Source organism: Shewanella sp. MM_2022_3 (assembly GCF_022557375.1).
GTDB lineage: Bacteria > Pseudomonadota > Gammaproteobacteria > Enterobacterales > Shewanellaceae > Shewanella > Shewanella xiamenensis.
The window spans coordinates 115,344-173,014 of sequence record NZ_JAKZGV010000003.1 but is presented as its reverse complement, the minus strand read 5'-3'; the positions used below and the strand labels follow the sequence as shown (position 1 = coordinate 173,014).

The 57,671-nt window shown below is 46.6% G+C and carries 52 protein-coding genes and 1 tRNA gene (2 of these 53 cut by a window edge); 28 read left to right on the top strand and 25 right to left on the bottom strand.

Annotated features, from left to right (window positions below):
* The 3 genes in view from torA to torE are tightly spaced (at most 26 nt apart) and all read right to left on the bottom strand, a layout consistent with a single transcriptional unit that may run on beyond the window.
* Window positions 1-467 carry the beginning of a trimethylamine-N-oxide reductase TorA gene (torA, locus tag MMG82_RS03200; RefSeq protein WP_172591389.1) on the bottom strand. 2,023 nt of this gene lie to the left of the window's left edge, so the window shows 467 of its 2,490 coding nt (coding positions 1-467); it begins with the start codon at window positions 465-467; its stop codon lies off the left edge, out of view.
* 15 nt (window positions 468-482) lie between these two features.
* On the bottom strand, window positions 483-1,661 hold the full coding sequence (gene torC, locus MMG82_RS03195; protein WP_047537388.1) for a pentaheme c-type cytochrome TorC: 1,179 nt from the start codon (window positions 1,659-1,661) through the stop codon (window positions 483-485).
* A gap of 26 nt (window positions 1,662-1,687) precedes the next feature.
* On the bottom strand, window positions 1,688-1,858 hold the full coding sequence (torE, locus tag MMG82_RS03190; protein WP_011071462.1) for a trimethylamine N-oxide reductase system protein TorE: 171 nt from the start codon (window positions 1,856-1,858) through the stop codon (window positions 1,688-1,690).
* A gap of 517 nt (window positions 1,859-2,375) precedes the next feature.
* Between torE and MMG82_RS03185 the strand changes: the two genes are divergently transcribed.
* Window positions 2,376-3,728 (top strand): NCS2 family permease, encoded by a 1,353-nt coding sequence (locus MMG82_RS03185; RefSeq protein WP_047537383.1) that lies wholly within the window; start codon window positions 2,376-2,378, stop codon window positions 3,726-3,728.
* Window positions 3,729-3,758: 30 nt separating this feature from the next.
* Here MMG82_RS03185 and MMG82_RS03180 read toward each other — a convergent pair whose 3' ends face one another.
* The 3 genes from MMG82_RS03180 to MMG82_RS03170 form a co-directional block, all read right to left on the bottom strand.
* Window positions 3,759-4,190, bottom strand: a complete 432-nt coding sequence (locus tag MMG82_RS03180) for a CBS domain-containing protein (RefSeq protein WP_047537381.1) — start codon at window positions 4,188-4,190, stop codon at window positions 3,759-3,761.
* A gap of 99 nt (window positions 4,191-4,289) precedes the next feature.
* Window positions 4,290-6,194: a lysophospholipid acyltransferase family protein gene (locus MMG82_RS03175; protein ID WP_241406462.1), complete on the bottom strand. Its 1,905-nt coding sequence runs from the start codon at window positions 6,192-6,194 to the stop codon at window positions 4,290-4,292.
* 2 nt (window positions 6,195-6,196) lie between these two features.
* On the bottom strand, window positions 6,197-7,279 hold the full coding sequence (locus MMG82_RS03170; RefSeq protein WP_047537375.1) for a UDP-2,3-diacylglucosamine diphosphatase: 1,083 nt from the start codon (window positions 7,277-7,279) through the stop codon (window positions 6,197-6,199).
* 385 nt (window positions 7,280-7,664) lie between these two features.
* On the opposite strand from MMG82_RS03170, the gene MMG82_RS03165 reads away from it, so the two are divergent.
* From MMG82_RS03165 to MMG82_RS03150, 4 genes are all read left to right on the top strand, one after another.
* Window positions 7,665-8,642 (top strand): transposase, encoded by a 978-nt coding sequence (locus MMG82_RS03165; protein WP_241406461.1) that lies wholly within the window; start codon window positions 7,665-7,667, stop codon window positions 8,640-8,642.
* 501 nt (window positions 8,643-9,143) lie between these two features.
* Window positions 9,144-9,416 carry a hypothetical protein gene (locus MMG82_RS03160; protein ID WP_156143184.1) on the top strand — a complete coding sequence of 91 codons (273 nt, stop codon included), beginning with the start codon at window positions 9,144-9,146 and terminating at the stop codon, window positions 9,414-9,416.
* Between the two features lie 70 nt (window positions 9,417-9,486).
* A complete protein-coding gene (locus tag MMG82_RS03155; protein WP_037424339.1) occupies window positions 9,487-9,711 on the top strand; it encodes a hypothetical protein in 225 nt (74 codons plus the stop codon).
* A 78-nt stretch (window positions 9,712-9,789) separates the two neighbouring features.
* Entirely contained in the window at window positions 9,790-10,122 is a 333-nt protein-coding gene (locus MMG82_RS03150) for a hypothetical protein (RefSeq protein ID WP_037424342.1), read from the top strand.
* A gap of 574 nt (window positions 10,123-10,696) precedes the next feature.
* On the opposite strand, the gene MMG82_RS03145 is transcribed toward MMG82_RS03150, so the two are convergent.
* Entirely contained in the window at window positions 10,697-12,055 is a 1,359-nt protein-coding gene (locus MMG82_RS03145) for a YjiH family protein (RefSeq protein ID WP_037415367.1), read from the bottom strand.
* A gap of 702 nt (window positions 12,056-12,757) precedes the next feature.
* Between MMG82_RS03145 and MMG82_RS03140 the strand changes: the two genes are divergently transcribed.
* On the top strand, window positions 12,758-13,477 hold the full coding sequence (locus tag MMG82_RS03140; protein WP_037428556.1) for a DUF998 domain-containing protein: 720 nt from the start codon (window positions 12,758-12,760) through the stop codon (window positions 13,475-13,477).
* 15 nt (window positions 13,478-13,492) lie between these two features.
* Here the strand turns inward: MMG82_RS03140 and MMG82_RS03135 are convergent, their stop codons facing one another.
* Both MMG82_RS03135 and MMG82_RS03130 read right to left on the bottom strand, forming a co-directional pair.
* Window positions 13,493-14,365 carry a U32 family peptidase gene (locus MMG82_RS03135; RefSeq protein WP_047540136.1) on the bottom strand — a complete coding sequence of 291 codons (873 nt, stop codon included), beginning with the start codon at window positions 14,363-14,365 and terminating at the stop codon, window positions 13,493-13,495.
* 31 nt (window positions 14,366-14,396) lie between these two features.
* On the bottom strand, window positions 14,397-15,398 hold the full coding sequence (locus MMG82_RS03130) for a peptidase U32 family protein (RefSeq protein ID WP_037415373.1): 1,002 nt from the start codon (window positions 15,396-15,398) through the stop codon (window positions 14,397-14,399).
* Between the two features lie 138 nt (window positions 15,399-15,536).
* On the opposite strand from MMG82_RS03130, the gene MMG82_RS03125 reads away from it, so the two are divergent.
* Complete coding sequence (locus MMG82_RS03125) at window positions 15,537-16,073, top strand: SCP2 sterol-binding domain-containing protein (protein WP_037415374.1); 537 nt, start codon at window positions 15,537-15,539, stop codon at window positions 16,071-16,073.
* Between the two features lie 86 nt (window positions 16,074-16,159).
* Here MMG82_RS03125 and MMG82_RS03120 read toward each other — a convergent pair whose 3' ends face one another.
* Complete coding sequence (locus MMG82_RS03120) at window positions 16,160-16,411, bottom strand: YfhL family 4Fe-4S dicluster ferredoxin (RefSeq protein WP_011621854.1); 252 nt, start codon at window positions 16,409-16,411, stop codon at window positions 16,160-16,162.
* 3 nt (window positions 16,412-16,414) lie between these two features.
* Window positions 16,415-17,788 carry a tRNA 5-hydroxyuridine modification protein YegQ gene (gene yegQ / locus MMG82_RS03115; protein ID WP_037415375.1) on the bottom strand — a complete coding sequence of 458 codons (1,374 nt, stop codon included), beginning with the start codon at window positions 17,786-17,788 and terminating at the stop codon, window positions 16,415-16,417.
* A 365-nt stretch (window positions 17,789-18,153) separates the two neighbouring features.
* Between yegQ and MMG82_RS03110 the strand changes: the two genes are divergently transcribed.
* Together MMG82_RS03110 and MMG82_RS03105 are read left to right on the top strand one after the other, a co-directional pair.
* Window positions 18,154-18,993 (top strand): HDOD domain-containing protein, encoded by an 840-nt coding sequence (locus tag MMG82_RS03110; RefSeq protein WP_037415376.1) that lies wholly within the window; start codon window positions 18,154-18,156, stop codon window positions 18,991-18,993.
* Between the two features lie 85 nt (window positions 18,994-19,078).
* Window positions 19,079-20,608, top strand: a complete 1,530-nt coding sequence (locus tag MMG82_RS03105; protein WP_037415378.1) for a bifunctional diguanylate cyclase/phosphodiesterase — start codon at window positions 19,079-19,081, stop codon at window positions 20,606-20,608.
* Here MMG82_RS03105 and MMG82_RS03100 read toward each other — a convergent pair.
* Together MMG82_RS03100 and MMG82_RS03095 are read right to left on the bottom strand one after the other, a co-directional pair.
* The gene (locus MMG82_RS03100; RefSeq protein ID WP_037415381.1) at window positions 20,597-21,010 is read right to left on the bottom strand and encodes a thioesterase family protein; all 414 of its coding nucleotides are present in this window, start codon (window positions 21,008-21,010) and stop codon (window positions 20,597-20,599) included. The two genes, MMG82_RS03105 and MMG82_RS03100, sit on opposite strands and share 12 nt — an antisense overlap.
* A gap of 173 nt (window positions 21,011-21,183) precedes the next feature.
* The gene (locus MMG82_RS03095) at window positions 21,184-22,440 is read right to left on the bottom strand and encodes an adenylosuccinate synthase (protein WP_037415384.1); all 1,257 of its coding nucleotides are present in this window, start codon (window positions 22,438-22,440) and stop codon (window positions 21,184-21,186) included.
* A gap of 135 nt (window positions 22,441-22,575) precedes the next feature.
* Here MMG82_RS03095 and MMG82_RS03090 point away from each other — a divergent pair, with 135 nt between their 5' ends.
* On the top strand, window positions 22,576-23,466 hold the full coding sequence (locus tag MMG82_RS03090; RefSeq protein ID WP_218678873.1) for a LysR family transcriptional regulator: 891 nt from the start codon (window positions 22,576-22,578) through the stop codon (window positions 23,464-23,466).
* Window positions 23,467-23,502: 36 nt separating this feature from the next.
* Here the strand turns inward: MMG82_RS03090 and MMG82_RS03085 are convergent, their stop codons facing one another.
* Window positions 23,503-24,324, bottom strand: coding sequence for a transporter substrate-binding domain-containing protein (locus tag MMG82_RS03085; RefSeq protein WP_241406460.1), 822 nt, complete (start codon window positions 24,322-24,324; stop codon window positions 23,503-23,505).
* 529 nt (window positions 24,325-24,853) lie between these two features.
* Between MMG82_RS03085 and MMG82_RS03080 the strand changes: the two genes are divergently transcribed.
* Both MMG82_RS03080 and MMG82_RS03075 read left to right on the top strand, forming a co-directional pair.
* Window positions 24,854-25,711 carry a sulfurtransferase gene (locus MMG82_RS03080; protein WP_172591190.1) on the top strand — a complete coding sequence of 286 codons (858 nt, stop codon included), beginning with the start codon at window positions 24,854-24,856 and terminating at the stop codon, window positions 25,709-25,711.
* A gap of 92 nt (window positions 25,712-25,803) precedes the next feature.
* Window positions 25,804-26,316, top strand: a complete 513-nt coding sequence (locus tag MMG82_RS03075) for a DUF2937 family protein (RefSeq protein WP_241406459.1) — start codon at window positions 25,804-25,806, stop codon at window positions 26,314-26,316.
* A gap of 42 nt (window positions 26,317-26,358) precedes the next feature.
* Here MMG82_RS03075 and MMG82_RS03070 read toward each other — a convergent pair whose 3' ends face one another.
* Window positions 26,359-27,666, bottom strand: coding sequence for an FAD-binding oxidoreductase (locus MMG82_RS03070; RefSeq protein WP_037415397.1), 1,308 nt, complete (start codon window positions 27,664-27,666; stop codon window positions 26,359-26,361).
* 233 nt (window positions 27,667-27,899) lie between these two features.
* On the opposite strand from MMG82_RS03070, the gene MMG82_RS03065 reads away from it, so the two are divergent.
* The 10 genes from MMG82_RS03065 (at window position 27,900) to gabT (ending at window position 40,133) form a co-directional block, all read left to right on the top strand.
* Complete coding sequence (locus MMG82_RS03065) at window positions 27,900-28,448, top strand: cupin domain-containing protein (RefSeq protein ID WP_037415400.1); 549 nt, start codon at window positions 27,900-27,902, stop codon at window positions 28,446-28,448.
* A 384-nt stretch (window positions 28,449-28,832) separates the two neighbouring features.
* A complete protein-coding gene (locus tag MMG82_RS03060; RefSeq protein WP_037415404.1) occupies window positions 28,833-29,594 on the top strand; it encodes a gamma-glutamyl-gamma-aminobutyrate hydrolase family protein in 762 nt (253 codons plus the stop codon).
* Window position 29,595: 1 nt separating this feature from the next.
* Window positions 29,596-30,951: a glutamine synthetase family protein gene (locus MMG82_RS03055; protein WP_037415407.1), complete on the top strand. Its 1,356-nt coding sequence runs from the start codon at window positions 29,596-29,598 to the stop codon at window positions 30,949-30,951.
* 622 nt (window positions 30,952-31,573) lie between these two features.
* On the top strand, window positions 31,574-32,674 hold the full coding sequence (locus MMG82_RS03050; RefSeq protein ID WP_037415411.1) for a polyamine ABC transporter substrate-binding protein: 1,101 nt from the start codon (window positions 31,574-31,576) through the stop codon (window positions 32,672-32,674).
* A 160-nt stretch (window positions 32,675-32,834) separates the two neighbouring features.
* Window positions 32,835-33,971 (top strand): polyamine ABC transporter ATP-binding protein, encoded by a 1,137-nt coding sequence (potA, locus tag MMG82_RS03045; RefSeq protein WP_037428537.1) that lies wholly within the window; start codon window positions 32,835-32,837, stop codon window positions 33,969-33,971.
* Entirely contained in the window at window positions 33,968-34,873 is a 906-nt protein-coding gene (locus tag MMG82_RS03040; RefSeq protein ID WP_037415417.1) for an ABC transporter permease subunit, read from the top strand. The genes potA and MMG82_RS03040 overlap by 4 nt, the downstream gene beginning before the upstream one ends.
* Window positions 34,870-35,685: an ABC transporter permease subunit gene (locus MMG82_RS03035; protein WP_037415420.1), complete on the top strand. Its 816-nt coding sequence runs from the start codon at window positions 34,870-34,872 to the stop codon at window positions 35,683-35,685. The genes MMG82_RS03040 and MMG82_RS03035 overlap by 4 nt, the downstream gene beginning before the upstream one ends.
* Before the next feature lie 314 nt (window positions 35,686-35,999).
* The gene (locus MMG82_RS03030) at window positions 36,000-37,286 is read left to right on the top strand and encodes an FAD-binding oxidoreductase (RefSeq protein ID WP_055648534.1); all 1,287 of its coding nucleotides are present in this window, start codon (window positions 36,000-36,002) and stop codon (window positions 37,284-37,286) included.
* 57 nt (window positions 37,287-37,343) lie between these two features.
* Window positions 37,344-38,792: an NADP-dependent succinate-semialdehyde dehydrogenase gene (gene gabD / locus MMG82_RS03025; RefSeq protein ID WP_172591189.1), complete on the top strand. Its 1,449-nt coding sequence runs from the start codon at window positions 37,344-37,346 to the stop codon at window positions 38,790-38,792.
* 63 nt (window positions 38,793-38,855) lie between these two features.
* Window positions 38,856-40,133, top strand: a complete 1,278-nt coding sequence (gene gabT, locus MMG82_RS03020) for a 4-aminobutyrate--2-oxoglutarate transaminase (RefSeq protein WP_047536973.1) — start codon at window positions 38,856-38,858, stop codon at window positions 40,131-40,133.
* A 45-nt stretch (window positions 40,134-40,178) separates the two neighbouring features.
* Here gabT and MMG82_RS03015 read toward each other — a convergent pair whose 3' ends face one another.
* Together MMG82_RS03015 and MMG82_RS03010 are read right to left on the bottom strand one after the other, a co-directional pair.
* Window positions 40,179-41,234, bottom strand: a complete 1,056-nt coding sequence (locus tag MMG82_RS03015; protein WP_241406458.1) for an LLM class flavin-dependent oxidoreductase — start codon at window positions 41,232-41,234, stop codon at window positions 40,179-40,181.
* Window positions 41,235-41,603: 369 nt separating this feature from the next.
* Window positions 41,604-43,154 carry a peptide MFS transporter gene (locus MMG82_RS03010; protein WP_037415432.1) on the bottom strand — a complete coding sequence of 517 codons (1,551 nt, stop codon included), beginning with the start codon at window positions 43,152-43,154 and terminating at the stop codon, window positions 41,604-41,606.
* A gap of 415 nt (window positions 43,155-43,569) precedes the next feature.
* Here MMG82_RS03010 and MMG82_RS03005 point away from each other — a divergent pair, with 415 nt between their 5' ends.
* Window positions 43,570-45,690, top strand: coding sequence for a methyl-accepting chemotaxis protein (locus MMG82_RS03005; RefSeq protein WP_037415438.1), 2,121 nt, complete (start codon window positions 43,570-43,572; stop codon window positions 45,688-45,690).
* Between the two features lie 239 nt (window positions 45,691-45,929).
* On the opposite strand, the gene MMG82_RS03000 is transcribed toward MMG82_RS03005, so the two are convergent.
* The 5 genes from MMG82_RS03000 to rpsU all read right to left on the bottom strand — a co-directional run bounded on the left by MMG82_RS03000 (window position 45,930) and on the right by rpsU (window position 50,771).
* Window positions 45,930-46,006 (bottom strand) — tRNA-Ile (locus tag MMG82_RS03000).
* 305 nt (window positions 46,007-46,311) lie between these two features.
* Window positions 46,312-48,162, bottom strand: a complete 1,851-nt coding sequence (gene rpoD, locus MMG82_RS02995) for an RNA polymerase sigma factor RpoD (RefSeq protein WP_086024099.1) — start codon at window positions 48,160-48,162, stop codon at window positions 46,312-46,314.
* Between the two features lie 135 nt (window positions 48,163-48,297).
* On the bottom strand, window positions 48,298-50,022 hold the full coding sequence (gene dnaG, locus MMG82_RS02990) for a DNA primase (protein WP_172591188.1): 1,725 nt from the start codon (window positions 50,020-50,022) through the stop codon (window positions 48,298-48,300).
* 83 nt (window positions 50,023-50,105) lie between these two features.
* A complete protein-coding gene (locus MMG82_RS02985) occupies window positions 50,106-50,549 on the bottom strand; it encodes a GatB/YqeY domain-containing protein (protein ID WP_037415447.1) in 444 nt (147 codons plus the stop codon).
* Between the two features lie 6 nt (window positions 50,550-50,555).
* Complete coding sequence (rpsU, locus tag MMG82_RS02980; protein WP_006080725.1) at window positions 50,556-50,771, bottom strand: 30S ribosomal protein S21; 216 nt, start codon at window positions 50,769-50,771, stop codon at window positions 50,556-50,558.
* A gap of 213 nt (window positions 50,772-50,984) precedes the next feature.
* On the opposite strand from rpsU, the gene tsaD reads away from it, so the two are divergent.
* Window positions 50,985-52,001: a tRNA (adenosine(37)-N6)-threonylcarbamoyltransferase complex transferase subunit TsaD gene (tsaD, locus tag MMG82_RS02975; protein WP_047537785.1), complete on the top strand. Its 1,017-nt coding sequence runs from the start codon at window positions 50,985-50,987 to the stop codon at window positions 51,999-52,001.
* A gap of 76 nt (window positions 52,002-52,077) precedes the next feature.
* Here the strand turns inward: tsaD and plsY are convergent, their stop codons facing one another.
* The gene (plsY, locus tag MMG82_RS02970; protein WP_037415454.1) at window positions 52,078-52,689 is read right to left on the bottom strand and encodes a glycerol-3-phosphate 1-O-acyltransferase PlsY; all 612 of its coding nucleotides are present in this window, start codon (window positions 52,687-52,689) and stop codon (window positions 52,078-52,080) included.
* 261 nt (window positions 52,690-52,950) lie between these two features.
* On the opposite strand from plsY, the gene folB reads away from it, so the two are divergent.
* The 4 genes from folB to MMG82_RS02950 all read left to right on the top strand — a co-directional run bounded on the left by folB (window position 52,951) and on the right by MMG82_RS02950 (window position 55,596).
* The gene (folB, locus tag MMG82_RS02965; RefSeq protein ID WP_047537782.1) at window positions 52,951-53,301 is read left to right on the top strand and encodes a dihydroneopterin aldolase; all 351 of its coding nucleotides are present in this window, start codon (window positions 52,951-52,953) and stop codon (window positions 53,299-53,301) included.
* Window positions 53,302-53,349: 48 nt separating this feature from the next.
* Window positions 53,350-53,853 (top strand): 2-amino-4-hydroxy-6-hydroxymethyldihydropteridine diphosphokinase, encoded by a 504-nt coding sequence (gene folK, locus MMG82_RS02960; protein ID WP_037415460.1) that lies wholly within the window; start codon window positions 53,350-53,352, stop codon window positions 53,851-53,853.
* 18 nt (window positions 53,854-53,871) lie between these two features.
* The gene (locus MMG82_RS02955; protein WP_037415463.1) at window positions 53,872-54,672 is read left to right on the top strand and encodes an undecaprenyl-diphosphate phosphatase; all 801 of its coding nucleotides are present in this window, start codon (window positions 53,872-53,874) and stop codon (window positions 54,670-54,672) included.
* A gap of 84 nt (window positions 54,673-54,756) precedes the next feature.
* Window positions 54,757-55,596, top strand: a complete 840-nt coding sequence (locus MMG82_RS02950) for a putative RNA methyltransferase (protein ID WP_037415466.1) — start codon at window positions 54,757-54,759, stop codon at window positions 55,594-55,596.
* A gap of 610 nt (window positions 55,597-56,206) precedes the next feature.
* On the opposite strand, the gene MMG82_RS02945 is transcribed toward MMG82_RS02950, so the two are convergent.
* Window positions 56,207-56,473 (bottom strand): Lpp/OprI family alanine-zipper lipoprotein, encoded by a 267-nt coding sequence (locus tag MMG82_RS02945; protein ID WP_007650000.1) that lies wholly within the window; start codon window positions 56,471-56,473, stop codon window positions 56,207-56,209.
* A gap of 235 nt (window positions 56,474-56,708) precedes the next feature.
* A protein-coding gene (locus tag MMG82_RS02940; RefSeq protein WP_047537779.1) for a multifunctional CCA addition/repair protein crosses the window boundary here: on the bottom strand, window positions 56,709-57,671 show its 3' portion. The gene runs 288 nt beyond the window's last position; 963 of the gene's 1,251 nt are visible here — the last part of the coding sequence; its start codon lies beyond the right edge, outside the window; the stop codon is at window positions 56,709-56,711.

Below are 57,671 nucleotides of genomic sequence, written 5' to 3'. Positions count from 1 at the left end.
TGCAGTTGCCCGGTTGCGCGCCAACCTGTTTGTCCTGCGTGTAAGCCCGATGGACCGTATTGGGTTTGGATTTCATCGAGTGAGTGTTTAAACAGCTTTAATGCTTTATCCCAGGTCACGCGAACGAAGCGGAAATCCCCCCGTTGCTGGGTATTGCTCTTATGGCCTTTCAGTAAAAAGTCTAAGCGAACCATAGGGTAACGCACGCGGGATGGGTTATAGACCATACCGCGGATACCGTTAATCATATCCGTTGGATATTTATCTAAATCGAAGGCTTTGACCTCGGCAATTACACCGTTTTTACGTTTGATTTTAAAGGCGCCAAAGTGTGAGCCTGTGGTCAGCCATTCGTCTTCATTTAAGCCTGTGCTGGCCAGCGCATTTAAGGGCGCTAACACTGAGCTGCCACCTAAAGCAACGAAAGAGGTTGAGGCTAAGCCTTTTAAAAAGTCTCTTCTGTTCATGGTATTACTCCCGAATTAGTGCTCTTTTTTCACGAAGGTTGACGAATGTTCCTGCAGATATTTCTGCACCAGCGCTTGAGTGTCTTGGTCCATGTTCACGAAGGCCAACATGCCTTGGAACATGCCTGGCCAGGTATTGGCATCGAAATGCGCTTCATCTGGCTGGGTATGGCACACACTACAGTTTGAGCGGAAGGTATCGCGGGCATAGCCCCAGAGTGGTTGCAGCTCGGTGAGCAGGTAATCTTTATCGGTCCAGATTTGGGCTTCAACCCGTTGCCATTTCAGGCCTGTCATTGAGTCTTCTTTCTCTTCAAAGGTTTGGATAACACCTTCGGTTTCTGCTGCATCTTTGCTTAACTGCGCCGACAGAATGTTTACGCCAAAGTCCATGTAGATCACGCGGCCTGCGCCGATTTTCTTACGCCAGCCATCGATAGCAATTTTGATGCGCTTACCTTTAGTTTCGAGCACTTTGACTTTAGTGGCGACGTTTAAGGTACCTGCTTCAACATCACCTTTTTCACTAAAGAACAGAGGCTTAGTTAGGGCACTGTAGTAGGTTTGGTTGGTTTCGACTGAGCTGACGCCAGCGCCGACTTCGGCGATGAGTTCAGGTGCACGGGCCGTGCCCATTTCAGGTAGATGGTGAGCAATGCCTTTGTGGCAATCGATACAGCTTTGGTCGATTTCGGCGGCGCGTTTCATTTGTTTTTGCGCCAGTGGTGACATGCTTTCCCACTTCATCGAGTTGTAGTTGTGGCAGTTTTTACAGGCCAGTGAATTGTCTCGATCGAAACGTTTCCATTCGCGGCTCGCCATTTCGAGACGTTTAGCTTCAAATTTTTCTGGGGTGTTGACCGTATTGAATAACCAGCCCCAGACATCGTGGGAAGCTTCCATCTTACGGGCAATCTTACGGCTCCAGTTGTGGGGCACGTGGCAGTCAGGGCAGGTGGCGCGCACGCCTGAGTGATTCGACCAATGCACAGTTTCCTGCAACTCTTGGTAGGGCTTACTTTCCATACTGTGGCAGCTGATACAGAAGGCTTCGGTGTTGGTGGCTTCCAGTGCGGTGTTAAATCCGCCCCAGAAGATGATGCCCATGATAAAAGCACTGATGCTGACAGCGCCTAAGGTGAGAGCTTTTGTGGGTTTGTTTAGTGTGCGCCAGAGGTTGGTTAACCACTTCATAATAGCGTCCTCAAAGTATCAGTGAATTAGTGGCCGACAACGCCGCCGAAGGCTTGGATCATCCAAATGATGAAACCGTAGAGACTGATCCCCGCGATAGTCAGTGCGGGAAAGAGTATGAAAATGATGAATCCCAGCGCCTTTAACTCATTGCTGCGTGAGGACTTATCCGATGTTTGCATGGTGGGCTTTGTCATTGGGAAGAGCTCCGTTCGAAAGCGATTTTTGATGGGAGCACTATAAAGGGGAGATGTGAATGGACTTGCCTGCTGGGATGAATGGGCTTTGACAATATATGAAAAATTATGAAAATTTTAAAAGTCTCATCATTTTTTGTTTTACTGACAGAGCGTTAATCTTATTTCTGTGATCGCTATCGGCAGTTTGATATGCAGTTTAGGTGTTTTTTTAAACACTGATTTTGACTTTTTTGGCTAATTATTTACTGAAGTGCAGGCGAGGTCTTAGCTATCTGGCGGCGTTTACAGTATTATCCGCGGCCAACAAAGGCTGCGTTTGCATGGTTAAAGTGATTTTAACTGGGCAAAGCGTCACTGCTTGCAGATCATGGATTTTTCCCGATGTAGGAGAATGATGTGGATCTCTCACCCAAGTCATTGGATTTGGGGCTCTAATCTGCCGCAGCCGGCGTCGCCAATGGTAAAGCCAATTGGTATCGACCCTATTTTAAGAGATCACAAGGTATAACAAGATATGTCTGAGCAATTGAGTTCAACAGCCGTACCCTCTGGTTCATTTCTGAACCGTTTTTTTTCAATTCAACAACGTGGTAGCACAGTTCGCCAAGAAGTGATTGCAGGGTTAACCACCTTCCTCGCTATGGTGTACTCAGTGATTGTGGTACCCAATATGTTAGGTAAAGCCGGATTCGACCCCGGTGCCGTGTTCGTCGCTACCTGTTTAATTGCCTCCTTTGGCTCGCTGCTGATGGGACTCTGGGCGAATCTGCCCATGGCCATTGGTTGTGCGATTTCACTCACCGCCTTTACCGCCTTCGGCTTGGTGTTAGGTCAGGGCATGAGTATCCCTGTCACCTTAGGCGCCATCTTTTGGATGGGGGTGATTTTTACCGTCGTGAGTGTCACGGGCGTGCGTCAATGGGTGCTGGCTAACCTACCCAAGGGGATTGCCCATGGTACAGGTATAGGTATTGGCTTGTTTTTACTCTTAATTGCCACTAACAGTGTGCAGTTGATTGTGGCCAATGACGCGGGTCTGCCAGTGAAGTTAGGCGACATTAACAGCCTGCCCGTTATCGCCACCGTGCTGGGCTTAGCGGCCACTATTGGTTTAGAGCGTCGCGGCGTACCCGGCGGGATTTTATTGGTGATTATCGGCCTGTCCCTGTTCGGTTTAGTGTTTGATCCAAGCGTGACATTCCAAGGCTTCTTCGCCGTGCCTGATTTTACCTCTGAGCACTCGCTGATTGGTCAAATGGATATTATGGGCGCCTTGAATCCTGTGGTATTACCGATTGTGCTGGCGCTGGTGATGACGGCGATTTTTGATGCCACGGGCACCATCCGCGCGGTTGCGGGGCAAGCCAATCTGCTGGATAAAGACGATAATATCGTCGGCGGTGGCAAGGCATTAACGTCAGATTCTGTCAGCAGCATGTTTGCGGGTATCGTTGGTGGCGCTCCTGCGGCCGTATATATCGAATCGGCGGCGGGTACGGCGGCGGGCGGTAAGACGGGCTTAACCGCGACCATAGTGGGCGGATTATTCCTGCTGATGGTGTTTTTAGCGCCGCTCAGCTATTTGGTGCCTGCCTATGCGACGGCGCCAGCGCTGATGTATGTGGGGCTATTGATGCTCAGCAATGTGACTAAGCTGGACTTTAACGACAAGGTCGATGCGATGGCGGGCTTAACCTGCGCCGTGTTCATCATCCTCAGCTGTAACATTGTGACCGGTATTATGCTCGGCTTTGTGACCTTAGTGGTTGGCCGTATTTTTAGCGGTGAAATCCGTCAGCTTAAGTTAGGCGTGCTCGCCATTACACTGGGCCTGGTGGCCTTTTATATGGGTGGCTGGGCAATCTAGGTTACTCTATAAAGTCGAAAGCGAGTGCCGTTAGCACTCGCTTTCATTCACCTCATTGTGTTCACAATAGGCTCGCAGTAAATCCTTCCAAGTCACAATCCCGACCAGATCGCCATTATCGAGTACTGGCAAACAGCCAATATTGTGTTCCAGCAAGGTACGGCTGGCTACATCGAGCGACACATGGGGCGCAACGGTCTCCGGATTACGGGTCATCACCTGATGGACGCGTTTTTGTAGGGTTTCGAGATCTTTCGAGGTTTCGGCGCTGCTGCCCAGATTCGGACTGATAGCACGCAGCAAGTCGCGCTCCGACAGTACGCCTTCGAGTTTATATTCATCCACCACCAGCAGATGGTGGAAGTTTGCCTGCTCGAAAATCTCCTTCGCCACGGTTAAGCGATCGTCCATTTCGACTGTGACGACTCGGGTACGCATAATATCGGCGATAATGATCGGCATGATAAACCCTTACAAGGATATGTATCCTTAATGCACTGTATTACAGATACTTATAACAGACCGATGTTTATTTAGCCAATACCTTAAACAGGATTATGCTTAATCCTGCTCGTCGGATCCATCTTCAGCCATCAAAGGATTGCGTAAGTCTTCGGGTAAATGGGCGCCGATATAACGTTGGTACTTTTTCCCTTTCAGTTTATGGGTATCGACCAAGACTAAGCCATCGACACAGTCGCCAAAATCGGCATCGATACCAAAGGCGAGAAACTTCACCCCATCCTGCTTACATAGCTCGCCATACTGCTTGTACAGGGTTGGCACCGCGGCGCCCATACTCGCCAGCATTTGTTTTAGCTGCTTAAAGTGGCTTTGGTAATCCTCGCCCGAATAGATTTCATCCAACTGCAATTTGCGCTGCTTGGATAGTCCAAAGGGCGACATGGATACCGCGAGCTGCTCTGCTGGCGCAAACTCCTTGGAGTAGAAATGCACTAGCATCTCCCGCGCGCTCCCAGGCAGTTGATTGCTGATGGAGACTGGGCCAAACAGGTAGCGGTATTCAGGGTGTTTAGCGAGGAAGGCGCCAATGCCAAACCAGAGGTAGTCGAGACTGCGTTTGCCCCAATATTTGGGCTGCACAAAACTGCGGCCAAGTTCTAAGCCTTGTTTGACGTAGGGCATAAAGCCGTCGGCATATTGGAACAGGGATTGGCTGTAGAGGGCGTTGTCGCCGTAGCGATTTAGCACTTGCTCGCCGCTGGCGAAACGATAGGCGCCGACAATTTCAAACTGTTCTTTATCCCACAGCACCAGATGTTGGTAGTAGGAATCGTATTTATCGATATCGCGGCGCTTGCCCGTGCCTTCGCCGACGGCGCGAAAGGCAATTTCCCGCAGGCGGCCAATTTCGCGCATGATGGGGTTGCTGTCCTGATGCTGATACAAATAAATCAGCTTGTTATCTTGGGTTTCACCGAGGAGTTCACATTGTTGTAGCGCGGCCTGCAACTCTCGGCGCGACTCAGGGTGGGCGATGGCGCTTTGGGTAATAAACAGCGGGTCTTTATCTTTACCGATGCGATACAGATGATTTTTAAGCAGTTTTATCTTGGTCTTTAGCGGGAAATCCATCGAGCGCACGGCTTCATTCGGAATAAGCTCGCCGATACGAATTGGCATATTACGTTTGGCCTGTTTAAACATCTCCTTGACCAGTAGCAGTGTGGCTAAGGGTTTGTAAATCATCGAGGCGCCGTAGAAGGTGGCAGAATTTTTGGCATCCAAAAAGATTGGCAGCAGCGGTGCATTACAGGAAATCGCCATCTTTAAAAAGCCCGAGTGCCACTGGGTATCGCGCACGCCGCTCGGACGCAGGCGAGAGACTTCTCCCGACGGGAAAATCAGTACCGCGCCTTCATTGCGCAGATGCTGATGGATTTTTTCGAGGTGCTGTTTCGGTGTGCCGCCCGTCATATTACGCACTGGCAGCAGGATCGAATGCAAAGGTTCGAGCGCCATCAGGAGCTCGTTCGCCACAACCTTGATATCGGGGCGGATTTCGCTGACGAGTTTAATCAGGGCGAGGGCATCGAGGGAGCCAATCGGATGATTGGCGAAGATCACCACGCGGCCCTCGCAGGGAATATTTTCGACCTCGTTGGCGGGCACGGTAAAGCTAAAATCGAAACTTGCGAGCACTTGCTCGACAAAATCGACCCCTTGGAGATAGGCAAATTGATTGGCTATGTCGTTACATTGTTTTTCATTCAACAGGTAACGTAGCATGGCCTTAGTCGGCTTGGCTAACCAAGGTTTGTCCTTGAGGGCGGGCAGGTTTTGCTCCACCACATTATCGACGGTAAAGATCATCGAACTGGCTTTTAAGGCGGGCAGTGGCATGGCTACTGCTCCGCTTGCTGTGTTCTGCGTTAATGCGTTGGCGTTTAATGTGTTAGAGCTTAATGAATCAGCGTTTGGGGTATGAGGTGTTAATGGGTTCATGATTAGGCGACATCCCTTGGTTGGATTTCTGCTTGTTTGGGGCTGTGTGTGGCCGTTTGTGGAATAGGTTTTGGGGCGTTAACAGGTGCTTTGGGCGGCGTTTGCGCCAGCACAATACTGCTCAGAATATCGAGGTTTACGCTTTGCTCATTCCAGCGGCAGAGTTGTAATTCCCCGTTTAAGGTTTCGGTGATCAGGCTGCAGTTTTCGACCCAGTCGCCATCATTGGCATAGATTATCTGGCGCTTATCCGGCGTGCTGTATTGGTTATCTCGAGCGTGAACCGATAACTCTGGCTGGTGGATATGGCCGCAGATCACGCCGTCCACATTATAGTGCTGCGCATAATTCACTACGGCCTGGCGAAAACGGGCGATAGCCGTCTGCGCCTTGCCAACGCGGGATTTGATATAGCTGGCGAGAGACCAATACGGGTAGCCTAAACGCTCTCGCAGGCGATGGAGGTTGCGGTTGAGAAACAGCAGTAAGTCGTAGAGGTGATCGCCCAAGATAGCGTAGAAGCGGCCAACGCAAACATCTGCATCGAACTGATCGCCATGCAGCATTAATAGTTTGTGGCCGCCAATCCCCTGATGAATATGTTGACGAGCAATTTTGATATTCAGCAGCGTCAGTTCGGCATAGGGCTTGATTAGCTCATCGTGGTTACCCGGCAGGTACATCACCTGAGTGCCGTTTTGTGCCAGTTCAATCAGCTTTTGCAATACCTTATTGTGGCTCTCGGGCCAGTGCAGGCGGCATTTGAGCGCCCATAAATCCACAATGTCGCCGACCAGATACAAGTGCTGACAACGCACGGTATTTAATAGGCTTAACAGATAGTCGGCTTTGCAATCCTTACAACCGAGATGGATATCCGATAACCAGAGGGCGTTAACTGTGATGGTTTGATTATTTGCGGCATTGCTGGCGTTGGAAATATGTGGGGTTGAGAAGGAAGTGGCGTTAACACTGGATGGAGCATTGTCGGAAGAGTTGGAAGGAGTGTTACGGGAAGAATTGCGGGGAGTCTTAAGTGCGTCGATAAGCGCGCGATCAAGTCCCCTGTAATTAGCTCCAGTCATCTCATATTCACCCTATGCGGCTGTTGACTGCCTTAGAGATTAGTGACGGGCTTTGACTGAATGATGAAGCTTAAGTGACATGCAGATGACAGCAGGGTGGAATTTGCCGGGTGTTAACCAATCAAGATTTAGATCTGGATGTAATGAGAATAGGCAGTTTGATTTAACTTACTTTTGCCTAAAGCTAGATTGTATTATCGCTAGGTGTGCAGGATGAATTGTTATTGTTTCCCCTGTGACACGCCATAAACTCATCCCTGAGAGCTTCCCGACTTCCGAAATTGGACGACTTCCGAAATTGGATCGAAATTGGACACCCAGCCTTAATCGCGCGGTAGTAAACCTCCTACTATGCTTTGGTTAAGAATTGAACAAGGAGGTTTGTATGCCGCGCCCTCGCCGAACCCAGATAAGTCTTGAAGACACTCCCTATTACCATTGCTGTAGCCGCGTTGTTCGGCGGGCTTTTTTATGTGGCGATGATAGTTACTCGGGTAAAAACTATGACCATCGCCGTGCTTGGGTCGAGTCATTATTATTTGAACTTGAAGCCGTTTTTGCTATTGATGTGGCAGCATTTGCGGTGATGTCGAATCATCTGCATTTGGTGCTGCGGGTGGATATCGAGACAGCCAATCGCTGGACTGACCGCGAAGTGCTTGAGCAGTGGCATAAGTTGTTTAAAGGCGATGAGTTAACGCAAAAGTTCGCCAAAGGTGAGTTAGTTGAAGCGCATGAGGTCAGCAGATTAAAGCATTCAATCGCCATTTACCGTAGCCGTTTATGTGATATCAGTTGGTTTATGCGCTGCCTCAACGAACCCATTGCAAGGCAAGCAAATCAAGAAGATAACTGCACAGGCAGGTTCTGGGAAGGTCGGTTTAAATCTCAGGCCTTACTGGATGAAGCCGCCGTGTTAGCCTGTATGACTTACGTCGATTTAAATCCGATTAGAGCTCAACTGGCTGATACGCCAGAACAATCCGACCATAGCAGTATTCAACTACGCATTCGGGCGGCGTTAAAAGGTGAGCAGCCGAGCAATCTACTACCTTTTATTGGTAATGAGTGCGACAACCAACCCAATGGCATTGCATTTTCCTTAACGGATTACCTTCAATTGGTGGATGATACCGGCCGAATCATTCGCAATGATAAACGTGGATGCATCAGCGAAAGTAGCGCCAAGATACTGAACAGATTAAATATTCCCCATGACAATTGGCTCAAGCTGACAACCGAATTTGGCAAGCTATTTCATGGTCCAGTGGGCACCTTGCAAGAACTGACCGATTACTGCGAACACTTAGAAAAGCGACGACGGCATTTTGCTAAATGCTGCCAGCACTTTAACAGTAACTGACAACTGCTTATATCACTTCAAAAGCCTCATCCAGAACACATTCCAAGCACTATGGGCCAATTTACTTCATCTTAAATACCTAATTTTTTAATGAGTTAGCGCAATTTATTGCCTTAGATGCTGTCCCCGCGATTGTTGATTGTCCCTATTTAAACCATTTTAACTCGGACCAGTTGTAGGCAAACAGAAAGTACATTATGTTATTGATTTATATTGGGTGGCTGGATTTATTCGAAAAGCGACGACGGCATTTTGCTAAATGCTGCCAGCACTTTAACAGTAAATGACAACTGCTTAGATCACTTCAAAAGCCTCATCCAGAACACATCCCAAGCTCTATGGGCCAATTTATTTCGTCTTAAATACCCCATTTTTTAATGAGTTAGCGCAATTTATTGCCTTAGATGCTGTCCCCGCGATTGTTGATTGTCCCTATTTAAACCATTTTAACTTCGGACAAGTTGTAGGCAAACATAAAGTGCATTATGTTATTGATTTATATTGGGTGGCCGGATTTATTGTTCTGGTTCTAAAGGTTTGCGAAATCGATTAGCTCTTGCTGAATGTAAAGAAGATATACTTGTTGTTGGCCAAAGTAATTCAGGTATGGTAGACCCTGCACACGCAACGGCAATTAGTTTAATGCAGGTAACATGTACTTTACTTCTACTTAATCCATCCATAGATAGTATTGTCATTATGGAAATTGCTAAACAGTATTCCGATAAAGTTGGTGAAGAGTTTCTTAACCTTTCGCGTCATACTGATTTATAACAATGCGCATCAATTGACAAAATATAGTGCCAAATATTTTGCAACTGTGCTTAGCGTTATGGAGTAATACATGAACGTAGCACGTGATCTTCATAATAGATGGCTTGGTGGCGAACAGATTGCAGGTGTGAAATTTTTAATGAATGACTATGTCGTGGTTGCATTTGGACGCCACGCCGGTCTATGTGGGTCTGTTGTATCTGTAATTAAGTTTGAGCCTAACCCGCCTTACGTTGTAGAAACAGAAAAAAATGGGGACATTGAGGTCAGGGAAAATGAGATTCACCACCCATAACAAGCGGTTGCAACGCCGCTACAGCGCTTCGCGCTTACAAACTGCGGTTGAACCGAACGTTATGCCTAGGGAGCTGTGATGAAGTTTTTAGCTGTCATAGCCATCTTGTTCTCTCTTCATGCGGAAGCAACTGAAGAGAAATTGCTGTGCGAACATAGAGAATTGCTTATTGAGCCAGATATGCAAATGAAGGAAAGTTTTTTCACTGAAAGTAATGCGGAGTCAGCTAAATCTGAATTAGAGAAGCTTGATTTAAGCAGCAATGATTTGATGATTCAGTTCGCCATTGAAAACAACAGCCGAATTGTGCGTGGCTATAAACTGCGAGCCAGAGCTATCGAGTCCGACAATAAGGAAGATATCAAATCTTTCTGCGATTTCTATGTGTCTGAGGCTTTCTATCACGACTAAAGGCAAACAAGGCGCAGTAACACGCAACTTACAAACTGCTATAGTACTTGGCGTTAATCCATAGAAATTTTTATCCGAAACTGACGAGTTAGAGTTAAGGCTTCAACTAGGAAACTGTCCCAAAACATGCTGCGTATTTCTTTTTAAAACTTACAGATTACGCCAACGCTAAATAGGTGAGCCATGGAGGTTTGCGAGACGACCGTCCGCCCCATGGCCGCTTTTTGGCATCCATGCCATCGCGGCATTCGTGAATCCATTCACATCAGACGGCGGTCGAGCATCCAAGGATGGACTTGCTGCGTGTCGGAGAGAGAATGCCATGGCTCACCAAAAGCCAGCACTTAGAGAATTAAACGGCCAAACTTTATCTTTCAGCAGTAGTATCCAGAAATTCTAAATGACTTCCTGTAAAACTGAGTTATATGGTGGCGAGTGGAATTTGTACGACTAACCCACACTCAACGAAGTAATCAAAACTGTCTGTTCGTGTATGAGTTGAGTGTATAAGTGAGTACAAAAAAGGGGAGTCAGTTAAATCTGACTCCCCTTGATATTTTAGGTGATGTTGCGCTTAGAACAGCAGGTGAGCCACGCCGGCAATTACTGGCAGAGTCACTAAGGTACGCAGTACGAACACGACAAATAGCTCAACAAAATTCACTGGGATCTTACTGCCAATCAGCAGTGCGCCCACTTCGCTCATGTAAATCAGCTGGGTTACGGATAACGCGGCAATCACAAAGCGGGTCATATCCGATTCGATAGAGCTGGCTAAAATCGACGGAATAAACATATCGGCAAAGCCAACAACGATGGTTTTAGAGGCTTCGGTGGCTTCAGGGATATGCAGCAGTTCCAGTAACGGAATAAACGGCATACCTAAGTAATTGAAGATGGACGTATGCTCGGCGATGATCAGCGCCGTGGTACCAATGGCCATTACTACAGGGAGAATGCCAAATATCATATCGATAACGTTTTTAATACCTTCATTTAAGACGGCTTTGATACCACCAGCACTGGCCGCTTTCTCGAGCGCTTTATCAAAGCCCCAAGAGAGTGCGCCGTGTCCTGCGGGGATCATCTCATCATCAGGTTGACGTGGCGTATCGTCGATATAGTTATCTTTTTTCCACGACAGTGGCGGCAGCTTAGGCACAATCACGGCGGCCGCAAAACCCGCTAAACACACGGTCAGGTAGAAGGGCACAAACATATGCTCTAACTTTACCTGTGAGATCACTACTAAGCTGAAGGTAATTGACACCGCCGAGAAGGTGGTACCGATAACCGCGGCTTCCCTTTGGGTGTAAAAACGCGCTTCGTATTGCTTGCTGGTCAGCAGGATCCCAACGCTACCATCACCTAACCAAGAGGCCATACAGTCGATGGCGCTGCGACCTGGCAGGTTAAACACGGGGCGCATCACTTTGGTCAGCAGGGTGCCAAATAGCTCTAATAGACCGAAGTTTAATAGCAGTGGCAGCAACATACCGGCGAAGATAAACACCGAGAAGAGTACCGGTAACAAATCGTTCAGTACTAAGGCGCCAGTGCTTGAAGAGTTAATCGCTTCGGGGCCAATGCCAAAGTAGGTCAGCACGATAAAGACAGCGCCAACGACACGGGTGGTAAGCCACAGCGGGCTGATATTGAGTAAACCATTGAGGAAGTGATTGTTCAGCACAAACTTAGGTTTGAGTAACTTTGTCAGCACAGAGGCAAAGGCCATGGCGACAACAATCACAGTCACGATTAAGGTTAATACATCGCTTAACACGCTTTGCAGTGCTTTAGAGATGATTGCGATGGGAATAGTTATCGCATCGTTATAGCTGATAGGGGTCATAAACAGCAGCAGACCGATCAGCGAAGGGACGATAAAGGTGAGTATCGTCTTAATGTTGCGGTTTTTATGTTCAGTAGCCAATGGTGTACACCTTAAAGTACGAGTCGCACAAATAAACTTGAATAAATGCTCTCTCAAAACCGCATTCTTTGCTGGGGTGAGGTGCATTTTAATTCAACTCAAAATCGAGAAGGGGGAAGATTACTCGCTTAGCGCCGCTATGTAAAACGATTCGGAAATTTGTTTGAGATAAGCAGCAAAATAGCATAGTTATTTGGGCGATTTCTAATGGATGATTTTTGATGTTGCCTACTTTTTTAGTTGTTTAAATTTAATTTAATCATGGCGTTACGTCATGCTGTTGCGGGTTGTTTATCGGGTTGTTTTATTCTTGAGGATGTTCACTTCTTGGCGATGTTTTGTTGAAAACTTTCCCAGTGGATCTTCACTAAATACGCTTTTAGATGATTTTTTACCCATTAATGGTAAAAGGGCTTCAAACGTCGCGGACCCAATGTGAGCGGGATAACAGTAGCTGTAACGGTGAGGTTGTCTTCTGTAACAAAATAGAGTGAGCTGAATTGTTTGTGAGTATTTATTCAGTTTTGACTGCAGATTTGCATATGTTTTATTGAATAATGACTTAGCACGGGATTTTCATATGATGACTAAAAAATCGTTAATAGTGATGAAATAAAATTTTACGCTAAAGAGGATTCGTGCCGCTTTAATTCTTTTTAATTCCATGTAAGTTAGTACTACTTTGGTTTGGCTAAATTATCCATGACTGTTATAAAAATGAATATGGCAACAAGGGGCTCGGCACTTGCCACTAAGTTTGGTTTTCTTGGTATTTTTGGATTGATGCTGGGGATCTGTGTGGCGGTATTCGGATTTGATTATTCTGAAACACGCTCCTTCAATTTTTTAAATCATACACTGAGTGAATTGGGAACCTATGGCCATTCTAGCTTTGCCGTGGTGCTCAATGGCGGTTTATTTTTTGGCAGTTTAAGCGTTGTTTTTTATTGTCTTTCCTCCCTACAGACTGTAAGCGGGTTTTGGGGATATCCTTTCTTTTGCGCTCTAGCACTGACGTTTTTAGCCTTAGCCTGTGTTGGGCTATTTCCAGTCAATGTGTATCACTTGCATATCCTCGCACTTAAATGGTTTTTCTACTTTGGCAGCTTAAGTGCAATTTGTTATCTACTATGGGTGGGATTCGGCTCGCAGCACCGTCAGCGCTTGACGATATTATTAGCGCTGTTGGTATTGCTCAGTATGATGACTTTTCTCTATGTGCCGCTGTTAGCATTGGGCTTAACGGAAGGAGACAGACCTTTCTATCAAGAAATGGTACTGCAATTGCCAAGGCCCGATTTATGGTGGCCTGCATTGCTGGAATGGATTGGGCTTGGGAGTCTATTAAGTTGGACGGTGGCGCTGCTATTAACGCCACCATCATGTATCCCCACATTGACCCAGCAGCAAACGCTTGAGTGAAGTAGGCTATGTCTTTTATCTGACCAAGGATTTTAGCCCTGCTTCGCCAAACCAGTAGCCATTACAGTGCTCATCGCTAAGAGGAAACTGAGCGTCCGTTGCCTTGCTAGTTAACGCCTCGACCAGCGCATCGGCTTTAGTGATACAGGCTACGCTGCTGGGCGAAACCCGAAACACATCTACGCCAACCTTTATCATTTCATTGATTTTGCTGCGTAAATCGACACAGCTGGCCGACTGGGTTTGAATGCCATTTAACCTCAGTAAAGGTTGCGCCTCTTGCGTCTGCGCTAGTAAACCCTTGCTGTATTGGCGGCAAACGGTTTCGCAGCTGTCCTTCGACAAATGTCGATGCCTAGCGGTAAAGCAACGCGCCGAGTGGGCGAGCGGCAAGTAGCCATGGCCGAGCACTTCAACTTCGAATGCGGGCCTGTGCGCGACCACTTGGCTCAGCCAAGCCTTTGACAGTTCTACTGGCATCACAAAGCGCTGCATACCAAAGCGCTGCAAAATATCTAGACTAGCGCGATTATAGTTGTTGATGCTGGCGCCGCAGACAAAGGGCAGCTTGTGCTCATTGGCGAGATACACGGCCGCCATGTCGTTGGCCTCGATGCTAAATTCGCCATTATCGACTTGACGTTTAAGCTCTGTGTATTCCGAGGGCGCTTCGATAAGGGCGAGCGTTGACAGCACCACCTCTTTACCCGCAGATTTCAGCATTTTGGCCAGTTCGAGATAGTCACCAAATTTGAGTTCGCGTCGACGGCTACAGACGGCTTCACCCAAATAAACTAACGGGATCTGACTATTGGCCACCTGCTGGTAAAAGTCGATGACCTGTTGTTTTTCCCAGCAATAGAGCAGTGGGCCGAGGGAAATTTTCATAATCGTTTCTTCTTCGTGGTTATCGCTAGGGCTACTGCCAGTCACGCTCGTAGGCGCCTAAGGTGGTAATTTGGCCTTCGGAGACTTTAGCAAGGGCTTGCTCCCAATGGGCCTGAGTCTGGAATTTATCTGGCTGATGAAGATAGGTATCAATCGCTTGGCGCCAAACCTTAGTCACCTGTTCTACATAGGCAGGGCTGCGCTGACGCCCTTCAATCTTGAGTGACACTATGCCCGCCTTGGCAAGCTCAGGCAGCAAGCTAAGGGTATTTAAGCTGGTGGGAGACTCGAGCAGATATTGCGGTTTATCATCGTCTTGGGTGAGATAACGGCCTTTACAGACCACGGGGTAGCCCATTTGTTCATCGAGCCCTGATTTATCAATTAAGACCTCGTTGAGGCGGGTCAATCTGTCTTTGCCCTGTTCCTGCCAGCGCACGTGTTTCGCTGGCGAGCAAGAGCCACCAGTGTTTGGTGATTGACCGGTAACATAGGAGGATAAGTGGCAGCGGCCTTCGGCCATAATGCACAGACTGCCAAAGGCAAAGACCTCTAAATCGACAGGGCTGACCTTGGCGAGGTCGCGTACTTGTTTCATCGACAGCACTCTGGGTAATACCACCCGCGCGATATTAAAAGCCTCTTTATAAAAACTCAGTGCGCCCAAGTTGGTGGCGCTGGCCTGTACCGATAAATGCAGCGGAATATGCGGATATTGCCTGTGGGCATAGTCGAGCAGCGACAGATCGGCAACGATTAAGGCATCAACGCCAATACTGGCCGCCAAGTCGATAGCTTGATACCAACGGTGCTCCTCATTCGGCTTAGGAAAGGTATTTAAGGTGAGGAAGATTTTCTTGCCCCGCTGATGGGTGAGCTCGGCGGCTTCCTGTAATTTTGCAGGGGTGAAGTTTAAGCCCGCGAATGAACGTGCATTGGTATCATCCTTTAACCCAAGGTAGACAGCATCGGCTCCGGCCTGCAGCGCCGACTTTAGCGAGGCCAGGTTTCCTGCTGGACACAACAACTCCATAATGGTGCTCCCGATAAAATAACAGGGGCAGAGTGTAGGGAAGATTGAATGGCGGTGAATTGATTTAAAACAGGTTTAAGATCATAAAATCTCGGTAAACTGGGAGATATAGTGTTTTTTATCCTTAGGTAACTGCTTATGTCCGCTGTTTTTTCAGCTAATCTTGCTAAACAATTGTTAGAACTCACCCCAAAACTGATCCGTTTGCCACTCTCTAAAGTGCCCTTTAGCCTCAAGGCTAAGGTGCTAAGCCAACTACTAACACAGCTGCTGGCGTCGCAGGCTGAAGATGGCGAGTTAGATTTTTTGGCAGGTAAGTGGGTTGCGATTCGAGTTGAAGATCTAAATCTGCATTTTGAAGTGAGTTTCGATGGCCGTTGGCAGGTGCGTGAACTGACCGATGCCCAAGTGACGTTTAGTGCCAAGTCTGCGGAATTATTGTTGGTTGCGGCGGCGAAAGAAGACCCAGATACGCTGTTTTTCCAGCGTAAACTGAGCATTGAAGGCGATACCGAGTTAGGGCTTGAGGTGAAAAACCTGCTGCTGAGTATCGAGTTTGCTAGCTTACCTGCGCCGATCCGCTTAAGCGTTGAAAAGCTGGCCGATGCCATTGTGCGTTTGCAGCTTGAGGCAAAACCGACGGTGATTTTAGCTAAATCCCCAAGCTTAAGCTGATGCGAACGTGGTTGTAATCAACCGATAAACAAAAGCCCCGCTTAGATTGCGGGGCTTTTTGTTAAGTTTGAACGGCTGACGCTCACTCAAATTTTTTGCGTGAGTATGGCAAATTTGACCAACAGCTCATCGTGGGACTCGACGCGGTTAGGGTCTGGGTCAATACAATCAATCGGACAGACGGAGACGCAGGTCGGCTTATCGTAGTGGCCTACGCATTCGGTGCAGCGGTCTGGGTCGATTTCATAGATTTCTTCCCCCATGGTGATGGCCTGATTTGGGCATTCAGGCTCACACATGTCGCAATTGATGCAGCTGTCGTCGATCAGTAATGCCATGCCTTAGCCTGCTTCGTGTGGGTTACGGGTATCCTGACCTTGAGGCAGGTTACGCAGTAAAATGCCGTGGTTCAGATCAACCTCTTTCGGCACGGGCAAGTAAACGGTATGGCCCGAACCTAATCCCGCTTCAACCGCTTCGGCTTTGCGGTTTTCGAGTTGTTCGATGGTGAGGCTGATATTGCCCTGCGGCGTCATTAATTCAACGCTATCGCCGACGGAGAATTTGTTCTTCACTTCGATTTCGGCAAGGCCAGCCAGATTGCGTTTACCGGTTAATTCACCCACAAATTGTTGGGTATCGCTGACCGAGTAGCCATAGTCGTAGTTTTGGTATTCATCATGGACATGGCGACGTAAGAAACCTTCGGTGTAGCCGCGGTGCGCTAAGCCTTCTAGTTGATTCATCAAGCTGCGATCGAAGCTCTTGCCTGAGGCAGCATCGTCGATGGCCTGACGGTATAGCTGTGCGGTACGGGCCACATAGTAGAAAGACTTAGTACGGCCTTCGATCTTCAGCGAGTCGATGCCCATTTTGGCCAAACGCTCAACGTGTTGGATTGCGCGTAAGTCCTTAGAGTTCATGATATAAGTGCCATGCTCATCTTCAAACGCTGGCATATATTCACCGGGGCGATTGGCTTCTTGCAGCAGGAATATTTGGTCGGTCGCAGGACCCGCGCCTAAGGTTGGCGTCTCGATTTGCACCGCATTAGCTTGTGGCGACAGAGCAATGATATCCCCCGAGTCGGTTTGCTGCGCTTCATGCACATCGTATTTCCAACGGCAGGCGTTAGTGCAAGTGCCTTGGTTTGGATCGCGCTTATTGATGTAACCCGACAGCAAACAACGGCCAGAGTAGGCCATACACAGGGCGCCGTGTACAAAAACTTCTAACTCTATGTCGGGGCAGCGTTGGCGGATTTCTTCGATTTCATCTAAGGATAATTCACGGGATAAAATCACCCGTTTAATGCCTTGGGTTTGCCAGAATTTGACCGACGCCCAGTTAATGGCATTCGCTTGCACCGATAAATGCACCACCTGCTCAGGGAAAGCCTCACGCACCATCATGATAAGGCCAGGATCTGACATGATCAGCGCATCGGGCTTCATCGCCACTACTGGCTCCATATCTTTGATATAGGTTTTGAGCTTGGCGTTGTGGGGAGCAATGTTACTCACCACATAAAGCTTTTTACCCAGCGCATGGGCTTCTTCGATACCCGTTGCGAGGTTTTCCATCTTAAAGTCGTTATTACGTACCCTTAGGCTGTATCTCGGCTGACCGGCATATACGGCATCTGCACCATAGGCAAAGGCGTAACGCATGTTTTTCAGCGTCCCAGCGGGAGATAACAACTCTGGTTTAAACATAATGACTCTCGAATTGGTTGGTAGATGGAGGCGCAATGCGCGGGGGCGGCATTTTACACAATCAAAGTAGGCTTATGCAAATTGCTACGTCTAAGATTAGGTATAGTTCGCGTTTTACGAATATACCTACCATTCTTGCTCTGACGATCGTGCTAGACCATGAATCCATTTGTGTGTTTCCATTGATTTTCACCTTTAACTTAATCTGAGATATCAAAACGTAAAATGTTTTGTCGTGAGACTAAATTGATAACAGCGTCATACAAATAATTAACGTCTGATGCTTTTTTCTGCCCATCAAATGATCGTCAACTGATATACTCCAACTATTACCGCTTTATGTTTGCAGATTGATGGGAGCGAAGATGTCTACTGAACATCTACTGTTAGTCGGATTACTTAAAAAATTAAAAGATGATGCCTTAGTATTGCCAACCTTGCCTGAAGTCGCCATGCGGGTGCAAGAAGTGGTGAGCCGCTCAGATGCAAGTCTTAAGCAAGTGGCTGAGGTGATCGGTCAAGATGCGGCCATTTCGGCGCGTATTATTAAAGTGGCCAACAGTGCCTTGTATAGTCGTGGGATTCCCGCCGAGAGTATTAATAGCGCAGTCTCCCGCATTGGCTTAATCCAAATTAAGAGTATTGCGACATCAGTGGCGATGGAGCAGCTATTTATTTCCACCAATGAAATGGTGTGGGAAGTGATGGATGAGGTTTGGCGTACTTCTATCGATGTGACGGCCGCGGCTTGTGCCATATTGCAGATGTACAATAAGCGTCGTCCTAGCCAGTTAAATTTAGACACTTTAACCCTTGCAGGTTTAGTCCATAATATCGGTGCTTTGCCTGTGCTCACCGAGGCGGAGGCCCATCCTGAGTTATTTACCAGTATTGAGCAATTGCGTTCTTTAGTACGTAAAATGCAAGGCCCTTTAGGTCGTGCCGTGTTAAAAAGTTGGGATTTTGCCCCTGAGGTGATGGAAGTAGTTGAGCGATGGGCTGATTTGCCCTATTTACCCGACCATGTTACCTACTTAGATTTTATCCGTGCCGCGGCATTCTACACTGGCGAGTTACGCGCAGGAGCTGATTTTGAGCAGCGGATGGATGTGTTTGTTAGCCGTGGATTACCCGTCTCGGCGAATGACTTAGCAAGTGATGAATTTATGGATAAATTCCATTCAATCAAAGAAAGTTACCAGTAATCCTAGGGCTTAGAAGGAAATTAATCTTGTCCTATGGTGAGGAAATATTGGTCATTAGCTTACGCTGTAAGATTGAGGCCTAGATATGGTTATTCTGGAGTTTATCAGTTTAGCGTTGGTTATCGTTTTGATCGCCGTGCTGTTTCTTTTACGCACAAGATCCCAAGCATTGCGCCAACAGCAGCAATTCTTAGCACAGTTATGCCCTCAACTTGAAAAGCAAAAGACGGACCGAAGCCCACTTAACATTGCTGATGTGCCGCAAGAGTATGCGTCCCTGTATCATTCCTTAAATGAGATGCTCGCTGCACTGCCAGCGGGCATGGGCAAAGATAAGCTGACAGGCTTAAATAATCGTGTGGGACTTAAACGCGCACTGGCTTCGTTAATGCCTATCACACAAGGTACTTTAGTACTTATTGATATTTATCGTTTTCGCTATGTGAACGATCTTTTTGGGTTTGTGTTTGGCGATATTTTGCTAAAACAGTTTGCCGATCGGTTAACTGGCTTAAGCCTAAAGCCGAAACTGATTGCCCGCTTAAATGGTGATGAGTTTTTTCTCTATTATGAGCAGAGTTTGTCGCAGGAGTCGTTGCTGCATTTACGTGGTCGCTTGCAGGTACCCTTTAAAATTAAGGATACGCCAGTCAGTGTGCGCCTACAAATTGGCTGTTTGCAATTAGCGCAGCACCATGCCGACGTGAGTAATATGCTCAGAAGACTCGATTTGGCACTCAAAAAAGCCCGTTCAACTCGAATCGAAATTGCCTGTTACAGTGAGAATGACGATATTCGCCAGCTGCGAGAATTAAAGATTATTGATAGCTTGCCTAATGGTTTACAACGCAATCATTTATACATGGTTTACCAACCTAAGCAGGATGTTGCTTCAGGCGGATGCACTCAGGTCGAGGCATTAATCCGCTGGGAACATGAAGAGCTAGGATTGGTTTCTCCTGGGGAATTTATCCCACTTGCCGAATGCGCGGGTATGATCGATCTCGTTAGCCATTGGGCCTTAGAACAAGTGCTCCAGCAGCAGGTAAAATGGCGATTAGCGGGGATTTCTGTTTGTGTTGCGTTGAATTTATCGACTCGCGATCTCGATAGTGAAACCTTACCCCATGAAATCGATGCGCGCCTAAAGCATTACCAGTTACCGCCAGAATGCTTAATGATTGAAATTACTGAGAGTACTTTGATGGCAGATTTAAATAAGGCCGTTGATACCTTAGCGCAAATCCGCAGCCTTGGGGTAAAACTCGCCATCGATGATTTTGGTACTGGTCATTCTTCCCTCGCTTATTTAAAACATTTACCTGCAAACGAAGTGAAGATTGATAAAGCATTTCTTGAGGATCTGAAACCGAACGAACCCTCTGAATATATCCTTGAGGCCAGCATTAATATTGCTAAAAAACTCGGTTATGAAGTAACGGTCGAAGGCGTTGAAACCCAAGAGGTGCTTAATTTCTTAGTCAAGATGGGCGTCGATCGGATTCAAGGCATATGCTACGCCAAGCCAATGCGGGCAGTAGAGCTTGAGATGCACTGGCATCGACTCCGTCCTGCACCCAAAATGCTTTGCGTCAATATGGGGTCACATTCCTAAGCTTAATTGAGTGATTAACTCTGCTGGCATCGGCGCGAGTTGTCGCGCTTGATTCATACAGACCATTTCAATGGTGGCCGTGACCGCAGGTTTTTTGCCGTTGGGTCGCCAAATTTCCTGCTGCCATACAGTGCGGTATTTACTCTCAAAGTAGAACTTAGTGCGGATATCGATGATGTCGGCAAATTCCACGCCTTCGTGGCACAACATATCACTGCGATACACGGCGAAACCTAATTGTTGCTGTTGCCAGAGCTCGCGTAAACGCTCGGCGCCAATCACATGCTCACGGGCGCGCTCGAAGTATTTCAAAAAGTTCGGGTGATACACCACACCAGAAAAGTCGGTATCTTCGTAGTAAATTTGCACAGGAAAAGAATAAGTCGGGCTAAATTGCGGCATAAAATCATCGATATAGAATTATTCATTTGAGCGCAGTCTAGCGGTTTATTTTGTGAAACAAAACCCAAGAGAGTCGCTCAGTCCCATTGGAATGGGGGATGAGTATAAAAAGCAAAAGTAAAAAGCCATATTCGCCGAAACGAATATGGCTTTTTTGTAGGGTAATCGATGCGTTAGCGAATGATCATTTGATCGCGCTCAGGTCCAACTGACACCATGCTGACGCGCACGCCCATGAGGGCTTCGATGCGTTCAACATAATGTTGTGCAGCCTTTGGCAGACTTTCGAAGGTACGGCAAGTGGTGATGTCTTCACTCCAGCTTTCCATTTGCTCATACACTGGGCTTAATGCAGCTGTTTGTGGCCAAATTGGGTTCTCAGTGTGCTCACCGTCGTAGGCAACACAAATCTTGAGATCTTTCATGCCTGTCAGGCAGTCAATCTTGGTCAGGGCGATTTCAGTTGCTGCTTGCAGCTCAACACCATTACGAGTAGCAACGGCATCGAAGTAACCCATATCACGTGGACGACCCGTAGTCGCACCAAACTCGTTGGCGTTTTTACGGAAGTCATCCTGCTCTTCCATCGCGGTAACTAAAGTACCCGTACCGACAGATGAGCTAAAGGCTTTGGCTACGGCAATGATGCGCTCTGGGCGCAGCGCGGGTAAGCCACTGCCTAAACCTGCGAAAGCCGCTGTTACGTTAGAAGAGGTTGTGTACGGATATTCACCGTAAATTAAGTCACGACCTGCGCCTAATTGCGCTTCAAACAGTAAGTTAGCATCTTGTTTTTGCAGCGCTTTTAATGGCTCTGTCACGTTACAGATAAAGGGACGCCATGGCGCGGTGACATCTAATAACCACTGAGTCATTTCGGCGGCAGTTTGGGAAAAGTCACAGCTTGGATAGAGCGCCTTTAATTGTGGTAGCTTCCAATCAAGCATAAATTGAATGCGCTCTTGCAGCACTTCGGGTTGCTTTAACCAACCAACCAGAATGCCTTTTTTCATCACGCGATCGCCATAGGCTGGAGCGATACCTTGACGGGTTGAACCGTAGGCCAGATCGCCTAATCGTTGTTCTTCTAAGGTATCTTCCAGTGCGTGGATCGGTAAGCAAAGGGTTGCGCGGTCAGAAATGCATAATTTAACTTCAATGCCAGCCGCTTCGACTTCGGCGATCTCAACACTGAGTTTTTCAGGGCTGATCACCATGCCAGGGCCGAGTACTGCAACGCAGTTTGGATTGAAAATACCGCTAGGTAATTGGTGTAATTTAAAGGTGCCATAGTCGTTTACGACTGTATGGCCTGCGTTGTTACCGCCTTGAAAGCGAACACTCGCAGCAGCATCTGCGGCTAAATAATCTACGATGCGGCCTTTGCCTTCATCACCCCAATTTGCACCCACAACTACGATAGACGGCATAACATCATCTCCACAGGAATTAAGCGGTTATGCTAGACCCCGTTATCGAATAAGAGAAATTAATTATAGTTATCACATCGATAAGAAAGTCATATATCATGACGCAATTGGGAATGATGGATGGAGATAAAAGCAATGCTCGAACTTCATTGGCTAAAAACCTTTGTGACATTGGCTGAGTGTAAACACTTTGGTAAGGCAGCTGCGGCGCTGCATATGACACAGCCCAATGTCAGCCTGCATATCAAACAACTTGAGCAGAACACGCGGGTGAAGTTGATTGAACGTAATCCGTTTAGGTTAACTCAGGCGGGGTTCCGTTTGCTCGAGAGCAGCCAGAAGACCTTGATGGAGTTGCAAGTGTGTCAGGCGGATCTCAATGCCATCAACGATCTTAGCCAAGGTACCTTAACCATAGCGGCTAGCGACATCATTTCTCGCTTGTTGTTAATTCAGCCTTTTCAATTGTTTAAAGCGGAATTCCCCGGGATTGATTTTTCCTTGTTGAATACGACTTCGTTTCAAGCCTCGGAACTGGTCACCAATGCCGAGGCGGATTTAGGTTTTGTCATCGCCCAGAAAGAAAGTCAGCCGCTACATTTTACTGAGTTGCAGCAAATCAAATGGTGCGCACTTGGGAATAATTTAGCGCTATGGCAGCAGAGTCAAGGGCGTGATGATATGCCATTAGCGGAGCAACCTACCTTGATTTTACTTGGGCACGATACCCGTACCCGCGAGCTGCTTGATCCCGCCTTACCTAGCTTAAATTTGCCTCGCTATCGGATTATGGAAGTCGGCAGTGTTGATGCCCAAATCGATTGGGCTGAGGCTGGTTTTGGGGTGGCTATTGTGCCTGAGTTTTCCATTTACACTAAGACAAACTTAAAGAGTAAGGTGACACCACTGCCGGATTTTCCAAGTACAAGCCTAGGCTATATTGTGCGCCAAAATCAGATTTTATCTAAAGCCATTAAACAGTTATTGCAGTGGGTCAATCAAGAGATTATCCGCATTCAAGGGTAGAGTGTGGGGAGCTAACTTCAAGGCTGGATTAGGTAATTAATTAGCACTCAACAATTGCAGATATTGGCCATTTTTTTTCAGCGTGGATAAGCCTTGATCGAGGGCTTTAGCCAATAACGCAGCTTTAGGGTTTTCCTTCGAGAACGCTAAATAAATCTGACTGCTGTGGTTGTCAAAGGCGGCAATGACTTCATCGCTTACACCCATTTTTTGCAGGTTTTCTTGTGCGACAAGATCAAACATAACAGCCGCATCGATTCGGCCAATCAGCAGCAAATTGATAAGTTGCTGTTGGGTGGCGACCGTGACGATGTTCAATTGACGTTGTTTGACTAATTCAGGAAATTCGTCCCCATATTCATAGCTTTTTATTACTCCAACATTGCTGCCTTTTGGTATTTGCCATTTGTTTTCAGCAAGTAAAGAACGTTGCTTTCGTTGATAGAATGAGGCTTTTGCGACAAATAATGGCATATCCCCAAAGACGAAACGTTGCTCTGTGCTGGCTTCTCTGGTGACATTAAATACTCCATCGACAGCCCCTTTTTCGGCCATCATCAAGGCTCGGCTGTAGGGCACAACAAGACTATTGACCTCAATGTGAGCTTGTTTAAATGCGGCTTCGATCAGTCGATGAGAAATGCCTTGGCCAAACTGGTTTGCAAATGGGGGCCAACTGTCTTCGGCTGCTAAGGTAACAGTCTGAGATGAGGAGCTTTGTGTAAAATTTTGACTTTCTTGAGCTTTAGCTTGATGGCTGACTAAGAATAACAATAATAGTGAGGTACTCAGTAAAAAAAACAGTGTCGAAAAACGTCGCTGCTCAATTATAGCCTTAGTCTCACCGCAAACACGCATTTTATGTCCATATTAGCCTATTCCTAATGGGGTAACTTATAGCATAAGTCTTTATTATGAGGCCAATTATTTTGAGCTGTGCACATACAATTGTGAACCTCACTTTACCTACAGATAACGAGTAAATGGTACCTATTAGACTAGAGGTAGTGAGGGCGAAGATGGCTAGCTGGTGAGCTAGGGTTAAAGATATGATGGTTTATCTGGCGCTACCTCGGTTTACCCTTTGCAGTAACTAAAGTTGAGCGTGTTTTTTATATTGTTATTCAACGTATTGGCTTAGTTTTGATTCAGCGATTATAGGCCGTTAAGTATCAAGGTTATCGAAAAATGCTTGTTGCACCTGTAGAAAATAGCTGGTTTAGTGGAGGTGAATCACCACTAAGCCTAAATCTTTTGAAAGTATTTAGGGGGCGTTTTCAGGTTAAATTGCTGTAAAAATACCCCGAAACTTCAATACGCCATTAATGCAAGATAATCGCGATGGGGTGTTGAATTTGAATCAATAAAACAACAATAAGGACAACCAATGGAATATCCTCTCGTCAGTACCCAATGGCTCGAAGCGCATCTTACCTCGCCTGATTTAGTGTTACTCGACGCCAGTATGGCCGTGGTTTTGGGCAAAGAGCCGATCGTCTATTCAGAGCCTGTATGTATTCCTCGCTCGAGGCGCTTTGATGTGGAAGAGGATTTTTGCGATAAAACGTCTTCTCAAACCCATGCCTTACCAAAATTTGAACAGTTTGTAGAAGGAATTGCCAAGCTTGGTATTAGCCCGAACAGCGTGGTTGTTATCTATGATAATCAAGGTATTTATTCATCTCCGCGCGCTTGGTGGATTTTCAAAGTAATGGGATTTCACCGTGTGTATGTGCTCGATGGTGGCTTACCTCAATGGATGGCTGAAGACAGAGTCACCTCATCTCGCTACCAGGAAGAAGGGATAGATTATGGCGCAAGCGATAGTGAGGAACTGACTGCTGTACTGGAATATCAGCCTGCGAAGGTGATGGATGCTGAGGCTGTGTTAGCCAAGCTTGATGATAGCGATAGTGCGATTATTGATGCACGGGGATCGGCGCGTTTTTTAGGCCAAGTGAGTGAGCCGCGATCTGGAGTCCGCAGCGGGCATATTCCCCATTCGGTCAATCTCCCCTTTGGTGACGTGCTCAATGGTTTCAAAATCAAAGATGTGGCCGAATTGGTTAAGCTGTTTCAAGGGCTTGTTAGCGATAAACCGTTAAGGATTTTTAGCTGTGGCTCGGGTATTACCGCCTGTATTTTAATCTTAGCCTCGGTCGCTTCGGGGCATACTGATGCTGTACTTTACGATGGTTCTTGGGCTGACTGGGGCAGTCGCAACGATTTACCCATCGAGCGTTAAACGATATTAGGTGGAGTGCTGTCCTTCGGAATGCTAACCTTGCCGCAATCAATTGACGGTGATATGTCCTTTGACTTATCAAGGAGTTTGTCATGATAACCAGATTGTTCGATAAATTGATCTTCGGCTTTATCTTAGTGATGGCGCTGCAACTCCCCCAATTAGCCGATCATTATCAGCAGTTTTTGGCTGGGCTCTATACTTCGACCCAATGGCAAGTTGAGGGCTATAAGGCAACGGCTAAGGCGTATCACTTCAGCGATGTGGAAACCATGATCGCCCGCCATTTGCAAAATGAAGAGCCTAGCGTTAGGGCGGATGCCGAGCAAAAGCGCCAGACGTTGGCTCTGCTGCAAACACTTCAACAGGGAATGCTGACTTTTGAGCAGGGCAATCTCTTCGAGAAAACCGCCTATATGTTCAATCTCGCTCGTTTTGAATATTTAGAGCAGACTATTGTTAACTTTAAGCCTGGCATCCCGTTAACCGCCAGTGGTATCGGTTTTGGCGTGTTGGTGGCGTTAATCGTGCATTATCTTGGTTCACTGCCTTTTATTCTGTGGGCAAGGCGGCGTAGGCGGATTAAATTAACCCGCGCCCTATAGGTCGTTGGATACTTGCGCGTTTATCCAACGACAGAGCAAACCTTAGAATAAGTCCTTAAACCTGTGGTACAGCATACCTGCAGCCAGCATAGGCGAGCGGAATGTGGGGCCGCCAGGGAAGGTCATATGCTTAATCTTGGCGAATACATCAAAATATCCTGCTTGCTGACAAATGGCTTCGGCTAGGAGTTTTGCTGCCATGTGGGTGGCATTTACGCCATGACCTGCATAGGCTTGGGCGTAAAAAATATTACTCGCATCGGGTAGGCGACCAATTTGCGGCATACGGTTGGCGCCAATGCCTATCATGCCGCCCCATTCGTAATCGATGCGGATGCCTTTTAATTGTGGGAATACCTTTTCAAGATTGGGCCTAAGTGCTGCCTCTATATCCTTTGGATCTTTTCCTGAATAAGTACAAAGGCCACCAAACAGTAAGCGTCTATCCGCTGATAAGTGGAAGTAATCTAGGGCGATTCGCATATCTGCAAATGCCATGTTTTGCGGGATAAGGCTTTGGCATTGCGCTTCTGTGAGTGGTTCAGTTGCAAGTAGATAACTCCCCGCAGGAAGCACCTTACCGCCGATGTAGCTATTTAATTTATGGCCAATATAGGCGTTGCCTGCGAGTACGAGATATTGGCAAGTCACTTCGCCTTTTGCCGTTAATACTCGCGGTTTATTGCCTGAAATAATCTTTTCTGCGGCGCTGTATTCAAATAATTGCGCACCTAATTCACGGGCAACACGAGCCTCGCCCAAGGCCAAGTTAAGTGGATGTAAATGGCCACTTCCCATATCCACTAGGGCACCTTGGTAAAATTCTGAGCCGATAACTTCACTGAGTTGGGATTGGGTAAGCAGCTTTATTTCATGCTGATATCCTAGGCTTTTAAGACTGTCGAATTCGTCTTGAAGCTCAATCATATGTCGAGGCTTCACCGCAAGATCGCAATAGCCCATTTGTAAGTCACAATCGATATCATGGGTCTGTATCCGATTGCTAACGATCTCCACGGCTTCAAAGCCCATTTGCTGGATCGCACTGACACCTTCTTGTCCAATTTCGTTTATAAATTGCGCTGGGTCATGGCCAATACCGCGGATCAGCTCACCGCCATTGCGTCCTGAAGCGCCCCAGCCAATTCGTTTGGCCTCAAGCAACACCACACTTAAGCCTCGCTGTCTTAGCTCAATCGCTGTGTTAATGCCGCTAAAGCCGCCACCCACAATACAAACATCTGCCGTTATGCTGCCTTCAAGTTGAGGGTGATCGTAAATTTCTTTAGCAGTATCAAGATAATAAGAGTGAGGGTATTGTTCACTGTGCACTGGAGGTTTAGTGGCCATTAGGGCTCCAAAAAATTGTTTTTATTGTAAATTGGGCTTGTCTCAGTATACTCATCACACTTTTGTGATACTGCTTTAAAGTGTTCGTTTTATTTAACACACTTTTTAGCTAGAATACAACGGAAGCGATTAAACTCACGCTTTTAGGGCTAAAATGTGTTTGGGATGGTGTTTATCCTGAACAACCGTTCTTCATCTATCGGGGCGACCGATCCTTTGGGGAGATGTGAAATTTGGATATTGGAGCCAGTCTCAGAACTGTTCGAAAAATGAAAGGCTTATCCCAACGCGAGTTGGCTAAGCGTGCTGGTGTGACTAACAGTACGATTTCAATGATCGAAAAAAACAGTGTTAGCCCATCCGTCAGTTCTTTGAAAAAAGTATTGTCGGGTATCCCTATGTCTTTAGTCGATTTTTTCTCAATTGAAGCTTCAATTGAGTGTGAGCAAAAAGTGGTATATCGCTCCGATGAACTCCTCAACATAGGTACTGGGCCATTAGAATTCAAATTGATTGGTCGTGATTTTCCCAATCGTGCTATGTCGGTGATGAGTGAAACCTATCCACCGGGTTCGGATACCGGCGAGGAAATGCTGAAACACGAAGGTGAAGAAGCTGCCATGGTGATTGAAGGCAAGTTTGAGCTTACCGTTGGCGACGAGGTATATATCTTAGAAGCGGGTGATAGCTATTACTTTAATAGTGAGCTACCCCATCGATTTCGCAATCCCTTCGATGAGCCTTGTCGGCTGATCAGTGCTACAACCCCTGCTAATTTCTAATTGCGTAACGCTGTCCTAGATTGCCTAGGGTAGCGTTCTCTTTGAGAACCCACTAGTTACTCACCATATTAGCCCGGCTTTGGATTGTAATATATCATTCAAAGTGTAAATAATATTTTTCAAATGAACTTAGGTTTTCAGTCTTTATCTTTGGCTGATTTTTATCCTAACAATACTGTTGATGGTTGTTTTATCATCAAAAAACAAAGATTGTTAGTTTAAGTTTCTGTATTAAAACTAAAAATTACGCATTTAAATCAAACTGTCATTAACAAGTGTTTAACCTCTTGCCTGAGGTTAAATTTCGGTGTACTGTGTGAAAAAATGAACATTAAAAATTAACTTGTTCATTGTACTCGTGAATAAATGCTTGGAAGGTGAGTTATGTCTACCCTGTTACCCCTTATTGGTGTTATTGCGTGTAACCAACGATTGGGTTCACACCCTTTTAATATTGTTGGCGAAAAATACCTATTAGGTGTGGTAAATGGTGCTAAGGGGTGGCCACTTGTGATCCCATCCTTAGGCGCGGACCAACCTATCGAAGCCATTCTGGCAAGACTTGACGGTATTCTGTTTACGGGTTCGCCCTCTAACGTTGAGCCACACCTTTATGCGGGGGTACCGAGTGAAGCGGGTACTCACCACGATCCTAAGCGTGACGCTACGACACTACCACTTATTCGAGCTGCCATTGCTGCGGGAGTCCCCGTGCTTGGGATTTGCCGTGGTTTTCAAGAAATGAACGTGGCTTTTGGTGGCAGTCTGCACCAGAAGTTACACGAAGTGGGCGGTTTTATTGAACATAGAGAAGATAAAGAGGCCTCGTTAGAGGTGCAATATGGGCCATCCCACAGTATTACTGTGGAGCCTGGGGGGGTCATTTACGAGGCTTGGGGCCGTAACTCTGCAGAGGTTAACTCTGTGCATACTCAAGGCGTGGAGCGCCTTGGGATGGGGTTGCGGCCAGAAGCTTGTGCTCCTGATGGTCTTGTGGAGGCTTTCTCCGTGATCGATGCCACTGAATTTGCCCTCGGTGTGCAATGGCATCCTGAATGGAAAGTAAGTGAAAACCCATTTTACCTCTCAATATTCAATGCCTTTGGCGATGCGTGTCGTCGTAGGGCTACAACTCGAGTGAAATAAAATGAATAAGCTAATCGCTTTTTTAAAAGAACGAAAAATCACAGAAGTCGAATGTGTTATCAGCGATATGACTGGTATCGCCCGTGGCAAAATTGCCCCAGTAGATAAATTTCTCGATGAAAAAGGTATGCGCTTACCCGAAAGCGTGTTGCTGCAAACCGTCACCGGTGACTTTGTCGACGATGATATCTATTACAGTTTGCTCGATGATGCCGATATCGATTTTGTCTGCGTTCCCGATGAAAATGCAGTATTTATGCTGCCTTGGACAATTGAAGCTACGGCACAGGTGATCCACGATTGTTACGACAGAATGGGCAATCCTATCGAATTATCACCTCGTAACGTCTTGAAAAAAGTGCTGTCTCTTTATGATGAAAAAGGCTGGGAGCCTGTTATTGCACCTGAGATGGAGTTTTACCTGACCAGCCGCAGCGATGATCACGATTTACCCCTCAAGCCGCCTATTGGTCGCTCAGGCAGACCGGAAGCGGGGCGTCAGTCTTTTTCAATTGATGCCGCCAACGAATACGATCCTCTGTTTGAAGACATGTATGACTGGTGCGAAATTCAGGGTTTAGATATTGATACGCTTATCCATGAAGATGGCCCAGCACAGATGGAGATTAACTTCAGTCACGGCAACCCGTTATCACTAGCGGATCAGGTGTTTGTGTTTAAGCGCACTCTACGTGAAGCGGCACTAAAGCATAATGTTTGCGCTACCTTTATGGCAAAACCCGTAACCGATGAGCCGGGTAGTGCTATGCATATTCATCAAAGTGTGATTAACAAAGAAACCGGTAAAAATATATTTACCAACGAAGATGGTACGCAAAGTGCGTTGTTTTTGAGTTATATCGCAGGGCTACAGAAATTTATCCCTGAACTCCTACCTTTGATGGCCCCAAATGCTAACTCGTTCCGTCGATTCTTACCGGGAACCTCTGCGCCCGTTAACTTGGAATGGGGGGTTGAAAATAGGACCTGTGGTTTACGTATTCCGGAATCTTCACCTCAAAATCGTCGTATTGAAAACCGTATACCTGGTGCGGATGCTAACTGCTACTTAGCCATTGCAGCGAGTTTACTCTGTGGTTATATCGGTATGGTCGAGGGACTCAAACCCTCCACACCCGTTCAAGGTAAATCCAATGAAAGCCGGAGCAATAACCCACACTGCTTACCATTAACCTTGGAAGAGGCGTTAGCCGCGATGGAAGAAAGTGATGCCTGTAAGGAATATTTAGGTGAGTCCTTTACCACGGGCTTTGTGGCCGTCAAACAGGCCGAGCTTGAAAATTTCCGCAGAGTGGTGAGTTCGTGGGAGCGAGAATTTTTATTACTCAGTGTATAAAATGTTTTACATAGGTTGCATTGTTTTTGTTCAATATCGTCATGTTGTTAACGGATTCTAACGCCTGACAATGAGAACATTCAAACAGTGATTAAAAATTCTCTGCACCATTTTGGGTTGCTTGCTTAACTTTGGTGCAGAGTGCTTTTAACCTTAAGTGCTTACTTTGGATAAAGGGAAGATTTATCTGCTCTTTTGAGTGCTCATTCATTTAGTGTTTCTGTATGCGGTGCTTGGGTCCTAAGAGTAAATACATAAAGTTGAACCTGTAAGTTTGGTTTTAACTGGCTGTTAGTTAATAACTTTGTAAGATGGTTGCAGCGGTTTCCCTAGGGGCTTGAGGCATTTGCCTTAATATTGCAAGATGTAGGGTGTTACGATAACTAGTCTATTTTTATGCTTGTTAATGCAAATATAGATATAGATAAATTTGGCATGAAATCTGATAATCCCATTCATTGCAGCGACCTAGAGATGAAGGCATTATGGTGCTGTAGAGACTGCCGATGCGGTTTTTAAGGTGTAGCATTGGTCGAGAATAACAACAATAACCGAGCAGATGGTCGGTGACACAATTTCAGAATTGTTAAAGGCAATTCTGCTACCCGAGAAAGGAGAAAGCATGAAGCTATTTAATAAGATGACGACTTTGGCGCTAGTAACCGCAGGATCACTTGCCAGCGTAGCTGCTCAAGCTGAAGAAGTTGTGCGTGTATATAATTGGTCTGATTATATTGCAGAAGACACCTTAGAAAACTTCAAAAAGGAAACTGGGATTCGGGTGATTTACGATGTGTTTGATAGCAACGAAGTCGTCGAAGCTAAGTTATTATCTGGTCGCAGCGGCTATGACATCGTTGTCCCATCCAACCATTTCCTCGCTAAACAGATTAAGGCCGGTGCATTCAAGCCACTAGACCGCTCTAAACTCACCAATTTTAAAAACCTCAATGCTGACCTGATGAAGCTGTTAGAGAAGGCTGATCCAGGTAACCAATATGCAGTCCCTTATCTGTGGGGAACGAATGGTATTGGTTACAACATCAATAAAGTGAAAGCGGCTGTGGGTGAAGATGCACCATTAAATTCTATGGAGCTGATCTTTAACCCAAAATATGCTGAAAAAATCTCTAAATGTGGCTTTGCCATGTTAGATTCGGCCGATGATATGGTGCCACAGGCGATGATTTATCTTGGGCTCGATCCTAACAGTACTAAGGCCGAAGATTACGAAAAAGCCGGTGAGTTACTCGAAAAGATTCGTCCCTATGTGACGTATTTCCATTCATCACGTTATATCTCTGATCTCGCCAATGGTGATATTTGCGTGGCTTATGGTTTCTCTGGTGATGTGTTCCAAGCTGCTGCCCGCGCCGATGAAGCGGGTAATGGCAATAAGATTGGTTACTCTATTCCTAAAGAAGGCGCCAACCTGTGGTTTGATATGTTAGCCATCCCAGCAGACGCCACTAACGTGGAAAATGCTCACAAGCTTATCAACTACTTACTTCGCCCTGAGGTGATTGCACCTATCTCTAACTATGTGGCTTACGCAAATCCTAACGATCCTGCACAGCCCTTAGTCGATGAAGCGATTCGCAATGACCCAGCGATTTATCCACCAAAAGAAGTATTAGATAAATTGTATATTGGCGAAATTCGTCCATTGAAAATCCAACGTGTATTAACTCGCGTCTGGACCAAAGTGAAATCTGGCCAATAATCGACATGGGGCAAGCACAGCTTGCCCCTTTTGATAAACAAGACAATGGCTGCTCCTTTGGACATTAAGTCTTCAAGATTAAATCTCTATTCATTAATTCATTGTGTAAATCTCAAGTGTTGAATGTGTTATCACATCAATACTCGGGTGGAGAAGTACTATGGCAAGCACCTCGGGCGTCACCAATAAACCCACTACAAAGACGCAAGAAAAAGTCCTGCTTAAGATTGAGCGGGTCAGTAAGCTGTTTGATGATGTGCGTGCAGTTGACGACGTATCATTGACGATCAATAAAGGCGAAATTTTTGCCTTACTTGGAGGCTCAGGCTCGGGTAAGTCTACCTTGTTGCGTATGCTCGCGGGGTTCGAAAGACCGACCTCTGGGCGGATTTTTCTCGATGGTGAAGATATTACCGATCTACCGCCTTATGAACGTCCGATCAATATGATGTTTCAATCCTATGCGCTATTTCCCCATATGACAGTGGCACAAAATATCGCCTTTGGTTTAAAGCAAGACAAGTTACCGAAAGCTGAAATTGAGCAACGCGTACAGGAAATGCTCAAGTTGGTACATATGGAGCAATACGGGAAGCGTAAACCGCATCAGCTTTCTGGTGGTCAGCGCCAACGGGTCGCCCTTGCTCGATCTTTGGCAAAACGTCCGAAATTATTATTGCTTGACGAGCCAATGGGTGCACTAGATAAAAAACTACGTACTCAGATGCAGTTAGAAGTGGTTGAAATCCTCGAACGTGTTGGTGTGACCTGTGTGATGGTGACCCATGATCAGGAAGAGGCCATGACCATGGCGGGCCGGATCTCGATTATGAGTGATGGTTGGATAGCTCAAACCGGCTCTCCTATGGATATCTACGAGAGTCCAAATAGTCGCATGATTGCCGAATTTATCGGTTCAGTGAACCTCTTTGGCGGTGAGATTGAAGTGGATGAAGTTGACCATCTCATCATTAAACCCAATGATTTAGTACAGCCTTTCTATGTGGGTTACGGGGTAACCACCAGTGTTGAAGAAAAACACGTATGGCTCGCTGTCCGCCCTGAGAAAACCATTATCAGCCGTGAACAACCTGAAGGTGAATACAACTGGGCTAAGGGCATAGTGCATGATATTGCCTATTTAGGTGGGATCTCGGTGTACTACATTCGCCTTGAAAATGGTCAGATTGTGCAATGCAGTATGACAAACCGTGAACGCCGCGCCGACCATGCAACCTGGGATGATGAAGTGTTTATCAGTTGGGAGGACACCAGTGGCGTGGTGTTAAGATCATGAAGATAAAGTCCAAACTTAAATGGCTTAAAGGACGCTTCTGGACGATAAGTCTACCTTATACTTGGCTATTGCTGTTCTTCGCCTTGCCCTTTGCCATTGTCCTTAAAATTAGTTTCTCTACGGCGGCGATTTCAATTCCGCCCTATGAGGCGACTTTTCAATATGCAGATGATGTACTAAATATCTTCCTGCATTTGGGTAACTATTTGATGTTGCTAGATGATTCGCTGTATTACACCGCGTATCTCAGCTCATTAAAAATGGCACTCATTTCAACCATTGGTTGTTTGATCATTGGTTATCCTATGGCCTACGCCATTGCCCGTGCGCCAGCAAGGTTGCAAACCGTGCTGTTGTTATTGGTGATGCTACCTTCTTGGACCTCGTTCTTAATCCGCGTTTATGCCTGGATGGGGATCTTAAGTAACACGGGGATTATCAATAACACATTGATGTGGTTAGGAGTCATTTCTGAGCCATTGCAAATCTTGAACACCAATATCGCCGTCTATATCGGGATTATCTATGCCTATTTGCCCTTTATGATCTTGCCTCTGTATGCGACCTTAGTGAAGTTAGATATGAGTTTAATTGAGGCTGCTTCGGATTTAGGATCAAGCCGGATTAACACTTTCTGGAAAATTACTTTTCCTTTATCCAAAAGTGGGGTGATTGCTGGATCGATGTTGGTATTTATTCCGGCAGTCGGCGAGTTTGTGATCCCTGAACTGCTCGGCGGTCCAGATTCGTTAATGATAGGTAAAGTGCTGTGGCAGGAATTCTTCAATAACCGTGATTGGCCTATGGCCTCATCACTGGCGATTGTGATGCTGGCACTACTGATTATTCCAATTACCTTATTCCATCGCTATCAAGCACGTAGTTTGGAGAAAGACCTATGAAAAAGCTGAGTTTTTCTTCTGTAATGCTGTGGTTTGGGTTGTTCTTTTTATACGCGCCTATGCTGATTCTAGTGATCTATTCTTTTAACGAATCCAAGCTTGTGACAGTGTGGGGCGGTTTTTCACCTAAGTGGTACGGCGAGCTATTTGCCGATCAGCAGATCCTCGATGCCGTGTGGACCAGCCTAAGAATTGCGTTTTACAGCTCCACTATGGCGGTGATTATCGGCACTATGGCTGCCTTTGTGATGACGCGGTTTAAGCGTTCATGGGCCAAGCTCACCTTGTCGAATATGATCACAGCGCCTTTGGTTATGCCCGAGGTCATCACGGGTTTGTCATTACTGCTGCTATTTGTGCATTTGGCAGATCTTTTGGGGTGGCCGAAAGAGCGCGGCATGGTGACAGTATGGATTGCCCATTCGACCTTCTGTGCGGCCTATGTGGCTGTGGTGGTGTCTTCAAGATTGCGTGAGTTAGACATGTCAATCGAAGAGGCGGCAATGGATCTTGGTGCAACGCCGCTTAAGACCTTCTTCCTGATCACTGTGCCTATGATTTCGCCGGCATTAGTGGCGGGGTGGTTGTTATCCTTTAGTTTGTCACTCGATGACTTAGTGATTGCAAGCTTTGCCTCAGGCCCCGGTGCGACGACCTTACCTATGGTGGTGTTCTCCTCGGTGCGTTTGGGCGTATCGCCTAAGATCAACGCATTGGCAACACTTATCATTCTGTGCGTGTCGTTAATTGCCTTCCTGTCGTGGTATATGGCAAGACGCGCCGAAAAACGTGAACGGATGCCGCTTAACTAACGTGTACTAACATGCACAAATAAGCGGGGATTCCAGTGCTGAGATTCAAGAGAGAGTGAGCAAGCACTGAGTCGAAATCTCTCGCGAAAAGGATGGCCTTGATAGCAAAGGCCATCCTTCTCTATGCCCGCCAAGTCTTCTTATCTGTACCTCTACACTCAATTTTCAAATCTGTTTAAGACATAAAGGATACTTTGTTTGAAATATCAAACATTGTGTAAATTATTGTGCTTTTATGGCTAGTGTTTCCCGATTTGAAGGTGTAGGATGTGATAGTTGTTTAAAATAATGAACATAAAAATCAAGGGAACATCATGTCAGCCATACCTCACACTGGATCATATTATGCGGCATCGGCCAACGATAAGGTTGAGCGCGCGCGTTTACAGGAATCGATTGAAGCCGATGTTTGTGTGATTGGTGCGGGGTATACAGGCCTGTCTGCCGCACTGCATTTACTCGAATCGGGTTTTAGTGTGGTGGTGCTCGAAGCGGCGCGAATTGGTTGGGGGGCCTCGGGGCGTAATGGCGGACAAATCGTCAACAGCTATAGCCGTGACATTGATACCATTGAAAAAACCGTTGGCAAAGAACAAGCCAAGCTCTTTGGTCAAATGGCCTTCGAGGGCGGACGCATCATCCGTGAACGTATTGCTAAGTACAACATTGACTGCGATCTAAAAGATGGCGGCGTATTTGCGGCGATGAACGAAAAGCAGATGGGACATTTACGCCATCAAAAGCAGTTATGGGAAAGCCATGGCCACGTTGGCAAGCTTGAGATGCTCGATGCAAACGGCATTCGAACTGTGGTAAATACTGAGCGCTATGTCGGCGGTATGTTGGACAAGAGCGGCGGTCATATTCACCCGCTGAATTTAGCCTTGGGTGAAGCCCGTGCAGTAGAATCCCTCGGCGGCAAGATTTTTGAAGACTCAGCGGTGCTGCGGGTCGATGAAGGCGATAGTCCTGTCGTACACACCGCTAAGGGCAGTGTAAAAGCCAAGTTTGTGGTGGTGGCAGGTAACGCTTACCTCGGTAAACTTATGCCAGAATTACAAGCCAAGTCTATGCCTTGCGGTACACAAGTGATCACCACAGAGCCCTTGGATGAAGAGCTGGCTGCAAGTCTGTTGCCCCAAGACTACTGCGTCGAAGATTGTAACTATCTGCTTGATTATTTTAGGCTGTCTGGCGACAAGCGCCTGATCTACGGTGGTGGTGTAGTGTATGGTGCCCGCGATCCTGCGGATATTGAATCCCTGATTATCCCGAATATGCTCAAAACCTTCCCACAGTTAAAAGGAGTTAAGGTTGATTATGCTTGGACGGGTAACTTTTTATTGACCTTATCGCGTCTACCACAGGTCGGTCGTATTGGTAAAAATATCTATTACTCACAGGGTTGTAGCGGCCATGGCGTTACTTATACCCACTTGGCAGGCAAGTTAATTGCCGAAATGCTCAATGGTCAAGCCAAGCGTTTCGATGCTTTTGCGGCGCTGCCCCATTATCCCTTCCCCGGCGGACACGCCTTACGTGTGCCTTTTAGTGCGTTGGGGGCATGGTATTACAGTCTAAGAGACAAATTAGGTATTTAATTTATTTGAATTTTTTATACGAGGTAAGGCATTACCTCGCAGCGAGAGGAATTTCCAGTGTTGTTAAAAGACCCGAGTCTGCTGCGTCAGCAATGTTATATCAATGGTCAGTGGTGCGATGCGCAGTCAAAAGAAACTGTCGCTATCGCCAATCCGGCGACGGGCGCGGTGATCGCCAGTGTCCCTGTGATGGGGCAAGCCGAAACTCAAGCGGCGATTGCGGCAGCCGAAGCGGCATTGCCAGCATGGAGAGCACTTACCGCAAAAGAGCGTGGTGCCAAGCTGCGTCGCTGGTTTGAATTACTAAATGAAAACAGTGATGACTTAGCGCTAATGATGACCACTGAGCAGGGCAAACCCCTTGCCGAAGCTAAGGGGGAAGTCACCTACGCCGCCTCCTTTATCGAATGGTTCGCCGAAGAAGCGAAACGCGTCTATGGCGATACGATTCCTGGGCATCAGGGCGATAAACGCATCATGGTGATCAAGCAGCCCGTGGGCGTGACCGCGGCTATTACCCCTTGGAACTTTCCTGCGGCGATGATTACCCGTAAAGCCGCGCCAGCACTGGCTGCCGGTTGTACTATGGTGGTGAAACCTGCGCCGCAAACGCCTTTTACCGCATTAGCCTTAGCCGTGCTTGCCGAGCGCGCCGGGATCCCCGCTGGGGTATTCAGTGTGATCACCGGTGATGCTATCGGCATTGGTAATGAGATGTGCAGTAACCCAATCGTGCGTAAGTTGTCTTTCACCGGCTCGACCCAAGTGGGTATTAAGTTAATGGAGCAATGCGCGCCGACTCTGAAGAAATTATCTTTAGAATTAGGCGGTAATGCCCCATTTATCGTATTCAACGATGCCAATATCGATGCGGCGGTCGAAGGCGCCATGATCGCTAAGTATCGCAATGCGGGGCAGACCTGTGTTTGTGCAAACCGCATCTATGTCCAAGCGGGTGTGTATGACGAATTTGCCCGCAAGCTCAGCATTGCTGTGGGCAAATTAAAGGTCGGTGAGGGCATTACTGAAGGCGTCACTACAGGACCGCTTATCAATCGCGCGGCGGTCGAAAAAGTCCAGAGCCATCTTGAGGATGCGCTCAGCAAAGGGGCGACGGTGGTTGCGGGCGGCAAGCCCCATAGCTTAGGTGGCAACTTCTTCGAGCCCACGGTACTGACGCATGTCGATAGCAGTATGCGCGTGGCCCGTGAAGAAACCTTTGGCCCACTGGCGCCGCTGTTTAAGTTTACCGATGTGGACGATGTGATTAAGCAAGCCAATGATACCGAGTTTGGGTTAGCGGCTTATTTTTATGGCCGTGATATCTCCTTAGTGTGGAAAGTGGCCGAGGCATTGGAATACGGCATGGTAGGCGTCAACACCGGGTTGATCTCCACCGAAGTCGCGCCGTTTGGCGGAATGAAATCCTCAGGGCTCGGCCGAGAAGGCTCTAAGTTCGGTATCGAAGAATATTTAGAAATCAAATATATCTGTATGTCTGTTTAAGTGACTGACGCTTGACAGGCAATGCGACTTCAGCAAGTTGGGAATGCAAGTAAGGAACACAAAATGAGCACAACTAATGATTCATTAATGGCACGTCGCCAAGCCGCTGTAGCTGGTGGAGTGGGTCAAATTCACCCAATTTTTACTGCCCGCGCTGAAAACGCGAGTGTGTGGGATGTTGAAGGTCGAGAGTTTATCGACTTTGCCGGTGGTATTGCTGTGCTCAACACTGGGCATTTACATCCTAAGGTTAAGGCGGCTGTTGCGGCGCAGCTTGAGGACTTCTCCCACACCTGTTTTATGGTGCTGGGTTATGAAAGCTATATTCAAGTCTGTGAAAAACTGAATCAGTTAGTGCCGGGGGATTTTGCCAAGAAGACGGCCTTATTCACCAGCGGCTCAGAAGCGGTTGAAAATGCAGTTAAAGTTGCTCGAGCATACACTAAGCGGGCGGGCGTGATTGCCTTTACCTCGGGTTACCATGGTCGCACTATGGCGGCACTGGCGTTAACGGGAAAGGTTGCGCCTTATAGTAAAGGTATGGGGTTAATGTCGGCCAATGTGTTCCGCGCTGAGTTTCCCTGTGCGCTACACGGCGTGTCCGATGATGATGCGATGGCGTCTATCGAACGCATCTTTAAAAATGATGCGGAGCCAAGTGATATTGCCGCAATTATTCTCGAACCTGTGCAGGGCGAAGGCGGGTTTTATGCCGCTTCGCCAGCCTTTATGCAACGTTTACGTGCACTTTGTGACCGCGAAGGCATTGTGCTTATCGCCGATGAAGTGCAAACGGGGGCGGGTCGCACGGGGACCTTCTTCGCGATGGAGCAAATGGGCGTGAGCGCCGATATCACAACCTTTGCTAAATCTATTGCTGGTGGTTTCCCTCTTTCAGGTATTACGGGTAAAGCTGAAGTCATGGATGCTATTGGTCCCGGTGGCCTTGGCGGCACCTACGGCGGTAACCCGCTGGCCTGTGCAGCGGCGCTTGCCGTACTTGAGGTGTTTGAAGAGGAAAAGCTGCTTGAGCGTGCCAATGCGATTGGCGAGCGGATTAAGTCGGCGTTAAATACCATGCAAGTCGAACATCCACAAATTGCCGATGTGCGTGGTCTAGGGGCGATGATCGCCATTGAATTAATGGAAGATGGCAAACCTGCACCTCAGTACTGTGCTCAAATCTTAGCCGAAGCAAGAAACCGAGGATTGATTCTCCTCTCCTGCGGCACCTACGGAAACGTGCTGCGTATTTTGGTGCCATTGACAGTGCCAGACGAGCAGCTTGGAGCGGGGCTGGGCATTCTTAAGGCCTGCTTCGATGCCGTGTTAAAAGGTTAACAGAGATAAAAAATCCCGCTTAGGCGGGATTTTTTATGGCGTGGTTTAACGCTTAATTTCCATCAGGATTTGCAGTGCACGCTCACGTTTGTCCTGATCATACAAATCGTTGGTAAAGATAAACTCATCGACACCTAGTTCTTTCACTATCATCTCTAAGCGGTGCTTGATGGTGGTGGGGCCACCGGTGACGGATAAGCCTAAGAAGTTATCGACATAGGTTTTTTCCTGCTCGCTCCACAAGCCATCCATGCTCTCCACTGGCGGTTTTAACCAAAGCGCCTCACCACGGATTAGCGCAAGCACTCGTTGCTTGGAGGTGGTACTCAAGTATTCGGCTTCGGCGTCTGTCTCGGTGGCGATAAGCGGCAGGCCAAGCATGACATAGGGCTTATCCAACACCTTAGATGGCTTAAAGTCGCGGCGGTAAATCTCAATCGCATCGTAGAGGAACCTTGGCGCAAAATGCCCTGCAAAGACATAGGGTAAGCCGCGCTGTGCTGCAAGCTGGGCGCTAAACAGGCTAGAGCCAAGTAGCCATATCGGCACATGGGTGCCTTCGCCGGGAATCGCTCTGACGGGATGATGGCCATTGTAGTCGCCGAGTAAGGTTTGTAACTCGCTCACCTCGGCGGGAAATTGCTCCGCGCGGCTCATATCGCGGTTAAGGGCGCGACTAGTGATTTGATCGCTCCCTGGGGCGCGGCCAAGCCCTAAATCGATACGCCCAGGATAAAGACTCTCGAGCGTACCAAACTGCTCGGCAACCACTAGGGGCGCATGGTTGGGCAGCATAATCCCACCCGCGCCGACGCGAATGCGTTTAGTATTCTCGGCAATATAGCCAATTAATACCGATGTCGCGGCGCTGGCGATACCGGGCATATTGTGGTGCTCGGCAAACCAGAAACGATTAAAGCCTAAGTCATCGGCCACCTTAGCGTATTGCAGGCTGGCGCGTAGCGTGTCTCCGATACTGGCGCCATAGCGAACAGGGGCAAGCTCTAACAGTGAAAAGGGAATCTCCGCCAGGGGAGATTTAGTCGCGGGCACAGCCTGCGATGGGATGACAGATGATGTTGAAGTAGATGATGTAGCCATAAATTAAGCGCCTCTTTGCGTGTGTCAGCTCTGTCGCAACGGCCTTATTTGGTGTCCCACGGATGAATGTGGTGGGCGCTAAAGCGATTGTTCTGTCAGTGCTGATGGAGTCTTACCCTAGGATATGGTGACGTATCAACGATAAACAAGCTCAAGGCTTTAGCTTAACACTGAGTTAAAATTGGAACCGAACATCTTAGTTTTGCAAACAGGGGTGAAAGCCTTATCCCAAGCCGATGCATGAAAAATCAGCACAGAAAGTTCAGATTGTTTGGTGATGAGCAGTAACCTAAAGGTATAAAAAAACTGCCGCAAGCGGGGCTTATCGGCAGTTTTTATCGCTCACATATGACTTATGCGAGTGAAGGATTATTGCTCGGCTTTCACATCACGTAGTGAGGCCGCCGCGTTATCTTCAATACTGTTATGGGCGTGATGACTTTCGGTCAAACGGCGCATCAGTGGTAATACGGCTAAGGCGATAAAAGTACAAACCACGGCTGCAATACCTAATTTATTGAATAGATTGGTATAAACTGGCAGAGTTTGCAGTGGGTCGACTAAGTCCTGTGGCACGCTGGCAAAGTTAGCCACAACGCCGCCCAAGTACTGGGAAATCCCCGATGCCACGAAATACGCGCCCATCATAAAGCCGCCCATGCGAGCCGGTACGTAGCGGGCGATCATGGCTAAACCAAGACCACTCACCAGCAGTTCGCCGAGTGAGTAAGAGGCATAACCCCAGATCATTACCCAAGAAGAGGTTTTACCCTCAACGGCAAATTGACCTGCAAATCCATAGATAAAGAAGCCAATCGCGACAACCGCAAAACCTAAGGCAAACTTAGCGGCAATCGAAAAGTCTTTATTATTACGACCTGCCCAAGAATAACTCCAAGCTAAAACTGGGCTTAACACCATGATCCAGATTGGGTTTAGTGCTTGGAATTGTGCAGGAGACCAAGTCCATAAATGGGTACCAAAGACTTGGAAATCCCAATCGACGTTACGCAGCGCAAACAGGGCCAGCGAAGTCGACATTTGTTGATAGAAGATAAAGAAGAAGACGGTTTGCACTGTGAGGATAAGCGCTGCGATAAGGCCTGCACGCTCACTTGGCTCACTGGTACGAATTAAGTGGAAGAAAATCCCTAATACTGCCACACCCGCGGCATACACGAATACTCGGGCAACATCTTCATATTCAAGAATGATGGCCGAAGCAACAACGGAAAGTGCCGCTAATATCAATACGATCGCAAGATTCTTTTTGTTGACGGGGCGAGTATCAGGCTCTGAACCATAGTTGGCGAGGCTCTTATACATCAGGGCATAGTTACCTAAGCCGACGATTAGGCCCACACAGCACACGGCAAAAGCGGCATGCCAGCCAAATTCGTTACCATATTGCGCGTTAACATAGTCCTTAATCCAAGGCGTTAACAGCATAGAGAAAGTCGAACCTACGTTTACCGCCATGTAGTAGATGGTAAAGGCGCTGTCGATCTTAGAGTCATCACCTTCGTAAATCTTACGGACTAAGTTACCGGCATTGGGTTTAAATAGGCCGTTACCGACCACAATCACCCCAAGAGCGGAGAACATAAACCAAGTGTTTTCGGTCGGCACTGTCATCAGGGCATAGCCGACAGATAAAATCCCCGCACCGAGCAACATAGTGCGTTTGGTGCCGAGAATTTTATCCCCAACCCAACCACCTATGGCTGGCGACACGTAAATCAGCGCCGCACAGGCACTCCAAACTAAGTTTGCACGGGAGTCATCAAAGCCAAGACGCTGCACCATAAAGTACACGATCAGCGCTTGCATGCCGTAATAACCAAAACGTTCCCATAATTCGATAAGTGACACAGTCATAAACGAATGTGTCTTGCTTACCTGATTGGTACCAAGAGTCATAAAGCTTGCTTCCGTTATTGTTGTTTTGTGTTTAAGGCCAAGAGTATAAGGCGATAGCCTGCGCAAACCAATGCCACAACGCCAAAGAATAGACTTTGTTACAAATGAAATGGGTGTTTTTAATCTGGAATTAATTTTTGTAAAAAAGTGTGGCTCGCTAATCTTTGTGGTTTGTGAGTTTGGTCATATTTGCGTTCATCGATTTGGGATAAATATCAAATTGCCACCTATTGGGATAAAGGTCGCAATTGGCCCTAAATCTGTCGGTGAAAAGTTTTACTTATAGTTAACAATTCACTATCTTAAAGACTGGTAATCCCGACGCAGAGTGCTATTTTTTAAATTAGTCAGCAAAAATAAAAATGAACTAGATCAAAATAATTAGGCTCTTGACCTTATATTTGGAGTTTACTCGATGAAGCATTTGTCCATCAGTACTAAGTTGTTGTGGATCACTTCCGCCTTATTTCTCTCAATAGTGGCTATTCTCTCCATCAGTCTATGGTGGACCCTCTCGGATCAAAATGCTGAACTTTCCTATCAGGTTCAAGAAACATTGCAAAAGGAGACCCACGATAAGCTTGAAGCGCGAGCGGGCGAATATGGCGAAATGGTCGCAGGTTTTATCAACGAAGCTTACCGGATCCCTTATTCCTTTTCAGGCATACTTGAAAGCACGTCAGAAGAATTGCCACTCAAGCGTGATCGTTTAGAACTCGCTGTGGCTGCTGTGTTAAAGAAAAATACGCAAATCTCGTCAATGTATGCCCAGTTCGAAGCTAATGGGTATGATGGACTCGACAGTGAATTTTTAAATGTTAATGTCAGCCATAGTGTTGCTTCATCTGGAGCATTGGAGGTGTATTACACTCGCAATGATGATGGCACAGTTGAACATAACCAAGTTGATGATTCATCGGAAAAATATAAAACAACTCTCAACGAATTTGGTATACGAGATGCTGAATGGTTTTTATGTGCAAAGGAGACCTTAAAGCCTTGTTTAATGGAACCTTATCTCTACGAAATCACCCCTGGCAATACAGCGTTAATGACGTCGTTAACGGTTCCTGTACTTAAGCATAAACAATTTATTGGTGTGGTTGGGGTGGATCTCAACCTACCAGTATTCCAAGTGTTAATTGATAAACTGTCTAAAAGCCTTTATGACGGCCAAGCTAAAGTGACTTTGCTCAGTACCCGTGGTTTAGTGGTTGCCGCAAGCCACTACAGTAAAAAGGCGCGTCCGTTAGCCGAGTCTATTGACCCCAAATTGGCAACACAAATTGTTGGATTGCATAAAAATGGCGGTTACATGGCAAATGACGATGAAATTATCGTTGCCTATCCGATTAATATTCCCCTTGCCAACGCAGAGTGGTCACTTGCGATTCAAGTCCCTAAATCAATGGCACTCAAGAGTTCGATTCAACTAAATGAAAAAATGGACGAAATGGCAACATCACTTGGCAGCATCTTATTGATTGTTGGCCTAGCGGTTTCCATTTTAGCGGTTGTTACCATCAGCATAGTGATCCGCAGCGTGATTGCACCGCTCAAAGTCATTCAGGGACGCGTTGAAAATTTAGCCAGTGCCGATGGCGATTTAACTCAATCGATTGAAGTCGATTCACACGCAGAACTTATCGCTCTGGGTAAAGGATTTAATTCCTTTATCAATAAACTTAAGGATTTAATCTCCGAGCTTAAAGCGTTGGCAGGGCGGACACAGGAGGAAAGTTTATCCTCTGCAAAAATTGCAGAATTAACCCGCGATAGCGTACATCGTCAATATGGTGAGATTGAGAGTGTTGTGACTGCGGTTAATGAAATGAGTGCTACAGCCCTTGAGGTTGCCAAAGCTTCTGAACAAACCGCTGCCGAAACGGAGGCTATGTCACGCAATGTGCGTCTCAGTGAAGAGAGTCTGACTAAAGCGATGGATTATGTGACTACTATGTCGCAAGAGTCTATGCAGGCTAAAGTCGCCGTCAGTAAAGTGGCTGAAAGTAGCACTAATATTAGCCGTATCCTCGAAGTGATTAGCTCCATTGCCGCGCAAACAAACTTACTCGCTTTAAATGCGGCTATTGAGGCTGCTCGCGCAGGTGAGCAAGGACGGGGTTTTGCGGTGGTTGCCGATGAAGTAAGGGCACTTGCCTCCAAAACCCAAAGCTCCACTGACGATATTAGCGTGCTGATTGATGCGCTCCAAAAAGAGGTTCTTAGTGCATCGGGGATTATTGATAAAGGTGCTGAGCGTGCACAAATGGCCGTTTCGCAAACGGAGCAAGCACTTACCTCCCTTAATTCTATGGTTAGCCAGATTGAGGAGATTTCAGCGCAAGTGACCCATATTGCTGCGGCGGCAGAGGAGCAAAGTGCCGTTACTGAAGAGGTTAATCGAAATATTACTGGCATATCCGACTCAGCCTCTGAACTCGCTCGTCTTGCAGGCGAAGCACAGCAAAGCAGCGTCGTTCTCGCCGAGCTGGTGAAACAACAACATCAGCAATTAGGTAAGTTAAAAACCTAACCAGATGGTCAGCCTCCTGCTATTTAAGGTCTGACAGGTTTTCTAACCTTATCAAGGCGCTAACGTGGTTATCAGTTAGCGCCTTTGTTTTTGCTTTAATTGGGCCATTACCTAAAGGGACAAATCGAAATCGCGTTTGAGTTAGTTATCAGGAATGAGTCGCGTTGGTATGAGTCAGTATCGACAGATTGCAGAAACAAAAAAGCCCATTATTAAATGAGCTTTTTTGTTGAATTTGGTGGTGGCCCCTCACGGACTTGAACCGTGGACCTAACGATTATGAGTCGTGTGCTCTAACCAACTGAGCTAAGGGGCCTACTAAAGGCAATCGTCATCACCTAAAGCGAGTGGCAGTATACTAAGCTTGTTTGCGCTTGTCACCCGTGTTTTTCGATGAAATTCACCGAATTGATTCAATTGGTTATCTGTTAATCAACAGTTGTTTCTGCAAAGGTTTTTTGCCGTGCGATTCATGGTGCAAGGTAATTTAACTCTCTGATTTTGAAAGGGGGTTGAGCTGTATATTGTGCTGGTTTGTTACTCGTTAACTGAATGATGGCGAAAAAAAGCCCCGCAGTGCGGGGCTTAGGCTTAATATTTGACACTTATCTATTCGTCTATCTATTCGTCTAAGAAGGACTTTAAGATTTCTGAGCGTGAAGGGTGACGCAGTTTACGCAGCGCTTTTGCTTCAATTTGACGGATACGTTCACGGGTTACGTCAAATTGTTTGCCCACTTCTTCTAGCGTGTGGTCGGTGTTCATGTCGATACCAAAACGCATGCGCAGTACTTTGGCTTCACGGGCTGTTAGGCCTGCTAATACCTCATGGGTAGCGCTCTTCAAGCTTTCGCTGGTGGCGCTGTCCAGAGGTAATTCGAGGGTGGTATCCTCGATAAAATCGCCTAAATGCGAATCTTCATCGTCACCGATTGGGGTTTCCATGGAGATCGGTTCTTTAGCGATTTTCAGTACCTTACGGATTTTGTCTTCCGGCATCATCATTCGCTCTGCCAATTCTTCAGGTGAGGGTTCGCGGCCCATTTCCTGTAGCATTTGGCGAGAGATACGGTTCAGCTTGTTGATAGTTTCGATCATGTGTACTGGAATACGGATCGTACGGGCTTGGTCCGCGATTGAGCGGGTGATTGCCTGACGGATCCACCAAGTCGCATAGGTCGAGAACTTGTAACCACGGCGATATTCAAATTTATCAACAGCCTTCATCAGACCGATGTTACCTTCTTGGATTAAGTCCAAGAATTGCAGACCGCGGTTGGTGTATTTCTTAGCGATAGAAATTACCAGACGTAAGTTTGCCTCAACCATTTCTTTCTTCGCACGACGAGCTTTAGCCTCACCGATTGACATGCGGCGGTTAATATCTTTAATCGCGGCAATAACTAAGCCTGTTTCTTCTTCTATGGCGGCCAGTTTGCTACGGCAGCGCTGCACGTCATCCTCAACCATTCTTAAGCCTTCGGCATAAGGTTTGTTTGAGGTTTTTTCTGCATTAAACCAATCGAGATTGGTTTCGTTACCAGTGAAGAACTTAACAAAGTTTTTCTTTGGCATTTTGGCTTGTTCGACGCAAAGCTTCATCAGGAGACGCTCTTGCACGCGAACACGGTCCATCATCGAACGCATACTTTTCACTAAGCGGTCAAATTGCTTAGGTACCAGGCGGAACTCTTTAAAAATCTCACCGATCTCAAACAGTGCTTTGATCGATTCTGGATGTTCACGGCCTTTGGCTTCGATGATTTTGAGCGCGTTTTCGTAGGCGGTTCTTAACTGGCTAAAGCGTTCACGAGCCTCTTCAGGATCGGGACCTTTATTACCATCATCATCGCCGTCGGCATCACCGTCTTCGTCTTCCTCGTCTTCCTCATCATCTTCATCTTCAAGATCTTCTTCTGATAATTCAGAACCGATGTGAGTAGCGGTTGGGCCTAAGTCTTCTTCGTCAGGGTTAACAAATCCAGAGATAATATCAGACAGGCGCAGTTCATCGGCTTCATACTGGTCGTATTGCTCAAGGATCATGGCGATCGCTTGTGGGTATTCGGCTACTGAGCTTTGAACTGTGTTAATGCCTTCTTCGATGCGTTTAGCGATAACGATTTCGCCTTCACGGGTCAGCAGTTCAACAGTACCCATTTCGCGCATGTACATACGCACAGGATCCGTGGTGCGGCCAAGCTCACTTTCTACCGTGGCAAGGGCGGCGGCTGCTTCTTCTGCTGCATCTTCGTCTGTGTTGTCTTCCGACATCATCATGTCATCGGCATCGGGAGCCTCTTCGAATACCCGAATACCCATGTCATTTATCATCTGGATAATATCTTCGATCTGGTCAGAATCGACCATGTCTGCAGGTAAGTGATCGTTCACTTCTGCATAGGTTAAGTAACCTTGCTCTTTACCTTTGGCAAGCAACAGCTTGAGTTGCGACTGCGGAGTATGATCCATAGATATCATCCAAGTTGGGAAACTGTTACAACGACGGACAGTTAGCTCGTGCTAAGTGCCGCGCAAATCGTCAATTATAGCCATGTGCACTTACCTGTGCTAGTCACTGGGATACAGAATGAGGACATTTTTGCCTCAGTTTAGTCCTTTCATGACTAAGATCAGCTTCTGCAGCTGTATCCATTCTTCTTTAGTATGGGTCTGTTTTAGACTCAATTCCTGATATCGTTGTTCAATATATTGATTGTTCAGCCAAATCAGGGCTTTTTTAAACTCTCCGAGCAGGTTTTCTTCCGCCACTTGATGGTCCCATTGGGCTAATTTATGCAGCGTCCCGCTGTGGGGGCTGTCTCTGAATTGCTCAAGTAGTTGTGCGCTGTTTAACCTATGCTCTCGAGTTAATTCCAACAGCAATGGCAGCAAGTCGATGCCTGGCATTTGCAGATGGTTTAATGCTGGTTGCGGAGATAACCCCAGTCCCAGCTCGGGATGCTGTACTAACAAGGCGATGGCAAGTCGCAATGGTGTACCGCGTCCTTTGAGTCCCGTTGATGCTGTGGGCTTAGTTTGTTTGACACTAAAACCCAGTTTTTTCTTCATATCGTCTGAGCTGTTCATACCTAACTTGTGAGCTAAGCTCTCAAGTAGGAGGTTTTGCAGCACAGTGTCTTGAATTTTTTCAATTAGGCCAAAGGCTTGTTTGGCTAAATTACCTTTATCGGTACCGTATTTCGTCGTTAATGTATCAAACAAAAATTCGGGCAGGCTGATAGCACTGTCCATCAGTTGCTCGAATGCGTCTTTACCAATCTTGCGAACCATTGAATCTGGATCTTCAGATTGCGATAAAAACATAAAACGTACTTTATCCCCGGGTTTTAACAGGGGCAAGGCAGTTTCTAAGGCGCGCCAGGCGGCCTCATTACCGGCTCTATCGCCGTCGTAGCAGCAAATGACTTCTTTAGCACTACGCAGCAACAATTGAAATTGTTCAGCTGTCGTCGAGGTGCCAAGCGATGCAACCGCATAATCGACACCATATTGGGCTAGGGCAACGACGTCCATATAGCCTTCGACAATCAGTACTTTGTCTGGATCACGATGACGTTGCTTTAGCTCGTATAGGCCGTAGAGCTCATTGCCCTTATGAAATATGGGCGTTTCTGGCGAATTCAAGTACTTGGGTGTGCCATCTCCCAATACTCTGCCACCAAATCCAACCACACGACCACGGCGGTCGCGAATGGGAAACATCAGGCGGTCACGGAATCTATCGTATCTTTTACCGCTGTCATTGCTGATCAGCATGCCAGCGGTCAGGAGTTTATCCTGTGCATCTTGACTATGTCGGTAGCGGCTTAATAAGCCATCCCAACCGTCGGGTGCAAAACCAATCCCAAAATGCTCAACAATATCATCGGATAATCCGCGATAGGCGAGGTAGTCGATGACTTTTTGTTTGTCTTGGTGTTGTCTTAACTGGGTTTGAAAAAAGCGACTGGCTTCTTCCATTAATTGGTAGAGATCACGGCTTAGGCCATCGTCTTGGCGTTTACCCGTGCCTTGTTCCCTTGGGACTTCTAAGCCCAGTTGTCCGGCAAGATCTTCAATAGCATCGATAAAATCGAGTCTGTCGTACTCCATCACAAAATCGATGGCGTTGCCGTGGGCGCCGCAGCCAAAGCAATGATAAAACTGTTTATCGCGGCTAACGGTAAACGAAGGTGATTTTTCACTATGAAAAGGACAACAGGCCGAGTAGTTTTTACCCGCCTTTTTCAAGGGCACCTTGCGGTCGATAAGTTCGACGATGTCGGTGCGAGCGATTAGCTCATTGATAAAATCACGAGGTATTGCCATTGAGTGCTTAAAATCTCGCCTTGCGCGAATTTAAACAAACAAGCCGCGCATAGGCACGGCTTGTTCATACATTGAAACGCTAATTATTGCAATTTTGCACGGATCATAGCGCCGATAGCGCCCATGTCTGCACGTCCTTGAACTTTAGGTTTTAATGCTCCCATTACTTTGCCCATATCCGCCATGGAGGATGCGCCTATTTCAGCAATAGCAGCATCGATGAACGCGGCAATTTCCGCCTCAGAGAGGGGAGTGGGCAGGAAAGCTTCAATAACTTGAATCTCTTCTGCTTCTGCAGCGGCCAACTCGCTACGACCCGCTGCTTCATATTGAGCAATCGAATCGCGACGTTGTTTCACCATTTTGGTTAAGACAGCTATAACCTGCTCATCATTCAGAGTTTCGCGGGTATCCACTTCAATCTGTTTGATGGCTGCAAGTGCCATACGAATAGTGCTCAATCTCGCCTTCTCTTTGGCGATCATGGCCTGTTTCATATGGTCTTTTAGCTGATCAATTAGGCTCATAAGAGATTAGTATAAACGTACGCGACGTGCGTTTTCGCGAGAAAGCTTTTTAGCTAAACGTTTAACTGCAGCTGCTTTTGCGCGCTTACGAGCAGTAGTTGGCTTCTCGTAGAATTCACGAGCACGCACGTCGGCTAAAATACCAGCTTTTTCACAAGAGCGCTTGAAACGACGCAGAGCTACGTCGAATGGTTCGTTTTCACGTACTTTAATAATTGGCATACGCCATCACCCCTTAGGTGTAGGTTGTCTGGTTCAATGACTTGAACCAAGTGTATTTAAAATGGTGCGGAATTTTATACCGAGACCACTAGGCTTGTAAAGCCCTAATCATTTCAGCTTGGTTTGGGGGGTGAATAACGTGATTGTCGGCTGGAGTAATTGTCATCATACAGGTAGAATTAGCGCCCTTTAAACGTTTTGATTTGAGGCACCATGCGGGTTCTAGGTATTGAGACATCCTGTGACGAGACAGGTATTGCCGTTTATGACGATAAGCTGGGGTTACTTTCCCATGCGTTATATAGTCAGGTTAAGTTGCATGCGGATTATGGTGGCGTGGTGCCTGAACTGGCCTCCCGCGACCATGTGCGCAAAATTGTCCCGCTGATCCGCCAAGCGTTGAAAAACGCCAATACCGACATTGCCGACATCGACGGTATCGCTTATACCAAAGGCCCTGGATTAATTGGGGCTTTATTAGTGGGCGCCTGTGTTGGTCGCTCGCTAGCCTTTGCATGGAACAAGCCCGCCATCGGTGTTCATCATATGGAAGGGCATTTACTGGCACCTATGCTTGAGGAAGATGCTCCGGAGTTTCCTTTTGTTGCACTGTTGGTGTCAGGCGGTCATTCCATGTTGGTCAAAGTCGATGGTATCGGCCTTTATGAAGTCTTAGGTGAGTCGGTGGATGACGCCGCCGGTGAAGCCTTCGATAAAACGGCCAAGTTGATGGGGCTGGATTATCCTGGGGGGCCACGGCTTGCCAAACTTGCCGCCAAAGGCGAGCCTGCTGGTTATCAGTTCCCGCGTCCAATGACAGATAGGCCTGGGCTTGATTTTAGTTTCTCCGGCCTTAAAACCTTTACCGCCAATACCATTGCCGCTGAACCTGATGATGAGCAAACCCGCGCCAACATCGCCCGAGCTTTTGAAGAAGCGGTTGTAGATACCTTAGCGATTAAATGTCGCCGCGCCTTAAAACAGACCGGTTATAACCGTTTAGTGATTGCCGGTGGCGTGAGTGCCAACACCCGCTTACGCGAAACCTTGGCTGAGATGATGACCTCTATTGGTGGTCGCGTTTATTATCCTCGTGGTGAATTTTGTACTGATAATGGCGCCATGATCGCCTTTGCTGGATTACAGCGTTTGAAGGCAGGGCAGCAGGAAGACTTAGCAGTAAAAGGTCAACCGCGATGGCCGCTCGATACCTTGCCGCCTGTTACTTGATATTCTGCGAGTTAATCTAAATAAAAACAGTGCATTAAGCACTGTTTTTATTTATGTATGATAATGCTCAAATGGCTTAGGGCGGAGGAGGACGCTTTTTACGTGATACCTTAGATTCTTCCCCTTTGAGAAGTCGCTGAATGTTCTCTTTATGGCGAATGATTATCAGGGTCGAGAGCATCGCAACTGGAATGGTGAACCTATCGTCAAGCCACCAAGTATAAAGTGGGGCGAGCAATGCGGTAATAATGGCAGCAAGGGAAGAGTAGCGGCTAATCAAGACTAAGACGACCCAAGATGCCATCAAACAAATGGCCAAGTCATCACCAATTGGCGCCATGGCTCCAAAGGCTGTTGCAACGCCTTTGCCACCTTTAAAACCAAAAAAGATCGGATAGATATGGCCAAGACAGGCGGCGATTGCGATAAGGCCGAGGGAAATAGCGTCAATTCCCATTAAATAGGCAAGATACGTTGGCAGAGCACCCTTCAGCATGTCGAAAAATAACACCATGGCAGCCGAACTTGCGCCGCCAATGCGCAGCACATTGGTTGCTCCGGGGTTGCCCGAACCCTGCGTTCTTGGGTCGGGAAGGCCTCTTATCCTACACACTAGCACAGCACTTGAGACAGAACCGGCTAAATAGGCGGCCACAATCATCAAAAGTGTCAGTGTTAATTGACTCACATTGGTTTCCTTACACGTCTTAAGGTATTATCGCGCCACAATTTAACGGCCACTTGGCAAGCATTCAGTCATAAGCGATGGCGATTACGCAACTTATCAGGTTGCGATAGTTTCTGAACGAACAAATCCTTTTGGGCGTTATCCTACTTCGGATTGGCCCGAGTAGAAAGTAAATTAGTCGTTCAATTGAACGGTGGATTATACAGACTCTATGGCGTTTAGCTTATCAGACCTCATTGGCATGAGTGAGTAGGAATTAATATGGATAAAGTGCTTATTCGACAATTACGTATTGATACTGTGATTGGCGTCTATGAATGGGAAAAGAAAATTCACCAAAGCTTATTTTTAGATCTGGATATAGCTTGGGATAATAAGGCCGCAGCGGTAACAGACGATTATCAATACGCGCTCTGCTATGAGACGGTATCGAATCGCCTGACTCAGCTCATTACCGAAAAGCCCATTGAGTTGATTGAGACGGTTGCCGAGCGGGTTGCCCAGTGTTTGCTGACCGAGTTTAAGGTGAGTTGGGTAAAAGTGGTGGTGATGAAGCCAGGTGCTGTCCCTTCAGCCGCTTCTGTTGGGGTTGAGATTGAGCGCTCACGTTAATTGAATCTTTAGATTCGGGTTTTCGGTTTGGACGGTTCGGACATTCGTATGGCACGTATATACATTAGTTTAGGTAGTAATATAGAACCCACTCGCTACCTTAAGGCGGGCTTGCTGTCCTTACGGGAATACTTTGGCCCGCTGCAACTCTCCTCAATGTACGAGAGTGAAGCGGTTGGATTTAATGGTACCAACTTTTTAAACATGGTGGTCTGTGCACAAACGAGTCTGAATATTGCTGAGGTAGTTGCGCAGTTTAAGCAAATCGAGCAAAATCACGGCCGGTTGGTGGGGGCCAAAAAGTTTAGTCCAAGAACCTTAGATATTGACCTATTGCTTTACGATGATGTCGTTTGTCAGACCCCAGTGGTACTGCCCCGCGCCGAAATTGTCAGTAATGCTTTTGTGCTTTGGCCTTTAGCGGAAATCGCCCCCAATTTGATTCACCCATTGCAGCTAAAAACCTATGCCGCAATGTGGGATGAATATGATAAAACGTCACAAAAGCTGTGGCCGGTGGCCTTTGAATGGCCTTTTGGACTGACTTTTTAATTGATTGATAGGATTGTCATGGATACGTTTCAGGTAATTATTTTAGCGTTAATTCAAGGATTAACAGAGTTCCTCCCCATTTCAAGTTCGGCGCACCTTATCCTACCTGCACAGCTTTTAGGCTGGGAAGATCAAGGGTTATCCTTCGATGTTGCCGTGAATACAGGTTCATTGTTTGCCGTAGTGATTTATTTTAGGCATGAACTTTGGGCTATGTTTAAGGCGTGGATTGCCAGCATGGTTAAAGGTCAGCATTCTGACGATAGCAAACTGGCATGGTGGATTATTCTTGCTACTTTACCTGCTGTATTTTTTGGTTTTATGGCCAAAGACTTTATCGAAACCCATTTACGCAATGCCGGCGTTATTGCAGTGACAACAGTGGTCTTTGGTTTGCTGCTTTGGTGGGCGGATAAGATGTCACGCCGTGATTTGACGGTTTATCAAACGGGGTGGCGCAAGGCATTATTAATTGGTTTTGCTCAGGCGCTGGCGTTAATCCCGGGGACATCTCGCTCAGGTGCGACGATGACCGCCGCGCTGATGTTAGGTCTTAGCCGCGATGCTGCTGCGCGTTTCTCGTTTTTGATGTCTGTACCTGTCAGCTTAGGCGCGGCTATTTTAGTGGGTAAAGATTTGGCTGAAAGCCCGCTTCCCATTGACTATCAAGCGCTTACACTAGGCACTGTGATTTCTTTCGCTGCGGCTTATCTGTGTATACATTATTTCTTGAAAATCATTAGCCGCATGGGTATGACGCCTTTCGTTATTTATCGTCTTGCCCTTGGTGCTGTGTTGTGTGGATTTATCTTCTTATAATGCACTCGCTCTTTTGCCAAAAAATCGGGTCAAGTACCCGATTTTTGTGTTTTTAGGCATGAATTTTCGTATTTGGAGTTGTTTATGAGCCTTCAATATCAATGTCCTACCTGTAGTTTGCCACTGATGCAACATCAGGCGTCCCAAGGTTTTTATTGTGCGAATAAGCACCATTTTGATAAGAATGAAGCTGGATATTGGGTGTTCACCAAGCCTGCTCGTCAAAAGCCGACGGGGGATAGTCGTCAACAGGTCAGAGCTAAACGGTTCTTACTCGAGTCGGGGATTTTTACGCCTTTAATCGACAAAATGGGTGAGATGATTGCTGCGCATTTACAGGCTGATGATTGTTTGTTGGACTACGAGTGTGCTGAGGGCTTTTATTTACGTGCGTTATCTTCGTTGCTGTCAAGGCTGACAAATGGGATGAACGTCCACTACAGTGGCGTTTCGGATGCAGAAAATACTATTTTTGCTGCAGCTAAAGCGCAAACGCCAGCATCGCTCTATCTCAGTACATCCAAAGCGTTACCCTTTGCAGATAATTGCTTCGATTTTATTACTGTTGTCGATAAACCGTTGAAGGGAAAAGAATGTGTCCGCGTGCTTAAAGAGCAAGGGCTTATGTTGCAGGTGATCCCAGGTGCTCGGCATTTATGGCAACTCAAGACGCTCATTTATCCAGAACTCATTGAAAAATCAGTCCAAATAAATTTACCTACTGGGTTAATCGTAAAAGAGCAGCAGCGAGTGCAATTTAGTTTATCGATAACAGGTGAACAAGTTTTGGTATTGCTTGATATGACACCTTATGCGTGGCGTGCATCGGATAAAGTCAAACACCTTATTCGGACTCAAGTATTCAATAATCTAGAAATTGACTTTATTTTAGTCTTAGCGCAAAAGTCTTTAATCAGATCTTAACTCGCTAAAATAAATAATCGTATTGGATGTTTTTTAACCTATTCATAAGCTTAGGTATTCTATTACTTGATGCTTCTGTAGAGTGAATAATGCAAGTGCATGATAATAATCGAGCTTTTATGTTGCTTTCATGTTAATCTAGGACTGCATGCCTTGAAGTTTTTATTTATTCAGCCGTCGTTCATTACAGATATAACCTCTTAACTGCTTTTGTCTCGCAAATTGCTTGAGTTTGCGCTGTTGTACTTTCATTAAAATACCCGTTAAGAGATTTAATAAAAATAATGTTTTTAGTGAGAACAGGGGAGAGGATTATGAAAAGTGAAAAATCGATTTTACGATGGATATACCAGTTTAAGAATGATTAATACTGGAAAGTCGTTTTCTTTCGATAAGAGTTTATCTTGATGTCAAGCTGAGAGTTTGGTTTGTGAAGCTAATAAGCATTAGCTAAATTTCGGCTGAGTAACACAACTTGGCTTATTGCGGAATTAGCTTGTGAAAGCTAACAATCAACCATAAAAAAAGGCTTGGATCGATGTGCTATTCGCTTTCATCTCTCTCAAGCCTTTGATCTTAACCTGATGAATTACAGGTTAATTACCTATCATTACTTCTTGTAACGAGAAGCAACGTTGTCTAGACGGTCGTTAGCACGTTTAGCTTCTGCTTGTGCGTCCATAGCTGCTGCTTTAGCATCTTTAACGTCTGCAGACAGTTTGCTTTGCTCTGATTTCAGAGAGCCAACATCAGCTGACAATTGATCAACTTTGTTGCCCAGAGTTGCAACGCTTTCTTCCAGAGCAGTAGTGTTTGCACAACCACCTAGTAGGGCAGTCATTGCTAAACCAGCAATCATCAGTACTTTTTTGTTCATTGTAAAAAATCCCTTAAAATAGGTTGGATTTGAATGTTTCGTCACTTGGTAATCGAAACTGCCTAATTATGACATAGCTATTTTAATTTGCTACGAATATTAATGCGTTTAACCACTATAGACATATAAATTTTTTTTTAAAAGCGTTTTTTCCCGGTTATATCGTCATTGCTCATCGAAAAATGGTGTCCCATTTACTAGAAAGTGTTTATGTGTTTACAAAAAAATTACAATTTTATGGCGTCAGTTTGGCTTGTTGGTGTGGCCAGTTGAGTTTTACTTGCTCGACGTTATCAATCCGCCTCAAATTGAGCGCTTGTTTTATCTGTCCTCCCTGAAATCCTGCTGCGATGATGGCTTTTATATCCACATTATTAGCGGCTAAAAAACACGCATTAAGGTAGTCACTTTGCGGGTAGGCTTGATGCTCGAAGCCTGTGCGTCCTCGCATATCGGCGATACAAGCCAATAAGAGTTGATTTAGTCGTTCTGGTTTACGCCAAAAATCGGCTTTATCGAAGACTTTAACAATTGTCTCGGCTCTTAATTCAAATGCTTGGTGCACGTTTTGGTGCTGATCACTAACCAATAGAGCGAGGTCGCGATACTCGTTAGGGACTCGTAACCGTTCACACAGTTTTTTAATGACGGGTAATCCTTTTTGTCCATGGCCATGGTGTTTAGGCCAGTGTTCTTTGGGGCTTAATGCCTTACCCAGATCGTGCACTAAGGCTGCAAAGCGTACCGCTTTGTCTTGAGTCAGTAATGTTGCCTGTGTTAACACCATCAGAGTGTGCAGACCTGTATCTATCTCAGGGTGCCACTTTTCCGGTTGTGGGATGCCAAAAAGTGCATCAATTTCGGGGAATAGGATTTTCAATGCACCACATTGACGCAGCACTTGGAAAAAAATCTCTGTATTGGGGCCGCCGAGACTTTTATCGACTTCTTGCCAAACGCGCTCAGGCGTAAGCGCCGTTAACTCCTCGGTTTGGCTCATATGCTGCATCAAGGACATGGTTTCTTTGGCAATCTTGAAACCTAAACTATGAAAACGTGCGGCAAAGCGTGCCACTCGTAACACCCTTAAAGGATCTTCTGCAAAGGCTGTTGACACATGCCGCAGTTGCCGTGCCTGTATGTCCGCGACACCATTATAGGGATCATACAAATTGCCTTCTTCATCTTGGGCAATCGC

What these genes read in the sequence shown, in the direction of transcription:
- MMG82_RS03110 (WP_037415376.1), top strand. Translation starts at nt 18,154, where the DNA reads ATGTCTACTGAACATCTACTGTTAGTCGGATTACTTAAAAAATTAAAA.
- torE (WP_011071462.1), bottom strand. Translation starts at nt 1,858, where the DNA reads ATGACAAAGCCCACCATGCAAACATCGGATAAGTCCTCACGCAGCAAT.
- folB (WP_047537782.1), top strand. Translation starts at nt 52,951, where the DNA reads ATGGATAAAGTGCTTATTCGACAATTACGTATTGATACTGTGATTGGC.
- MMG82_RS03015 (WP_241406458.1), bottom strand. Translation starts at nt 41,234, where the DNA reads ATGGCTACATCATCTACTTCAACATCATCTGTCATCCCATCGCAGGCT.
- yegQ (WP_037415375.1), bottom strand. Translation starts at nt 17,788, where the DNA reads ATGTTTAAACCAGAGTTGTTATCTCCCGCTGGGACGCTGAAAAACATG.
- MMG82_RS03180 (WP_047537381.1), bottom strand. Translation starts at nt 4,190, where the DNA reads ATGCCGATCATTATCGCCGATATTATGCGTACCCGAGTCGTCACAGTC.
- MMG82_RS03175 (WP_241406462.1), bottom strand. Translation starts at nt 6,194, where the DNA reads ATGAACCCATTAACACCTCATACCCCAAACGCTGATTCATTAAGCTCT.
- MMG82_RS03120 (WP_011621854.1), bottom strand. Translation starts at nt 16,411, where the DNA reads ATGGCATTACTGATCGACGACAGCTGCATCAATTGCGACATGTGTGAG.
- MMG82_RS03170 (WP_047537375.1), bottom strand. Translation starts at nt 7,279, where the DNA reads ATGACTGGAGCTAATTACAGGGGACTTGATCGCGCGCTTATCGACGCA.
- MMG82_RS03095 (WP_037415384.1), bottom strand. Translation starts at nt 22,440, where the DNA reads ATGCCGTCTATCGTAGTTGTGGGTGCAAATTGGGGTGATGAAGGCAAA.
- MMG82_RS03030 (WP_055648534.1), top strand. Translation starts at nt 36,000, where the DNA reads ATGTCAGCCATACCTCACACTGGATCATATTATGCGGCATCGGCCAAC.
- MMG82_RS03130 (WP_037415373.1), bottom strand. Translation starts at nt 15,398, where the DNA reads ATGGAGTTGTTGTGTCCAGCAGGAAACCTGGCCTCGCTAAAGTCGGCG.
- MMG82_RS02985 (WP_037415447.1), bottom strand. Translation starts at nt 50,549, where the DNA reads ATGAGCCTAATTGATCAGCTAAAAGACCATATGAAACAGGCCATGATC.
- potA (WP_037428537.1), top strand. Translation starts at nt 32,835, where the DNA reads ATGGCAAGCACCTCGGGCGTCACCAATAAACCCACTACAAAGACGCAA.
- MMG82_RS03135 (WP_047540136.1), bottom strand. Translation starts at nt 14,365, where the DNA reads ATGAAAATTTCCCTCGGCCCACTGCTCTATTGCTGGGAAAAACAACAG.
- MMG82_RS03050 (WP_037415411.1), top strand. Translation starts at nt 31,574, where the DNA reads ATGAAGCTATTTAATAAGATGACGACTTTGGCGCTAGTAACCGCAGGA.
- rpsU (WP_006080725.1), bottom strand. Translation starts at nt 50,771, where the DNA reads ATGCCAATTATTAAAGTACGTGAAAACGAACCATTCGACGTAGCTCTG.
- MMG82_RS03105 (WP_037415378.1), top strand. Translation starts at nt 19,079, where the DNA reads ATGGTTATTCTGGAGTTTATCAGTTTAGCGTTGGTTATCGTTTTGATC.
- MMG82_RS02955 (WP_037415463.1), top strand. Translation starts at nt 53,872, where the DNA reads ATGGATACGTTTCAGGTAATTATTTTAGCGTTAATTCAAGGATTAACA.
- folK (WP_037415460.1), top strand. Translation starts at nt 53,350, where the DNA reads ATGGCACGTATATACATTAGTTTAGGTAGTAATATAGAACCCACTCGC.
- MMG82_RS03035 (WP_037415420.1), top strand. Translation starts at nt 34,870, where the DNA reads ATGAAAAAGCTGAGTTTTTCTTCTGTAATGCTGTGGTTTGGGTTGTTC.
- MMG82_RS03075 (WP_241406459.1), top strand. Translation starts at nt 25,804, where the DNA reads ATGATAACCAGATTGTTCGATAAATTGATCTTCGGCTTTATCTTAGTG.
- tsaD (WP_047537785.1), top strand. Translation starts at nt 50,985, where the DNA reads ATGCGGGTTCTAGGTATTGAGACATCCTGTGACGAGACAGGTATTGCC.
- MMG82_RS03085 (WP_241406460.1), bottom strand. Translation starts at nt 24,324, where the DNA reads ATGCGTGTTTGCGGTGAGACTAAGGCTATAATTGAGCAGCGACGTTTT.
- MMG82_RS03155 (WP_037424339.1), top strand. Translation starts at nt 9,487, where the DNA reads ATGAACGTAGCACGTGATCTTCATAATAGATGGCTTGGTGGCGAACAG.
- MMG82_RS03080 (WP_172591190.1), top strand. Translation starts at nt 24,854, where the DNA reads ATGGAATATCCTCTCGTCAGTACCCAATGGCTCGAAGCGCATCTTACC.
- MMG82_RS03185 (WP_047537383.1), top strand. Translation starts at nt 2,376, where the DNA reads ATGTCTGAGCAATTGAGTTCAACAGCCGTACCCTCTGGTTCATTTCTG.
- MMG82_RS03125 (WP_037415374.1), top strand. Translation starts at nt 15,537, where the DNA reads ATGTCCGCTGTTTTTTCAGCTAATCTTGCTAAACAATTGTTAGAACTC.
- MMG82_RS03150 (WP_037424342.1), top strand. Translation starts at nt 9,790, where the DNA reads ATGAAGTTTTTAGCTGTCATAGCCATCTTGTTCTCTCTTCATGCGGAA.
- MMG82_RS03090 (WP_218678873.1), top strand. Translation starts at nt 22,576, where the DNA reads ATGCTCGAACTTCATTGGCTAAAAACCTTTGTGACATTGGCTGAGTGT.
- MMG82_RS02945 (WP_007650000.1), bottom strand. Translation starts at nt 56,473, where the DNA reads ATGAACAAAAAAGTACTGATGATTGCTGGTTTAGCAATGACTGCCCTA.
- MMG82_RS03140 (WP_037428556.1), top strand. Translation starts at nt 12,758, where the DNA reads ATGACTGTTATAAAAATGAATATGGCAACAAGGGGCTCGGCACTTGCC.
- torC (WP_047537388.1), bottom strand. Translation starts at nt 1,661, where the DNA reads ATGAAGTGGTTAACCAACCTCTGGCGCACACTAAACAAACCCACAAAA.
- MMG82_RS03165 (WP_241406461.1), top strand. Translation starts at nt 7,665, where the DNA reads ATGCCGCGCCCTCGCCGAACCCAGATAAGTCTTGAAGACACTCCCTAT.
- MMG82_RS03005 (WP_037415438.1), top strand. Translation starts at nt 43,570, where the DNA reads ATGAAGCATTTGTCCATCAGTACTAAGTTGTTGTGGATCACTTCCGCC.
- MMG82_RS03070 (WP_037415397.1), bottom strand. Translation starts at nt 27,666, where the DNA reads ATGGCCACTAAACCTCCAGTGCACAGTGAACAATACCCTCACTCTTAT.
- rpoD (WP_086024099.1), bottom strand. Translation starts at nt 48,162, where the DNA reads ATGGATCATACTCCGCAGTCGCAACTCAAGCTGTTGCTTGCCAAAGGT.
- gabT (WP_047536973.1), top strand. Translation starts at nt 38,856, where the DNA reads ATGAGCACAACTAATGATTCATTAATGGCACGTCGCCAAGCCGCTGTA.
- MMG82_RS03060 (WP_037415404.1), top strand. Translation starts at nt 28,833, where the DNA reads ATGTCTACCCTGTTACCCCTTATTGGTGTTATTGCGTGTAACCAACGA.
- MMG82_RS02950 (WP_037415466.1), top strand. Translation starts at nt 54,757, where the DNA reads ATGAGCCTTCAATATCAATGTCCTACCTGTAGTTTGCCACTGATGCAA.
- MMG82_RS03055 (WP_037415407.1), top strand. Translation starts at nt 29,596, where the DNA reads ATGAATAAGCTAATCGCTTTTTTAAAAGAACGAAAAATCACAGAAGTC.
- MMG82_RS03040 (WP_037415417.1), top strand. Translation starts at nt 33,968, where the DNA reads ATGAAGATAAAGTCCAAACTTAAATGGCTTAAAGGACGCTTCTGGACG.
- MMG82_RS03010 (WP_037415432.1), bottom strand. Translation starts at nt 43,154, where the DNA reads ATGACTCTTGGTACCAATCAGGTAAGCAAGACACATTCGTTTATGACT.
- MMG82_RS03100 (WP_037415381.1), bottom strand. Translation starts at nt 21,010, where the DNA reads ATGCCGCAATTTAGCCCGACTTATTCTTTTCCTGTGCAAATTTACTAC.
- dnaG (WP_172591188.1), bottom strand. Translation starts at nt 50,022, where the DNA reads ATGGCAATACCTCGTGATTTTATCAATGAGCTAATCGCTCGCACCGAC.